Source organism: Stenotrophomonas rhizophila, from assembly GCF_007667275.1.
Classification (GTDB): domain Bacteria; phylum Pseudomonadota; class Gammaproteobacteria; order Xanthomonadales; family Xanthomonadaceae; genus Stenotrophomonas; species Stenotrophomonas maltophilia_AE.
Genome location: NZ_VDQT01000003.1, coordinates 510011 through 559385, shown reverse-complemented (window position 1 = coordinate 559385; position 49375 = coordinate 510011). Strand labels below are relative to the sequence as shown.

Sequence of the window (49375 nt, the reverse complement as noted above, 5' to 3'; positions counted from 1 at the left end):
GGGGGACATTCGCCGGAAAGGGTGTGGCGCCCCGGCGCTCGATCCACCGGCAGCCGCGTCTGCTCCAAATAAAAAAGACCCCGCCATTGTGGCGGGGCCTTTTCGTGTAGCCGTTGCCGGGCAGAGCCCGGCAATTCCGAGCGCTTACGCGCCGTGGGCGGCGAGCTGGCCCAGGCGCTGCACCGCCACCGATACCGTCGGGTAGTCGAGCGTCTTCTGCTCGGCCAGCTCCTGCAGCATCGACAGGGTGAAACGCAGGCTGCTGTCGTCACGGCCGATCCAGGCCGCGACCTTCGCCTCGGCGCTGCCACCCTTCATCGACAGCACCTGGGCAGCCAGGTTGCGGTGATGGGCGGCCAGCTCGTCGCGCAGCACGCCACGGGCCACCGCGTGCCAACGGCCGTTGACCTCCAGCGCGTCGATCTGCTCGAACAGCCACGGCAGCTGCAGCGCATCGCCCAGGCGGAAGTGGACCTTGGACACGTCCACCGGCTTCAACTTGCGGGTGCGCGCCAGTTCGATGATGTCGAACGCCGGCTCCAGAAACTGCAGCTCGGACAGCTGCTGTGCCAATGCCGGCGGCAGGCCCTTGTCCTTCCACTCCTGCACGCTTGCCTCATAGGCCGGACGCTGCGAATCGGGCAGCACGCCGGACGCGTCGCGGATGTCGTTGAACGGCGCCTGGTAGCGGTTCACCGCCTCGGTGATGCCCGGCATCGCGCCGGGGCGGAACAGCAGCCAGCGCACGAACGAGCGCTGCAGCTTCCAGATCACTTCCAGCGCATCGATCTGCACCGACTCCGGCAGGGTCCCGTCGAGCGCGTCGATCTGCGCCCACAAGGCCCGTGCATCCAGCGTTTCGCGGCTGATCGTATACGCCTTGGCGACCTCGGCGATGCTGCGGCCGGTGTCTTCCTGCATGCGCATCAGGAAGGTGGCGCCCATGCGGTTGATGGTCTGGTTGGTCACCGCCGTGGCGATGATTTCGCGCTTCAGGCGGTGACGCTCCATCGCATCGGCGTACTTCTTCTGCAGCGGCGTCGGGAAGTAGCGCTGCAGCTCCTTGGACAGGTAGGGATCTTCCGGGATGTCCGATTCCAGCAGCTGCGCGAACGCCACCAGCTTGGAGTACGACAGCAGCACCGACAGCTCCGGACGCGTCAGCCCCTGGCCGCGCGCCTTGCGCGCCGACAGCTCGGCGTCGGACGGCAGGAACTCGATCTGCCGGTCCAGCAGGCCCTGCTTCTCCAGCGTACGGATGAAGTGCTGCTTCGAACCGAGGCGCTTGACCGCCATCCGCTCCATCAGGCTGAGGGCCTGGTTCTGGCGGTAGTTGTCGTTGAGTACCAGCTCGGCCACTTCGTCGGTCATCGACGCCAGCAGCTTGTTGCGCGCGTCCACGGTCAGCTTCTTGGCCCGCACCACGTCGTTGAGCAGGATCTTGATGTTGACTTCGTGGTCGGAGGTATCCACGCCGGCCGAGTTGTCGATGAAGTCGGTGTTGAGCAGCACGCCGGCCTGGGCCGCCTCGATACGGCCGAGCTGGGTCATGCCCAGGTTGCCGCCCTCGCCCACCACCTTGCAGCGCAGCTCGCCACCGTTGACGCGCAGCGCATTGTTGGCACGATCGCCGACGTCGCTGTGCTGCTCGGTCGCCGCTTTGACGTAGGTACCGATGCCGCCGTTCCAAAGCAGGTCCACCGGCGCCTTCAGGATCGCGCTCATCAGGTCGTTGGGCGACAGCGCCTTGACGTTGTCGTCCAGGCCCAGCGCTTCACGCACCTGCGGCGTGATCTCGATCGACTTCAGGGTGCGCGGGTAGATGCCGCCGCCCTTGCTGATCAGCTTGGCGTCGTAGTCGGCCCAGCTCGACCGCGGCACGGTGAACATGCGCTCGCGCTCGACGAACGACGTGGCCGCGTCCGGATTCGGATCCAGGAAGATGTGGCGGTGGTCGAACGCGGCCAGCAGGCGGATATGCCGCGACAGCAGCATGCCGTTGCCGAACACGTCGCCGGACATGTCGCCGACACCGACCGTGGTGAAGTCCTGGCTCTGGCTGTCACGGCCCAGCGCACGGAAGTGGCGCTTGACCGACTCCCACGCACCACGCGCGGTGATGCCCATGCCCTTGTGGTCGTAACCGACCGAACCGCCGGAAGCGAACGCATCGCCCATCCAGAAGCCGTGCGCGATGGCCAGGCCGTTGGCGATGTCGGAGAAGGTCGCGGTGCCCTTGTCGGCCGCCACCACCAGGTACGGGTCGTCCATGTCGTGGCGGACCACGTCCACCGGCGGCACGATCTTGTTGTTGACGATGTTGTCGGTGATGTCCAGCAGGCCCTGGATGAACAGCTTGTAGCAGGCCACGCCGTTGGCGAACACCGCATCACGGTCGCCGCTGGCCGGCGGGGTCTTGGCGAAGAAGCCACCCTTGGCACCGACCGGCACGATCACCGTGTTCTTCACCATCTGCGCCTTGACCAGGCCCAGCACTTCGGTGCGGAAGTCTTCGCGACGGTCCGACCAGCGCAGGCCGCCACGGGCGACCGCGCCGAAGCGCAGGTGGGTACCTTCCACGCGCGGACCGTACACGAAGATTTCGCGGTACGGGCGCGGCTTGGGCAGGTCCGGCACCAGCGCCGAATCGAACTTGAAGCTGATCACGTGGCCGTGGCGGCCCTCCGCGTCGGTCTGGTAGTAGCTGGTGCGCAGGGTGGCGTCGATCACGCCCATGAAGCTGCGCAGGATGCGGTCTTCGTCCAGGCTGGAGACGCGGTCCATCAACTTGAGCAGCGCATCGCGCGCCGCGTCCATCTGTGCCTTGCGGTCGCCCTTGCGGGCATCGACGACGGTGCCGAGCACCTTGAGGGTGGCCTCGTCGCCACCGGACAGCACGTCCAAGTGTGCGCGCAGCTCGGCCTGGCCCTCGGCGATCGCCGCCTTGTCCTCGTTCCCGGTGGCCGGGTCGAAGCGCGCTTCGAACAGCTCCACCAGCAGGCGGGCCAGCAGCGGGTAACGGGTGAAGGTGGCTTCCACGTAGGCCTGCGAGAACGGCACGCCGGTCTGCAGCAGGTACTTGCAGTAGCCACGCAGCATGGCGACCTGGCGCCAGTGCAGGCCGGCGGCCAGCACCAGGCGGTTGAAGCCGTCGTTCTCGGCGTCGCCGTGCCAGACCCGGGCGAAGGTTTCGCCGAACGCGGCGTCGGCGCTGGCGGCGTTGATCGGACCGGCCAGCGACTCCACTTCGAAGTCCTGCACGTACACCGGCGCGTTGTCCACGCTGAGGCGGTACGGGCGCTCGGAGATCACGCGCAGGCCCATGTTTTCCATCATCGGCAGCGCGTCGGACAGCGGAATGTCGTCCAGCTGGCGGTACAGCTTCAGGCGCAGGCCCTCGCCGCCTTCGCGCTGCACGGCCTGCAGGCTCAGGCGCAGGTCGTCCGGACCGGTCAGCGCGTCGAGCTGGCTGACATCATTGGCCGCGATCTCGGTGCTGGAATCTTCGATGTACCCGGCCGGCAGTGCCTTGCCGATGCGCGAGGCGATGCGCAGGCCTTCGCTTTCGCCGTGGCGGGCCACCAGCGCTTCGCGCAGGTCATCCTGCCAGTTGCGCAGGACCTGGGCCAGCTTCTGTTCCAGCACGCTGGTGTCCACTTCCAGGGTCTGGCCGGCCTTCGGGCGCACGATCAGGTGCACCTGGGCCAGCGGCGACTCACCGAGCACCACCGAGCTGTCCACGTATTCGCCCTGCAGGGCGTCCTTGAGCATCGCTTCGATGCGCAGGCGCACGTCGGTGTTGAAGCGTTCGCGCGGCAGGTACACCAGCGCGGAAATGAAACGGCTGTACTTGTCGCGGCGCAGGAACAGGCGGCTGCGCACGCGCTCCTGCAGGCCGAGCACGCCGATGGCGGTGCGGTACAGCTCTTCCTCGCTGGACTGGAACAGCTCTTCGCGCGGCAGGGTTTCCAGGATGTGGCGCAGCGCCTTGCCGCTGTGGCTGGCCGGGGCCAGGCCCGACTTGCTCATCACGTATTCGTGGCGCTGGCGCACCAGCGGGATTTCCCACGGGCGGCGGTTGTAGGCGCTGGAGGTGAACAGGCCGAGGAAGCGCTGTTCGCCGATGATCCTGCCCTTAGCGTCGAATTCCAGCACGCCGATGTAATCCATGTAGCCGGCGCGGTGCACGCGCGAACGCGCGTTGGTCTTGGTCAGGATCAGCGCGTCCTTCAACCCGGTGGTGGCGTTGAGGCCCTGCGCGGCCAGGGTCTTGACCGGGCGCGCGGCGGACTTGTCCTTGCCGCGCATCAGGCCCAGGCCGGTGTCGTTCAACGGCGCCAGCACGTCTTCCTTGCCCTGCTTCTCGACGCGGTACTCGCGATAGCCGAAGAAGGTGAAGTGGTTTTCAGCGGCCCAGCGTAGGAATGCCTGCGCTTCGGCGCGCGACGCGTCGTCCACCGGCAGCTGGCGGGTGCCGAGGTCGTCGGCCAGGGCCAGCGCCTTGCTGCGCATGGCCTGCCAGTCGCCGACGATGGCCCGCACTTCTTCCAGCGCCTTGACGATGGCCTGCTCGACATCGGCCATGGCCTCGGCCGGCTGGCGGTCGATTTCCAGCAGCATCACCGATTCGGCGGTGCCCTCGCCCACGCTCGACACCTTGCCGGACTTGTCGCGGGTGAAACGGATCACCGGGTGGCCCAGCACGTGTACGCCCACGCCGTGGTCGGCCAGGGTCATGGTCACGGTGTCGACCAGGAACGGCATGTCGTCGTTGACGATCTGCAGCACGGTGTGCGCCGATTCCCAACCGTTGGCCTTCAGGGTGGGGTTGAACACGCGCACGTTGGCTTTGCCAGCTTTGCGCGCGCGCGCGAATTCGAGGGTGTCGCCGGCCAGCGCGGCCCATTCTTCAGCGGTGTGGTGCGGGAACTCGTCCGCTTCCATGCGCTTGTAGAAGTCTGCGGCGAACGCCACTGCCTCGGCCTGCCCGGCCGCCGGGTAACGCTTGCGCAAGGCCGTGTACACCGGTTCCAGCGAGAAGCCCACTGGCGAAACAGTCTGCGTATCGGCTGGTTTGGTCGTTTTTTTCACGGTCTTGGCTGCTGTTTTTTGCGGTTTCATGGCAGAGCGGTGCGTGTTGCCCAGTTGGAAAGATGAAATTGTAGCCCTACCGCATGAAAACACCTTGCTGCAGGACGGAATAAGGTTTTTCGGGTTGGGTGGCGTTTACATCGACACGTTCAATTCGCGGCGGTATGGATGCCGACCGCGATGCAGCGGATGCAACAGCATCGGCACGCGCGGTGGCAGCTTGATGTCGGCATGACGGACCGTGCCGAACGCCACGCTTCACCAATTCTGAACTGGACGGTATAGTCCACCGCGTGAACTCCCCTGCCCCAGCCGCTGCGGTCCTCGACGCGCGCGATCATCGCGTGTTCGATGCCGTGCGCGATCTGATGGCCACCCAGGGCATGCAGCTGAGCATGGAGTCGGTCGCGCAGCAGGCGGGATGTTCCAAGCAGACCCTCTACAGCCGCTACGGCAGCAAGCAGGAACTGCTGCGCCGGGTCCTGCAGCGGCACCTGTGCCGCGCCACCGCCGGCCTGCGCGCCCTGGACGGCGACGACCTGCGCGGCAGCCTGCTGCAGTTCGCGCTCGACTACCTGGACCACTTCAACGAACCCCACGTGGCCCAGGCCCGCCGCCTGATCGCAGCGGAGGCGGCCCAGTTTCCCGACGAAGCACGTTCGCTCTATCGCGATGGCGCGGGTGCGCTCAGTCTTCACCTCGCTGAATGGATCCAGCAGCGGTGTCGGGATGGCCTGCTCCGGCATGACGACCCGCACTTCATGGCCGAACTGCTATTGAGCATGATCGCCGGGCTGGATTTCGAGAAACAACGGTTCCACACCCCCCATCGTGCTGACGCTTCGCAGCGGCGCCGCTGGGCCGAATTTTCCGTGGACAGCTTCCTGCGTGCGTTTGCCGCGCCGGACGCGGTCCGCCCACCGCATTCAAACCAACACCGGAGTTTCTCCTGATGATCGCCCCACTCCGCACCTTTGCCCTGTCGTGCGCAGTCGCCGTCGCGTTGACCGCCTGCAAGAAGGAGGAGCAACAGACGCCCCCGCCGCCGGAAGTGGGCGTGATCGAGGCCAAAGCCGACACCCTGCCGCTGCAGCGTGAGCTGGTCGGCCGCCTGTCGCCGTACCGCAGTGCCGACGTGCGCGCCCGCGTGCCCGGCGTGCTGCTCAAGCGCGTCTACCAGGAAGGCCAGGACGTGAAGCAGGGCCAGGTGCTGTTCCTGATCGACCCGGCGCCGCTGCAGGCCGCGTTGAATGCCTCGCAGGCCGAACTGGCCTCGGCGCAGGCCACCTACGCCAATGCCAAGGCGGCCGCTGCCCGTGCCCGTTCGCTGGCCCCGCAGAAGTTCGTCTCCAAGTCGGACCTGGACGCCGCTGAAGCCACCGAGCGCACTGCCGCCGCCGCCGTGCAGCAGGCCCAGGCGTCGCTGTCGAACGCCAAGATCAACCTCGGCTATGCCCAGGTCACCTCGCCGATCGACGGCCGCGCCGGCAAGCAGCAGGTCACCGAAGGCGCGCTGGTCGGCCAGGGCGACATCACCCTGTTGACCACCGTGGACCAGCTGGACCCGCTGTACGTCAACTTCTCGATGAGCTCGGACGAGCTCACCCAGCTGCGCCAGGCCCAGGCCAAGGGTGCGGTGACCCTGGCCGGCGACGGCAAGTCGACCGTGCAGGTGAAGCTGGCCGACGGCACCGCCTATGAGCACCCGGGCACGCTGGATTACTCCTCGGCCGTGGTCGACCCGTCCACCGGCGCGGTGACGCTGCGCGCCGTGCTGCCGAACCCGGACAAGATCCTGCTGCCGGGTTCGTTCGTGAGCTTCCAGGCGGCGCTGGGCGAGCGCAAGAATGCCTTCCTGGTGCCGTTGCAGGCACTGCAGCGTGACACCATCGGCGGCTACGTGATGGTCGTCGGCAAGGACGGCAAGGTTCTGCGCCGCAACGTCGTCACCGAAGGCCAGCAGGGCAGCAACTGGCTGGTCAGCAGCGGCCTGGAGGCCGGCGACCAGGTGATCGTGGCGGGCGTGCAGAAGGTCAAGGAAGGCGCGCCAGCCACGGCCAAGCCGTGGACCCCGACCGCCGCCAACGGCAATGGCCAGGCCCCGGCCGGGGCTGCACCGGCCGCCGCCGGCCAGGCACCTGCCGCACCGGCCGATGCCGCCGCGGCACCCGCCGACCCGGCTGCCACGCCGTCCGACGGCGCTCCGGCTGCCGAACCGACCAAGCAATAACGGGAACCGTCCGTCATGCCTAAATTTTTCATTGAACACCCGGTATTCGCCTGGGTGGTCGCGATCCTGATCTCGCTTGCGGGCGTGATCTCGATCCTGGGTCTGGGCGTGGAGTCCTACCCGAGCATCGCACCGCCCCAGGTGACGGTGAGCGCCACCTACCCCGGCGCCAGCGCCGACACCACCGAAAAGTCGGTCACCCAGGTGATCGAGCAGCAGCTGACCGGTATCGACCACCTGCTGTACTTCAGTTCCTCGTCGGCCTCCAACGGTCGGGCGCAGATCACCCTGACCTTCGAAACCGGTACCGACGCGGACATCGCGCAGGTGCAGGTGCAGAACAAGGTGTCGCTGGCCACGCCGCGCCTGCCCACCGAAGTGACCCAGCAGGGCGTGGTGGTGGCCAAGGCCAACGCCGGCTTCCTGATGGTGGTCGCGCTGCAGTCCGACCGCGAGTCGATCACCCGCGATGCGCTCAACGACATCGTCGGCTCGCGCGTGCTCGACCAGATCTCGCGCATTCCCGGCGTCGGCAGCACCCAGCAGTTCGGTTCCGAGTACGCCATGAACATCTGGCTCAACCCGGAACGGATGCAGGGCTACGGGCTCTCGGCCAGCCAGGTACTGGCCGCGATCAAGGCGCAGAACGTGCAGTTCGCCGCCGGTTCGCTGGGTTCGGACCCGTCCCCGGCCGGGCACTACTTCACTGCCACGGTGTCGGCCGAAGGCCGCTTCAGCTCGCCGGAGCAGTTCGAGAACATCATCCTGCGGGCAAACGCGGATGGCTCGCGGGTGATGCTCAAGGACGTGGCGCGGATCGCCTTCGGCGCCAACAACTACGGCTTCGATACGCAGTACAACGGCAAGCCGACCGGTGCCTTCGCGATCCAGCTGCTGCCCGGTGCCAACGCGTTGAACGTGGCTGACGCGGTGCGCGCCAAGATGGACGAGCTGCAGCCGAGCTTCCCGGCCGGCGTCAGCTGGTTCTCGCCGTACGACAGCACCACCTTCGTGAAGATCTCGATCGAGGAAGTGGTCAAGACCCTGATCGAAGCGATCGTGCTGGTCTTCCTGGTGATGCTGATCTTCCTGCAGAACTTCCGCGCGACGCTGATTCCGACCCTGGTGATCCCGGTGGCCCTGCTCGGCACCTTCCTGGGCATGAGCATCATCGGCTTCACCATCAATCAGCTGACCCTGTTCGCGATGGTGCTGGCGATCGGCATCGTGGTCGATGACGCGATCGTGGTGATCGAGAACGTCGAACGGATCATGACCGAGGAGAAGCTGCCGCCGAAGGCCGCGACCCAGAAGGCCATGACCCAGATCACCGGCGCGGTGGTGGCGATCACGGTGGTGCTGGCGGCGGTGTTCATTCCGTCGGCGCTGCAGGGCGGCGCGGCCGGCGAGATCTACAAGCAGTTCGCGCTGACCATCGCCATCGCGATGGCGTTCTCGGCGTTCCTGGCGCTGGGCTTCACCCCGGCGTTGTGCGCGACCTTCCTCACGCCCACGCACGGCAAGCCGAACGTGGTGTACCGCACCTTCAACAAGTACTACGACAAGGTCAGCGGCACCTACGTGGGCCACATCACCTCGGCGGTGAAGCATGCGCCGCGCTGGATGATCCTGTTCGTGGTGCTCACGGTGCTGTGCGGCTTCCTGTTCACCCGCATGCCGGGCAGCTTCCTTCCGGAAGAAGACCAGGGCTATGCGCTGGCGATCGTGCAGCTCCCGCCGGGCTCGACCAAGGCGCAGACCAATGCGACCTTCGCCCAGATGCGCGGCATCCTGGAAAAGCAGGATGGTTTCGAGGGCATGCTGCAGGTGGCCGGTTTCAGCTTCGTCGGTTCCGGTGAAAACGTGGGCATGGGCTTCATCCGGCTCAAGCCCTGGGCGGACCGCGATATCACGGTGCCCGAGTTCATCGGCAACATGAACGGCGCGTTCTACGGCATCAAGGAAGCGCAGATCTTCGTGGTCAACCTGCCGACGGTACAGGGCCTGGGCCAGTTCGGCGGCTTCGACATGTGGCTGCAGGACCGTGGCGGTGCCGGCTTCGAACAGCTGACGCAGGCGCGCAACATCCTGCTGGGCAAGGCGGCGGAAGAGAAGGAACTGCTCACCGGCGTGCGTCCGAACGGGCTGGAAAACGCACCGCAGCTGCAGCTGCACGTGGACCGCGTGCAGGCGCAGACCATGGGCCTGTCGGTGTCGGACGTGTACAGCACGATCCAGCTGATGCTGGCGCCGGTGTACGTGAACGACTTCTTCTATGAGGGCCGCATCAAGCGGGTCACGATGCAGGCCGACGGTCCGTTCCGGACCGGGGCGGAGTCGCTGAACAGCTTCTACACGCCGAGTTCGCTGCAGAAGAACAGCGACGGTACGCCGGCGATGATTCCGCTGAGCACGGTGGTGAAGTCGGAATGGGTGTCGGCACCGCCGTCGCTCAGCCGCTACAACGGCTATTCGGCGATCAACATCGTGGGTTCGCAGGCGCCGGGCAAGAGCTCGGGCGAGGCGATGCAGGCGATGGAGCGGATCGTGCAGGACGACCTGCCGCCGGGCTTCGGCTACGACTGGTCGGGCATGTCCTACCAGGAAATCCTGGCCGGCAATGCGGCGACGCTGCTGCTGGTGTTGTCGATCGTGGTGGTGTTCCTGTGCCTTGCGGCGCTGTATGAAAGCTGGTCGATCCCGGTGGCGGTGCTGTTGGTGGTGCCGCTGGGCGTGCTCGGTGCGCTGGCGTTCTCGCTGGCCCGCGGGCTGCCCAACGACCTGTACTTCAAGATCGGCCTGATCACGGTCATTGGTCTTGCGGCCAAGAACGCGATCCTGATCGTGGAGTTCGCGGTGGAGCAGCGGGCGGCGGGCAAGAGCCTGCGCGAGGCAACCATCGAGGCGTCGCGCCTGCGCTTCCGCCCGATCCTGATGACCTCGTTCGCGTTCATCATGGGCGTGATCCCGATGGCGATCTCCACCGGTGCCGGCGCCAACGCGCGTCACGCCATCGGCACGGGCGTGATCGGCGGCATGGTGTTCGCCACCTTCCTCGGCCTGCTGATGATCCCGGTGTTCTTCGTGGTGGTCCGCCGCATGCTGGGCGACAAGCTGGACGAACCGTCCAAGGAGTTCCTGGAACGCCAGGGCGACGCCAACACGTCGCACCGTCCGGATCGTTGATCTTTGTTTGATTGAAACGCGAAAGGCCCCGGAGCGATCCGGGGCCTTTTTTTTGTTGCCGTAGAGCCGGGCCCTGCCCGGCTGCTGTTGCGTTGCACGCTCCACGTAGAGCCGGGCTCTGCCCGGCTGCTGTTGGTTTCTGGCGAACAGCCCCTGGCTGATGCGGTCTCTGGCTTAGGCGGATCGGGACGGGTTTGTGGGGGACGCCGTAAATACGTCCATGTAGGCTTGGTCGTCGCATCCATGCGGCTCACACCCCCACAAACCCGCCCCGACCCACCTTTTGACAGTGTGTCGTTGCCACGGGAAAAGCGGGTGTGCCGGCGATGCCGGCACCCTACTTCAATCAGTTCAATGCGTTATTGAACGTGGAAATTTTCACGGCGGTTGTTTGGGAACCAACCCTACCGGCGGGGCGCTCTGCCCTGTGCTTTTTCCTTGGCCTCCTGCCTACTGTCAAAGGCGGGCCGGTGCCCAAAGGCTGTTCGCCCAGATGCATGAAGCTACCGGGCGCAGCCCGGTACCCAGGCAAACCATGCAATCACACACCCGAAACGCAATCGGGGCCCCAAAGGGCCCCGATGCTGTGTTCTGTGCAGCGAGAATCCGCGTCAGCGCAGGCCGGTTTCGTTGCGGGCGATGACCAGGCGCTGGATTTCCGAGGTGCCTTCGTAGATCTCGGTGATCTTGGCGTCGCGGAAGTAGCGCTCCAGCGGCATTTCCTTGGAATAGCCCATGCCACCGTGGATCTGCACCGCCTGGTGGGTGATCCACATGGCCGCTTCGGAGGCGGTCAGCTTGGCGATGGCTGCTTCGTTGCTGAAACGCTTGCCCTGGCCCTTCACCCATGCCGCGCGCAGGGTCAGCAGCAGTGCTGCATCCAGCTTGCACTTCATGTCGGCGATCTTGGCCTGGGTCATCTGGAACGTGCCGATCGCCGCGCCGAACGCCTTGCGGTCCTTCACGTACTCGAGGGTGGCCTCGTACGCCGCGCGCGCGATGCCGATGGCCTGCGAGGCGATGCCGATGCGGCCCGCGTCCAGAACGCCCATGGCGATCTTGAAGCCCTCGCCTTCCTTGCCCACCACGTCTTCAGAAGCCGCCACGTAATCCTGGAACTCGATCTCGCAGGTCGCCGACGCGCGGATCCCCAACTTCGGCTCGGTCTTGCCGCGGTGGAAGCCGGCCTTGTCGGTGTCGATCATGAACGCGGTGATCCCGCGGGCGCCCTGCTCCGGGTCGGTCATCGCGAACAGCACGATGTATTTGGCCACCGGGCCCGAGGTGATCCAGCTCTTCTTGCCGTTGATCACGTAGGTGCCATCGGCCTGCCTGACCGCGCGGCAGCGCATGGCGGTGGCGTCCGAACCGGACTGCGGCTCGGTCAGCGCGAAGGCACCGATGGCCTCGCCCTCGGCGATGGCGCGCACATACTTCTGCTTCTGCGCCTCGCTGCCGTGGGTCAGGATGCCGTTGCAGAACAGCGAATTGTTGACCGACATGATCGTCGAATGCGCCGCGTCGCCCGCGGCCACCTCCACCATCGCCAGCACGTAGGCGATCGGGTCCATGCCCGCGCCACCGTATTCGGCCGGCACTTCGATGCCCATCAACCCGTTCTCGCCGAGCAGGCGGATGTTCTCCAGCGGGAACTCGCCGGTGCGGTCATGGTGCTCCGCACTGGGTGCGATCTTTTCCTGCGCGATGCGACGCGCGACATCCTGCAGCATCAGCTGCTCTTCGGTGAAACTGAAATCCACAACACCCTCCCAGGAACATGGCTGCAAAGGCCGCGCAGTACGCGACCGGATGGTGCGATTGTACCGGGGGCCGGCCAATCCCGGCTGACTTGACCGCGCAGGCGCCAAGGGACGAAAATATCTCTATATCGCGATAGGTAGATATTTATGGATCTCGAGGACTGGTCGGTCCGGCTGAAAGTGTTCGCCGACGCCACCCGCGTACGCCTGCTGACCCTGCTGGAGCAGGAGGAGCTCACCGTGGCCGAGCTGTCGGCCATCACCACCCTGGCGCAGCCGCGGGTGTCCACCCACCTGGCCCGGCTCAAGGAAGCCGGCCTGGTCCGCGACCGGCGTGCCGGCGTGTCGGCGTACTACCGCTTCGACGACGCCGCGCTGGACCCGGCGCAGCGTGCATTGTGGCATGCCCTGAGCACCGGCAGCGACGACCCGCTGCTGCGCCAGGATGCCGAACGCGTGGCCGCCGTGCTGGCCAGCCGCGCCGCCGACCAGAACTGGGCCGACAGCGTCGCCGGCGACATGGAACGCCACTATTCCCCCGGGCGCACCTGGGAAGCGCTGGCGCGCACCGCCCTGCCGCTGCTGGAAACCGGCGACGTGCTGGACATCGCCTCCGGCGACGGCGTCCTGGCCGAACTGGTGGCCCCGCACGCCAAGCGCTACGTGTGCATCGACACCAGCGCCCGCGTGGTGGCCGCCGCCAGCGAACGCCTGCGTCGGCTGGCCAACGTCGAGGTCCGCGAAGGCGACATGCATGCCCTGCCGTTCAAGGACCGCAGCTTCGACCTGGTCGTGCTGATGCACGCCCTTACCTACGCGGCCAAGCCCGCCCAGGCCGTGGCCGAAGGTGCGCGCGTACTGCGTCCGGGCGGCCGCCTGCTGCTGTGCAGCCTGGCCCGCCATGAGCACAAGGCCGCCGTGGAAGCTTACGGCCACGTCAATCTCGGTTTCTCGGACAAGGAACTGCGCCGGTTCGCCGAAAAGGCCGGGCTGGTCGTGTCCAGCCTGGAAACCGTGACCCGCGAGAAGCGCCCCCCGCACTTCGAAGTCATTTCGCTGATCGCCAGCAAGCCCTGAGGTTCTCCCGATGTCCCTGCCCTGGCTGCACCCCGATCGTGTCCGCGCCCTGGAACAGGCGCTGGCCCAGCGCATCCTGATCATCGACGGTGCCATGGGCACCATGATCCAGCGGCATGGACTGGAAGAGGCCGACTACCGCGGCGAGCGCTTCGCCCAGGGCTTCGACCACCAGCACGGCGCGGGCTGCGACCACGGCACGCCGGAAGGGCATGACCTGAAGGGCAACAACGACCTGCTGCTGCTGACCCGGCCCGAAATCATCGCCGACATCCACACCGCCTACCTGCAGGCCGGCGCCGACCTGGTCGAAACCAACACCTTCAACGCCACCTCGGTCAGCCAGGCCGATTACCACCTGGAACACCTGGTGTACGAACTGAACAAGGCCGGCGCGGCGGTAGCCCGCGCCTGCTGCGACGCGGTCGAAGCCACCACCCCGGACAAACCGCGCTTCGTGATCGGCGTGCTCGGCCCGACCAGCCGCACCGCCTCGATCAGCCCGGACGTGAACGACCCCGGCTTCCGCAACACCAGCTTCGACGCGCTGCGCGACACCTACCGCGAAGCCATCGATGGCCTGATCGACGGCGGCGCCGACACCCTGATGGTCGAGACCATCTTCGACACGCTCAACGCCAAGGCCGCGCTGTTCGCGATCGAGGAGGCATTCGACGCGCGCGGCGCACGGCTGCCGGTCATGATCTCCGGAACCATCACCGACGCCTCCGGTCGCACCCTGTCCGGCCAGACCGCCGACGCCTTCCATGCATCACTGGCGCATGCGCGGCCATTGTCGATCGGCCTGAACTGCGCCCTGGGTGCCGATGCGATGCGTCCGCACGTGGAGACCCTGGGCCAGGTCGCCGATTGTTACGTGAGCGCACACCCCAACGCCGGCCTGCCGAACGCGTTCGGCGAATACGACGAAACCCCGGACGAAATGGCTGCCACCCTGCGCGGCTTCGCCGAGGACGGCCTGCTCAACCTGGTCGGTGGCTGCTGCGGCTCCACCCCCGATCATATCCGCGCCATCGCCCAGGCGGTCGCCGGGCTGCCACCGCGGGCCCTGCCCGGCGCCCGGGAGCAGGCCGCGTGAGCGCCGCCACCCGCCATACCCGCCTGTCCGGGCTGGAACCGCTGGTGATCACACCGGACCTGCTGTTCGTCAACATCGGCGAGCGCACCAACGTCACCGGCAGCGCCCAGTTCCGCAAGCTGATCAAGGAAGAACGGTACGAAGAAGCGGTCGACGTCGCGCGCCAGCAGGTCGCCAGCGGCGCGCAGATCCTTGACGTCAACATGGACGAGGGCCTGATCGATTCCGAAAAGGCAATGACACGCTACCTCAACCTGATCATGTCCGAGCCGGACATCGCACGCATTCCGGTGATGGTCGACTCCTCCAAGTGGAGCGTGATCGAAGCCGGGCTGAAGTGCCTGCAGGGCAAGAGCGTGGTCAATTCGATCTCGCTCAAGGAAGGCGAAGCGCAGTTCATCGAGCAGGCGCGCAAAGTGATGCGCTACGGTGCCGCCGCCGTGGTGATGGCCTTCGACGAACAGGGCCAGGCCGACACCTGCGCGCGCAAGGTGGAGATCTGCACCCGCGCCTACCGCATCCTGGTCGACCAGGTCGGGTTCCCGCCGCAGGACATCATCTTCGACCCGAACATCTTCGCCGTGGCCACCGGCATCGAAGAACACGACAACTATGCGGTGGACTTCATCGAAGCCACCCGCATCATCAAGCGCACCCTGCCGCACTGCCACGTGTCCGGTGGGGTGTCCAACGTGTCGTTCTCGTTCCGCGGCAACGAAACCGTGCGCCAGGCGATCCACGCGGTGTTCCTGTACCACGCCATTGCGGCCGGCATGGACATGGGCATCGTCAACGCCGGCGCGATGCCGATCTACGACGACCTGGACCCGGAGCTGCGCGAGCGCGTGGAGGACGTGATCCTCAACCGTCGCGCGGACGGTACCGAACGCCTGCTGGAGATCGCCGAGCGCTACAAGGGTAAAAAGGGCGAGGTCAAGGGCGAAGACCTGGCCTGGCGCGAGAAGCCGATCGACGCGCGGCTGGCGCATGCGCTGGTGCACGGCCTGGATGCGTGGGTCGAGGCCGATACCGAGGAAGCGCGGATCCGCTCCAGCCGGCCCCTGGACGTTATCGAAGGCCCGTTGATGGACGGCATGAACGTGGTCGGCGACCTGTTCGGCGCCGGCAAGATGTTCCTGCCGCAGGTGGTGAAGTCGGCGCGCGTGATGAAGAAGGCGGTGGCCTACCTGCTGCCCTTCATCGAAGCCGAAAAGGCGCGCAGCGGTGATACCGCCAGGAGCAACGGCAAGATCATCATGGCCACGGTCAAGGGCGACGTGCACGACATCGGCAAGAACATCGTCGGCGTGGTCCTGGCCTGCAACAACTTCGAGGTCATCGACCTGGGGGTGATGGTGCCCGCGCAGAAGATCCTGGACGCGGCCCGCGCCGAGAACGCCGACATCATCGGCCTGTCCGGGCTGATCACCCCATCGCTGGAAGAAATGAGCCACGTAGCCCGCGAGATGGAACGCCAGGGCTTCACCCTGCCGCTGATGATCGGTGGCGCGACCACCTCGCGCGCGCATACCGCGCTGAAGATCGACCCGCACTACAAGGCACCCACGGTGTGGGTGAAGGATGCCTCGCGCGCGGTGGGCGTGGCCCAGTCGCTGATTTCCAGCGAGCTGCGCGACGCCTTCGTGGCCGCCAACGAGGCCGACTACGCCGACATCCGCCAGCGTCACCGCAACCGCGGCGACGCCAAACGGCTGGTCACGTTGGCCAAGGCGCGGGCGCAGCGCTTCGACGGTGGCTGGGCCGACTACCAGCCGCCCGCGCCGCGCAGGCCGGGGCTGCACGTGCTGGACGATTACCCGCTGGCCGACCTGGTCGAGGTCATCGACTGGACGCCGTTCTTCCAGGCCTGGGAGCTGGCCGGCAAGTACCCGGCCATCCTCACCGACGAGATCGTGGGCACCCAGGCCAGCGAGCTGTACTGCGACGCGCGCGCGATGCTCAGCCGCATCGTCGAGGAGCGCTGGCTGACCGCCAAGGCGGTGTTCGGGCTGTGGCCGGCCAACAGCGTCGGCGACGACGTGCACCTGACCACCGACGACGGGCCGGCCGTGCTGCACTTCCTGCGCCAGCAGGTCGACAAGCCGGTGGAGCGCCCCGACTTCTGCCTGGCCGATTTCATCGCGCCCGCCGACAGCGGCCGCCAGGACTGGATCGGAGCGTTCGCGGTCACCGCCGGCATCGGCATCGACCCGCACGTGGCGCGCTTCGAAGCCGACCATGACGACTACAACGCGATCCTGCTCAAGGCGCTGGCCGACCGCCTGGCCGAAGCGCTGGCCGAGCGCCTGCACCAGCACGTGCGCACCGACTACTGGGGTTACCAGCCGGACGAAGCGCTGGACAACGAGGCGTTGATCGCCGAACGGTACAGCGGCATCCGACCGGCGCCGGGGTATCCGGCATGCCCGGAACACAGCGAGAAAGCCACCCTGTTCCGGCTGCTGGATGCCGAACGCCACGCGGACATGCAGTTGACCGAAAGTTTCGCGATGCTGCCCACCGCGGCGGTATCGGGGTATTACTTCAGCCACCCGCAGAGCCAGTATTTCGTGGTCGGCCGGGTGACCCGCGAGCAGGTCGGCGACTACGCCAGGCGCAAGGGCGTGGACCGTGTCCAGGCCGAGCGCTGGCTGGCCTCGAACCTGGATTACGATCCAGAGTGAGGGTAGAGCCGGCGGTCTGTAGAGCCGACGGTTAATAAAGCCGACGGCCAATAGAGCGACGGTAGCGCCGACTGTTAGTCGGCTGATCCTCCCCGCAGCCGACTAACAGTCGGCGCTACCTCCCCCCGCCGAAGTGCCAGCCCCGCCGCAACGGCCCCCCCGCCCCCCACCGCAATCGGCACACTGCAATGACGCCCCACCCCCGCGACCCGGTCCCGGTCGCCCGCCTCTCCAGCTTCTACCTGTTCTACTACGCGGCCCTCGGCGCGTTCACCCCGTACTGGTCGCTGTTCCTGACCGCGCGCGGGATGAGCGTGACCGCGATCAGCGTGATGATGGGGATCTGGTACGCCACCCGCATCGTCGCGCCGACCACGTGGACCTCGATCGCCGCTGCCTCACCGCGACCGATCCGCTGGCTGCGGATCGGCTGCGTGCTGACCCTGCTGACATTCTGCGTCTTCCTGCTGCCACTGCCGCAGCCGTGGATGTACCCGGCCATGGTGGTGTTCTGCTTCTTCTACAACGCGGTGATGCCGCAGTTCGAATCGATCACGCTCACCCACCTCGGCAATGACAGCCATCGCTACGGGCTGATCCGGGTCTGGGGATCGCTGGGCTTCATCGCGGTGGTGATGGGCTTTGGCTGGCTGATCGAAGGCCACGGCGGCGCCGGCAACGCGCACCTGCTGCCGTGGCTGATGCTGCCGCTGTTCGCGCTGCTGGTGGTGTCGGCCTTTTCCAATTACTACGCGCGCGACTTCCATCGTAGCGGCGGCGACGCCAGCGGCTTCTGGCAGATCGTGCGCAAGCCGCAGGTGCTGGCGTTCTTCCTGGCCGCGTTCATGGAACAGCTGTCATTCGGGCCCTATTACACTTTCTTCTCGGTCTACATGGACCACCATGGCTATGCCACCTCCACGCTGGGCCTGCTGTGGACCGTCGGCGTGGTGTTCGAAGTGGGCGTGTTCTTCACCATCGGACGCTTCTTCCGCCGCTATGACGCCAGTTGGATGCTGCTGATCGCACTGGTCAGTTCCACGCTGCGCTGGACCGTCACCGCCCTGTTTCCGCAGCACCTGGGCATCATGCTGGTCGCGCAGACCGCACATGCGCTCGGGTTTGCCGCGTTCTTCGCCGCGGCGATGCAGATGCTGGCCACGTATTTCCCTGGACGCCTCAACGGGCATGGGCAGGGGCTGCTGTACGGGTTTTCGTCCGGCGTTGGCGGCGTGCTGGGCGCGTTGATCGCCGGCCAGCTGTGGAACATCGACCAGGGTCGTACGGCGTTCCTGGCCGGCGCGGGGTTCGCGTTCGCCGGCGCGCTGCTGTGCTTCTTCGCGATCAGCCTGCCGCTGCTGCGCGCCGCGCGCCTGCGCCGGTAACGCCGCGCGGGCACACGACCAACGGTCGTGTGCTACCGATCGGTGCGTGGCGGCGCGGGCACACGACCAACGGTCGTGTGCTACCGGTGGGTAGGTGACGACCGTTGGTCGTCACGCTGCAGATGATCGCGGAATACCGGCAGCAGGACGCGGTTTCCGTAGCCGCTCAGATGGTCGCCATCGAAGTACAGCGGCCGGCCGCCGGCATCGGGCTGGCACACCTCGCCCGGGCACAGCGTCGGCAACGGATCCCACACGCTCGCGCCCGGCAATGCGGCGGCTACCTGGCGCAGGCTTTCCAGCACGGGCGCGCGCATGGCTTCGGTCCGGGCACGCGGTATCTGCATGCCATTGACGCAGATCGGATTGTGCCGGTTGAACGCATCCGAACAGCGATACGGCGGCGCCGGCAGCACCGGCTTGGGCGCTTCCAGCACGATCCGCACGCCGCGTTCGGCCAACGGCCGCAACTGCGCGATGGCGGCGGCGACCTCGGCCGCGCGCCCCTGCACCGCTGCCGGGCTGGCCAGATCGGCCTGGACCTGCGCGATGTCGAACAGCTGGTACTGCTCGGCCAGGCGCGGCACGCGCAGGCCCGGCAGGAACAGCACGTCGCCCGCGCGCGCGGTGGCCTGGATATCCTCGATCACGTTGCGCGTGTAAGCCTCGCAGGCCGGGTTCGCACCGCGCCAGCCCTGCATGCCGACCAGCGCGCAGCCGCCGCTGCCGTACAGCCGCACCTGGCCGCCGTCCTGCACCACCTTCCGGCGCAGCAGTTCGTTGTAGACCAATGCGTGCGAATCGCCGGCCACGAACAGCACCCCGCTCGCCCCGCTGCCGCCCGGGCAGTCGCCCCGCTGCAGCAGGCGCGCCTGCCCGCCGACCACCGGAATGCTCGATTCGACCACGCGGCACTCCGGGACTTCCTTCTTCAGGCCCTTTGCATACGGGTACCAGTCCAGCGGATGGCGGCTGACCGTGCTCAACGAAATGTGCTTCTGCTGCTTGACCAGCATCGACTGCAGGCCGGCGCCGAGCACCAGCACCGCCAGCCCGAGCAGCACCCAGCGCCCGTTGGTGCGCGGCCCGCGTGCACCGTGGCGCAGCGGCTGCTCCACCCAGCGCCAGGACAGCCAGGCCAGCACGAACACCAGCACCACCGCGCAGGCCCCGGCCAGCGGCGTCTCCAGTCCCACCGTCCAACGGAAAAGTACGAAGACCGGCCAGTGCCACAGGTACAGCGAGTACGAGAGCTTGCCGATCCAGACCATCGGTGCACTGGCCAGCGCGCGGCCTGTCCAGCCGCCGCGATGCCCGTGCAGCAGGCCCAGCAACAGCAGCGTGGACAGTACCGGCCACAGGCCGTCCGGCCACGGCGAGTGACCGGGTCGTGCCGCCCACAGGCCGTAGCCCAAGGCCGCCACGGCCAGCAGCAGCAGCGGTGAACGCCACGAGATCCGGCCAGGCTGCGGCGCCACATCGAACTGCCTGGCCAGGGTCATCGCCTGGTACAGCAGCACACCGGCGCCGAGCTGCCAGAAGCGGGTGGTGGTCACGTAGAACGCCTGGATCTCCTGCCCGCCCTGCCCGGCCAGCCGCAGCGCATACCCGAGCGAGGCGAACGTGGCCAACGCGAACAGCGTGACCGACAGCAGGCGTGCACGGCCACCGCGCGACCACGCCAGGAACAGCAGCGGGAACAGCAGGTAGAACTGCTCCTCAACGCCGAGCGACCAGGTGTGGGTGTAGGGATTGAATTCGGTGCGCGGCGAGAAGTAGTCGTTGCCGGTGCTGGCCAGTACCCAGTTGCTGAGACCGAAGAACGCGCGCCGGCCGGTCTTGTCACTGGTCTCGCTGAGCCAGGATTCGGGAATGAACAGTGCGCTGAACAGCGCCGTGACCAGCAGGCACACCACCAGCGCCGGCACGATCCGGCGGATGCGGCGCGCATAGAAACGCAGCAGGCCCTGCCAGCCGCCCATCGCCGGCAGGCGGTCGACCGAGGCGCTGACCACGAAACCGGAGATCACGAAAAACACGTCGACGCCGGTGAACCCACCGGGTAACCAGCTGGCCTTGAGGTGATACAGGATGACCGACAGCACGGCGACGGCGCGCAGGCCGTCGATGTGGGGGACGTAGGTTTGTCGCAATTGGCCTTCCTGCATGCACACTCCTTTGCCGCACGACCAACGGTCGTGCGCTACCGCATTCAACCCGTCAGGTAGGTATCGACCGTTGGTCGATACCCGCTTTTTTTACCAGACCAGGTCGTCCGGCACCTGGTACGCCGGATCGGCATACGGATCATCTTCGGCCGCTGCGTTCGGGTCCACCCGCAGCGCCACCGACGGCGCGAAAACCGCCTCGGCCTCGTCCAGCACGGCGGCAGTGACCAGCAGGTAACGGCCATTGCTCTGCAGCACGCCCAGCTCGCCGGCGTTGAGCGCCTTGAGCTGTTCCGCGGTGACGTAGACGCGCTTGATCTTGCCGCCATACGGGAAGTGCCGTGCGATGTCGGCGGCCTCGTCGTTCAGCGCCTTGCCCTTCAGCAGCTCGTCCAGCTTCAGCTTGGCCTCGCGGCGCACGCGCGCTTCTTCCTGCTTCAGGCGCTCCGCTTCGATGCGGTCGTCCTTTTCCTTCTGCGCGCGGATCGCGTAGGCCTTGGCCAGGTCGATGTCCTCGCGCGAACGCGGCTTGCCCTGGCCAGCGCCCTGGCCCTGGCCGGGACGCGCGCCGCCACCGGGGCGGCTCTTGCCCTGCGGACCACGACGGGCGTCGCCGTCGCGCGCGGGGCGCTGGCCGTCGCGCGGCGGACGGGCGCCGTCGGCGGCCTTGCCCGGCGGGCGGGCGCCATGCGGTTTATTCGGGGGCCGGCCATCGCGGCGGGCATCGGGTTTGCGTTCGGGCGCAGGCGCGGACTTGAAGCCCAGGCCCAGCAGCTGGTCGCGGAGGGTATCGCTCATGACGTTGGGTCGATCAGTAGTGCGGGGGCGGTGGTTCTTCGCCCGAATCGGAATACAGCGCGTTGCGGACCTTGCCCAGGTCTTCCAGCAGCAGGCGGGTCAGGTCGGCGTTGCGGCTGCCCTCGATGCGCGCATCGGCCAGCGCTTCGCTGAGCTCGGCCAAGGCCTGTTCCTGGAAGGAAACGCGCATCTCAAGTTCGACCAGGCGCGCTTCCAGCGCCTGCTCACGCGCGGAGGGAGTGGACTCATGCATGCAGCGAACGTCCCCGGCCAATGCCGTAATAGGCCAGGCCCGCCGCTTCCAGCTCCTGCGGGTCGTACAGGTTGCGGCCGTCGAACACCACGGCGTCTTTCAGGGTGTCGCGCAGGCGGGCGAAGTCCGGGCTGCGGAACTGCTTCCACTCGGTTACCACCACCAGCGCGTCGGCGCCTTCGATGGCATCCCAGGCGCTGTCGCAGAACACCAGGTCATCGCGCTCGCCGAAAATGCGGCGCGCTTCCTCGGTGGCTTCCGGGTCGTAGGCGCGCACCTTGGCGCCGCCCTCCCACAGCTGGGCCAGCAGGCGCCGGCTGGACGCTTCGCGCATGTCGTCGGTGTTGGGCTTGAACGCCAAACCCCACACCGCGAAGGTTCGGCCGCGCACGCCTTCGTCCTCGCCACGGTCGTAGTGGCGCTGGATCAGCTGGAACAGATGCCCCTTCTGTGCGTCGTTGACCGCTTCCACCGCGTTGAGCAGGGTGGGCTCATGGCCATGCTGCTGCGCGGTGCGGGCCAACGCCTGCACGTCCTTGGGGAAACACGAGCCACCATAACCGGCGCCCGGGTAGATGAAATGCCAGCCGATGCGCGGGTCCGAGCCGATGCCCTGGCGGACCTGTTCGACGTCGGCACCGACCTTCTCGGCGATGTTGGCGATTTCATTCATGAACGAAATCTTGGTCGCCAGCATGGCGTTGGCGGCGTACTTGGTCAGTTCGGCCGAGCGCACGTCCATTTCCACCACGCGGTCGTGGTTGCGGTTGAACGGCGCGTACAGGCGACGCATCAGCGCCACCGATTCGGCGTTGGTCGCACCGATCACGATGCGGTCCGGCCGCATGCAGTCGGCAACGGCGTCGCCTTCTTTCAGGAATTCGGGGTTGGACACCACGTCGAACGCGATGTCCTCGCCACGCTCGGCAAGCACCGCAGCGATCGCGGCGCGTACCTTGTCGGCCGTGCCTACCGGCACGGTCGACTTGTTCACCACCACGGTCGGCACACGCATGTGCCGACCAATGGTGCGGGCCACGGCCAGCACGTACTGCAGGTCGGCGCTGCCGTCCTCGTCCGGTGGCGTGCCCACGGCGATGAAGATCACCTGGCCATGCGCGACCGCGGAAGCGGCGTCGGTGGTGAAGGCCAGCCGCGATGCGGCATGGTTGGCCTTGACCATCGGCTCCAGGCCCGGCTCGTAGATCGGGATGACGCCACGGTTGAGGCCGTCGACCTTGGCCTGGTCGATATCGACGCAGACCACCTGGTGGCCGACATCGGCCAGGCAGGTACCCGTGACCAGTCCGACATAGCCGGTACCGAAAATTGCGACACGCATGTCCGTGGTCACTCCAGGTCCGTTACGGAAGTACGTCCAGCAGTTCGACGTCGAAGGTCAGCGTCGCGTTCGGACCGATCGGACCGCCCGGGGTGCCCTGCTCGCCATACGCCAGCTCGCCCGGGATCCAGAAGCGGTACTTGGCGCCCACCGGCATCAGCGCAACGCCTTCCGACCAGCCCTTGACCACCTGGTCCAGGCCGAAATCGATCGGCTGGCCGCGCTGGTAGCTGCTGTCGAAGACGGTGCCGTCGAGCAGCTTGCCTTCGTAGTGGACCTTGACCTTGCTGGTCGGCATCGGGCGCGGGCCGTCGGACGCACCCGGGCGCAGCACCTGGTACTGCAGGCCCGACGCGGTGGTGACCACGTTCGGCTTCTTCTTGTTCTCGGCCAGGAACGCGTTGCCTTCGGCACGGTTGGTACCGGCCTGGGCGGCCGCCTTGGCCTGCATGTCGGCCTGCTTGGACGCCATGAAGGCTTCCATGGTGGCCTTGGCCTGGTCGGCGGTCATCTTCGGGGTGCCCTTGGCGAACGCGGTCTGGATCGCGTCGAACATGGCATCCAGGTCGACATCGTCCTTCAGCTGCGCCAGCGACGGGCCCACCGCGTAGCTGCCGAGCATCAGGCCGACCTTCTCGCGGTCCACCTTCGGCGCCGGGGTGCCCGGGGCCATGCCCGGCACCGGCTGGCCGCTCTTGACGGCCATCGCGGTGCGCAGCGACTGGTCGGTCTTCTGGGCTTCTTCCTGGCTGATCAGCGGCTGCTTGCCTTCGAAGGCGTTGGTGACTGCACGACGCAGGGCGGCCAGATCGATTTCATCGGCGATCGGGGCGAACGAGTTTGCGACGTCCAAACCAATGGCATAGCCGACTTTTTCACGCTGGGAGGTCAAGGTCGAAGTCTCCTTTGCGGCTGCACCTGCAGCCGGTTGTTGCGACATCACGGTACCGGTGGCACCCATCGCCAGAATCAGAACCGACGCCGCGGCGCCGCGCATTCCCATCTTCATTCGCTGCTTTCCTGGAAGTGACTGGACGCCGACGTCGGCGCGAAACCAGCATTGTCGCACGCACGTGCGAGATGTCGAGGATGTCAGCGCTTGGCCGGCGTGACGGACAGCTCACGTTCGATCGCCGCCACCAGTTCCTTGTCGTCCGGCTTGACCTTGCTGGAGAACTGCGCCACCACCCGACCATCGCGCGACAGCAGGTATTTGTGGAAGTTCCAGCCGGGCGCAACGCCGGTGGCGGCGGTCAGGCGCTGGTACAGCGGCGTGGCGCCGGTGCCGGTGACCTGCACTTTCTGGAACATCGGGAACTTCACGCCATAAGTAAGCGTGCAGAACTCCTGGATCTCCTTCTCGCTGCCCGGCTCCTGGCCCTTGAAATCATTGGACGGGAAGCCCAGCACCGAGAAGCCGCGCGCGGCGTATCGGGTCTGCAGCCCTTCCAGCGCCTCGTACTGCGGGGTGAAGCCGCATTTGCTGGCGGTATTGACCACCAGCAGCACCTTGCCTCCGTACTGCTTTTCCAGGTTCACCTCGGTCTTGCCGGCCAGCGGCCGGTAGTTGAGGTCAAGCAGATCAGCGGCCTGGGCGGACCCGGCGCCCAGCAACCCGACCAGCAGCAGCCCACTGCCCCAGCGGCAGGCGCGCGCCCGGGTGGCGTGGAACGGGGAAGTCGCGCGGTGGGACTGGGGCATTGGAAACTCCGGTAAAGGGGCTGGAAAACCCTGTCCTGCAGGGAAAGGCGGACTATATCACCGGGGGTTTCACTACGCGGTTGACGTACATGGCCGTCACGCGGCTGAATGCCTGCAGACCGGCCCAGCCCACCACAACATCCGCAATCTCATGATAATCAATGGGTTAAGATGATCTCGCAGACGTTGTCATGCCCCTGCCATCAGTTGGGTGTTGTCGGGTATTGCACTTGGCTGTGCCGGTGTTATAGTTGCATACAACACCAGTCACCTGATGCAGGGGAAGCCCATGAACCGCATGCGCCACCACTCCGCCAAAGCCCTCACGGCCGCGTCCGCGCTGCTGTTGCTGGGCTGGTTCAGCATCCCCGCCGGTGACCGTGGCAGCGAGACCGCCACCGGTGCGTTTGAAGGCCCGCAGGACGCAGGCGTCATCAAGGCAGGGACCGCCGACGGCGCCCCCACGCCTCCCCGCCGGCTGCACAGCTCCCTGTCCATGCCTTACTTCTCATTCGCACAGTCGCTGAACCCACGGAGCTGACCATGAGCGATATCCAATGGAGCGATGGTGCTCCGATCTACCGTCAGCTGAAGGAACGCGTGATCGCCATGATGCTCGACAGCATCATCAAGCCCGGCGACGCGCTGCCTTCGGTCCGACAGGTGGCCGCCGAGTACCAGCTCAACCCCATCACCGTATCGCGTGCTTACCAGGAACTGGCCGACGAAGGCCTGGTCGAGAAGCGCCGCGGGCTGGGCATGTTCATGACCGAAGAAGCGGCCACGCAGCTGCGCAGCAGCGAGCGCGACCGCTTCCTCAACGAAGAATGGCCGCTGGTCCTGGAGCGCATCCAGCGCCTGGGCCTGCATCTCGACGAATTGCTGCCCCAGGGGAAATCCTCATGAATGCCGTTGCTAGTGATGTCGTCATCTCCGCCCGAGGCCTGCGCAAGGCCTACAAGTCCACGCTCGCGCTGGACAACACCAGCTTCGCCATCGCCCCGGGCCGGATCACCGGCCTGATCGGCCCCAATGGCGCCGGCAAGACCACCCTGCTGAAGGCGCTGCTGGGCCTGACCACGGTGGAGGGCGACCTGAGCGTGCTCGGGCTGGACCCGACCGTGCAGCGCAACGCGCTGATGAACGATGTCTGCTTCATCGCCGACGTGGCGGTGCTGCCGCGCTGGATGAAGGTGCGCGAGGCGATCGATTTCGTCGCCGGGGTCCACCCGCGCTTCGACCGCGCCCGCTGCGAGCGGTTCCTGGCCGCGACCAAGCTGCAGCCGCGCCAGCGCGTGCGCGAGCTGTCCAAGGGCATGATCGTGCAGCTGCACCTGGCCCTGGTGATGGCCATCGACGCCAAGGTGCTGGTGCTGGACGAACCCACGCTGGGCCTGGACATCCTGTACCGCAAGGAGTTCTACCAGCGCCTGCTGGAAGACTACTTCGACGAGCAGAAGACGATCATCGTGACCACCCACCAGGTCGAGGAGATCGAACACATCCTCACCGACGTGATGTTCATCCGCGACGGCCGCATCGTGCTCACCGCCGACATGGAAGAGGTCGGCGAGCGTTACACCGAAGTCCTGGTATCGGCCGAGACGCTGGAGGCCGCACGTGCGCTCAAGCCGATCGACGAGCGCAGCCTGCCGTTCGGCAAGACCGTCCTGCTGTTCGACGGCGTGCCGCGCGCCCAGCTCACGCCGCTTGGCGAAATCCGCAGCCCCGGGCTGGCGGATCTGTTCGTGGCCATCATGAAGGGAACCTACGCATGAACGTCGTCCACCACCACCCCATCAGCAAGGCCAGCACCTTCAAGTGGCTGCTCAAGCGCGAGTACTGGGAAAACCGTGGCGGTTTCCTGTGGGCACCGCTGATCGCCGGCGCCATCTCGCTGGTGATGAGCCTGATCGGCATCCTGATCGGCCTCTGGGGCCTGCGCCGCGCCGCCGAGAACGGCAGCCTGCATATCGACGACACCAACATCAACGTCAACGGCCTGGACCTCAAGCTGCTGACCGAACACCTGGATGCCAAGAACATCGCCGACCTCGGCAATGCCCTGGATGCGACCCTGGTGATGAGCTCGCTGTGGCCGTTCGTGGTGCTGGCTTTCGTGGTGTTCTTCTACTGCCTGGGCGCCCTGTATGACGACCGCCGCGACCGCAGCATCCTGTTCTGGAAGTCCCTGCCGCTGTCGGACACCCAGACCGTGCTCTCCAAGGCGCTGAGCGCATTGCTGGTGGCACCGGTGATCGCGGTGGTCGCCTCGGTGCTGACCATGTTCGGTTTCCTGCTGCTCCTGACGGTGATCGTGCTGGCGCATGGCGGCAACCCGATGACCCTGATCTGGGGCCCGGCCAGCCCGCTGGCGTTCGTGGCCGGCCACGTGTCCTGGCTGCCGGTGTACCTGCTGTGGGCACTGCCGACCGTGGGCTGGCTGCTGATGTGGTCGGCGTGGGCCAAGTCCAAGCCGTTCCTGTGGGCGGTGATGCTGCCGCTGTTCGCCGGCATCATCGTCAGCACGACCAACGTGATGAAGCTGTTCGACATGACCAGCGGCTGGTTCTGGCAGCACATCGTCGGTCGCCTGCTGCTGGGCACCCTGCCGGGCAGCGACCTGTTTTACCGTGCCGACCAGCTGCAGGCGGTCATGCGCGACAGCGACAACGTGGCTACCGCGCTGTCCCCGTCCAGCCAGCTGGCGGCACTGGCCCTGCCGGAGTTGTGGATCGGCGCTGCTGCCGGTGTCGTGTTCATCATCGTCGCCATCCGCCTGCGCCGCCGCGCCGGCGAAATCTGATCCCCTCCCTCTCGAGGAACCACCCATGATCCGCACGCTCGCCTTTTCCCTGCTGATGCTCCCGCTCACCGCACTGGCTGATGAACCGCACTGCAAATTCAATGCCCCACGCGACCTGAAGCTCGACGTTGCCGGTGCCAAGGCCGTGGTGTTCGAGGTCAACCAGCACGACCTGGTGCTGCAGGCTGGACCGGGGAGCGCCCAGCTCAGCGGCCGCGCCTGTGCCTCCAACGCCGACTGGCTGCCCGAGCTGACCGTGACCCAGCAGAAGGTGGGCGACAAGCTGGTGGTGAAGCTGCTGCGCGAAAACCAGGGCCTGCGGATCAACATGAGCGGCAACAGCTACGCCTACCTCGACCTGCGCGGCACGATCCCGGACAACGTCCTGATCCAGATGAAGGTCGGTTCTGGCGACGCATCGGTGAGCGGCGCACATTCGCTGAGCGCGGACGTCGGCTCGGGCGACATCAAGCTGCGCGACATCAAGGGCCTGGTGACCGCGGCGATCGGCTCGGGCGATGTCGAGCTGGACGGCGCCGGCGCACTCAACCTGCTGTCGGTCGGCTCGGGCGATTTCGATGCCCGCAACCTGCGCGGCAACGCCGTGGTCGGCACCATCGGCTCGGGCGACCTGACCCTGGACGGGGTGGCCGGCAACGTGGAGATCAAGACGGTCGGTTCGGGCGATGTCGACCTGCGCCAGGTCAAGGGCAGCGTCCGCCTGGGCAACATCGGCTCGGGCGATTTCGAAGCGCGCGATGTCGGCGCCGGCGTCACGGTGGAACGCCACGGTTCGGGCGACGTGACCGTCCGCGATGTCGGCGGCGACCTGACGGTGGCCAACAGCGGCAGCGGCGACATCAAGCACAGCAACGTCCGTGGCCGCGTCCAGCTGCCGCGTGGCAAATAAGGAGACCACGCATGACTACCCGCCTGCTTCCCGCCCTGCTGTTGACCCTGTGCCTGCCGCTGGCCGCCTGCAGCGGGGCCGACGATGCCGGGTCCACCCCGGGCAAGTCCGTAGTGGATGCTGACGCGATCGAAAAAGGCATCCAGCACTCTGCGGACAAAACGCAGTCGAAGATGGCCGCCAAGCTGCGTGCGAAGATGGAGCACGGCAACATCGACCTCTCCGATGCCGACAACAACAAGGCCGAGATCACACCGAAGGGCGACCTGCTGATCAACGGCAAGGCTGTCGCCATCGATGCCCAGCAGCGCGCGCTGCTGCTCGACTACCGTAAACAGGTCGAGCAAATCGCCCTTGCAGGCATGGACATCGGCGTGGCGGGGGCCCACCTGGGCGCGAAGGCCGCCGGCGAGGCCTTGCGCGGCGTGTTCTCAGGCAATCCCGAAGGCATCGAGGCGAAGGTGAACGCTGAAGCCGCGAAGATCGAAGCCCGCGCCAAGGAGTTGTGCGGCCTGCTTCCGGCGATGCAGGCCAAGCAGCAGGCCCTGGCCGTCGCCCTGCCGGCGTTCAAGCCCTACGCGACGATGGACCAGAGCGACATCGACGACTGCCGCAGCTGACGCCCACGTCCCTGCGACGTTCGGTCGCAGGCGGGCCATCTGCACGGGGGGAGGACTACACTAGTCCTCCCCTTTGTCGTTCTTCGCCGACCATGAAGAAGCTGTGCCTGCTGCTGTTCGCCCTGTTCTGCCTGGCCGCCACCGGCTGCGACCAGGAGTACCGCAACCACCGCGCGGAGCGCAGCAAACCGAAGATCACCGTCAGCGACGGCATGGTCACCGTGCGCCGCGCCCCGGCCCCCAACATCATCGTGTTGCCCAACGGCCACATGAAGGTCGACGAGATCGAAATCCCGCTCGACGACGGCCAGCAGGCGATGCTGCAGACCATGTTCGGCCAGCTGCAGGTACTGCGCCAGAACACGCTGGTCGACGCCCCGCACGACCCGGACATGCGCGCGGTGAAGATCGTGGTCCCGCCGGGCATGCAGCCGATCCCGCCGGACCTGGTCACCCGCATCCCGCAGTTCAAGAATTACACCGAGACCTTCGACAACATCGTGGCCGATCGGCGGTAAGCGCCAACGTCCACGTCAAACGCAAAAGCGCTGGCCTGCAGGATTCTGCGCGCAGGGCCGGCGGGTGCGCAACGGAGATCAAGGGCAACGGCAACGCCGATTGTTTTCATGCGTCATCGAACGTGGTGGCGTTCCGTGCAGTCGTTTGGGAACCGACCCTACCCCGCCCCCCGCGAAATCAGCGCAGCCGCGTAGAGCCACGCCATGCGTGGCTGCTTCTCCCATCCGCCGGCGACCACCTGTCCGGGGCTGCCCGTCGGCCGCCCCAGCTCGGGACAATTGAGACGCTGCTGTTCGCTTCGCGCAGTCAGCGATCAGCCACCACCGCCACCGCCGGCATGGATACCGCCGGCGGTAAGTGCAGCCGGATCCAGCAACCGCCGCAGCTCGGCTTCGCTCAAACCACTGTCTTCCTTGGCCACGTCCAGCACCGGGCGCTGCTCCTTGTAGGCGCGCTTGGCAATGGCTGCCGCTTTTTCGTACCCGATGATCGGGTTCAACGCCGTCACCAGGATCGGATTGCGGCCCAGCGCCTCGCGGACCCGGTCCTCACGCACCTTGAGCCCGGCAATCGCCGTATCGGCCAGCAGGCGCGAAATGTTCGACAGCAACCCGATCCCATCCAGCAGGTTCGCCGCGATCAGCGGCAGCGTCACGTTCAACTGGAAGTTCCCGGTCTGCCCGGCCACCGTGATCGCCGTGTGGTGCCCGATCACCTGCGCGCACACCATCACCGTCGCCTCCGGAATCACCGGATTGACCTTGCCCGGCATGATTGAACTGCCCGGCTGCAAGGCCGGCAACTCGATCTCGCCAAGCCCCGCCAGCGGACCGGCATTCATCCAGCGCAGATCGTTGGCGATCTTGATCAGCGCCACCGCCAACGCATTGAGCTGGCCGGAAAGCTCCACCGCATCGTCCTGTGCCGCCAGCCCCTCGAACTTGTTCTCCGCGGTGTCGAAGCGCACTCCCGTCTGCTGTTTCAGCCGCTTTGCCACCCGCTCACCGAAACGCGGATCCGCATTGATCCCGGTCCCGATCGCCGTGCCGCCCAGTGGCAGGCGGCGCAGCCGCTTCAGGCTGTCCTCCAGCCGCTCCTGCGCCGACGCCAGCTGCGCCGACCACGCACCGAATTCCTGCTCGAACGTCAGCGGCATCGCATCCATCAGATGCGTGCGCCCGGTCTTGACTACCCTGCGCAGCGCACGGCCGCGCTTGTCGATGGTCTTGCGCAGGTGCACCAGCGCCGGCAGCAGCTGTTCCTGCACCCCCAGCAGCGCCGACACCCGCAACGCCGTCGGGATCACATCGTTCGAGCTCTGGCCCTGGTTGACGTGGTCGTTCGGGTGCACCGACGTCTTGCCCGCCTTGCCCGCACGGTTGGCCAACGTGGCGATCACCTCGTTGGCATTCATGTTCGACGACGTGCCCGAACCGGTCTGGTAGATGTCGATCGGGAAATGCGCGTCGTGGGCGCCTTCGGCGACCTCTGCGGCCGCGCTCTCGATCGCCTTGGCGATGTTTTTCGGCAGGTGGCCCAGTTCGGCGTTCACCGCAGCAGCGGCACCCTTCACCAGGCCCAGCGCGCGGATGAACCCGCGCGGCATGCGCTGCCCCGACACCGGGAAATTGTCCACCGCACGCTGCGTCTGCGCGCCCCATAGTGCGTCTGCAGGCACCTGCAGTTCGCCCATGCTGTCATGTTCGGTCCTGAAACCCTTGCTCATTGCATCACTCCGCGGTTCTTTCAGTGGGGAAAGGGAACGGCGGCTGGCAACGGGCCTTCATTCCCTGGCTGGCGGCTCCGCTCACGATACTCCCAAGCCGGTTTGAAACCCAACCGCGCACCGGTTCGGCTAGACTCGGGATTCGTGTTCATTCAGACAGTATCCCGCTTCCCATGGGCGACGACCCCCACTGTAGTGCGTGCCACGACCAACGGTCGTGGCCTACCGATGTGCATGCCGCATTTGCTATCGGCCTTTCCCGCGTCACCAGAAGCGCATGGCGCCGAGGGCGCGCATGATCGTCGGCAACCTGCTGCTCCTGCTGCTCGCCCTGTTCCTGGTGGTGCTCAACGGCTTCTTCGTCGCCGCCGAGTTCGCCCTGGTCAAACTGCGCCACACCCAGGCCGTCGGCCTGGCTTCCCGGCACGGCTGGCGCGGCCGCCTGCTGCTCAACGTGCATTCGCACCTGGATGCCTATCTTTCGGCCTGCCAGCTCGGCATCACCCTGTCCTCGCTCGGCCTGGGCTGGGTCGGTGAGCCGGCCTTCGCGCACCTGCTGCAGCCCGTGTTCGACACCCTGGGCATGGGCGCGGATGCCGCCCGCCTCACCGCCTTCATCATCGCCTTCAGCCTGATCTCGTTCCTGCACATCGTGCTGGGCGAACTCGCCCCGAAGTCGATGGCGATCCGCCGCCCGGAAGCCATGTCGCTGTGGACCGCGGCCCCGCTGTACCTGTTCTACTGGGCTATGTTCCCGGCGATCTGGCTGCTCAACCACAGCGCCAACGCGCTGCTGCGGCTGGCCGGCTGGGGCGATGTCGAGCACACCTCGCACCGCTACTCGCGCGAAGAGCTCAAGCTCATCGTCGCGCGCCAGCAGCCCGGTGCCGGCGCCCCGGACCAGGACCTGACCCTGATGAGCCACGCGCTCGAGCTGCCCGAACTGGTCGCCGGCGACCTGATGCGCCCGCGCGAGCACATGCGCGTGTTCCGCCAGGGCATGGGCCTGCCCGAGGTGATGGCCGAGTTCGCCGAAAGCCGCTACAGCCGTTACCCCTGGTTCGGCCCGGACGGCGACGAAGTGCTTGGCGTGCTGCACATGAAGGACGTGCTGGTGGAGATCGCCCGGGGCCATCCCACCGACGACCTGCGCGCCCTGCTCCGCCCGGCCAACCTGATCGCGCTGGAAACCCCGGTCACGGCCGTGCTCGAGCGCTTCCGCACCGGCACCACGCACATGGCCCTGTGCGTGGAGGAACACGGCCGCATCCTGGGTTACTTCACCCTCGAAGACCTGCTGGAAGTGGTGGTCGGCGACATCGAGGACGAACACCCGCACGTGGTCACCGACGCGCCCACCCGCAGCGCCGACGGCAGCCTGCTGGTGGCGGGCTCCACGTCCATCTTCCGCCTGGAACGCCTGCTGGGTCGCGACCTGGCCGCCCCCGAGCACCTGAACTCGGTCGGCGGGCTGATCGTGCACCAGCTGCAGCGCCTGCCCGAAGAGGGCGAACAGGTGCGGATCGACGGCCAGCTGTTCACGGTCAAGCGGATGGCCGGACACCGGATCCAGGCCGTGACCGTGCGCCGCGCCCCCGAAGAGGCCGACGAGGCGCCCGGGGCAGCGTAGAATGACGGCCCCCGCCGTCATTGCCTGCGCCCGCCATGTCCGAATTCGCCCTGCTCGCCCTGTCCCCGCTCGATGGCCGCTACGCCGGCAAGGTCGATGCGCTGCGCCCGATCTTCTCCGAATACGGCCTGATCAAGGCCCGCGTGAAGGTGGAGGTGGAGTGGCTGCTGGCGTTGTCCAACGAGCCGGGCATCGCCGAGCTGGCCCCGTTCCCGGCCGCCGCTGCGGCGCGCCTGCGCGCCCTCGCCGACGACTTCGCGCCGGCCCACGCAGCGCGGGTGAAGGAGATCGAGCGCACCACCAACCATGACGTCAAGGCGGTGGAGTACTTCATCAAGGAACAGCTGAAGGACGACGCCGAACTGGGCCCGGCGCTGGAATTCGTGCATTTCGCCTGCACCAGCGAGGACATCAACAACCTCAGCTACGGCCTGATGCTGGAGGAAGCCCGCAGCACGGTGCTGCTGCCGTCGCTGGACGGCATCGCCACCACCCTGCGCGCCCTGGCCCATGCCCAGGCCGCGCAGCCGATGCTCTCGCGCACCCACGGCCAGACCGCCTCGCCCACCACCCTGGGCAAGGAAGTGGCCAACGTGGTCGCCCGCCTCGAGCGGCAGCGCCGCCAGATCGCCGCGGTCGAGCTGACCGGCAAGATCAACGGCGCCGTCGGCAACTACAACGCCCACGCCATCGCCTACCCGGACGTGGACTGGCCGGCCTTCGCCCAGCGCTTCGTCGAAAGCCTCGGCCTGGTGTTCAACCCCTACACCACCCAGATCGAACCGCACGACAACATCGCCGAAATCGGCGACGCCGCCCGCCGCGCCAACATCATCCTGATCGACCTCGCCCGCGACATCTGGGGCTACATCTCGCTGGGCTACTTCAAGCAGAAGCTCAAGGAAGGCGAAGTCGGCTCCTCGACCATGCCGCACAAGGTCAACCCGATCGACTTCGAGAACGCCGAAGGCAACTTCGGCATCGCCAACGCCCTGTTCGAACACTTCAGCGCCAAGCTGCCGATCAGCCGCTGGCAGCGCGACCTCACCGACTCCACCGTCCTGCGCGCCCTGGGCACCGCCTTCGGCCACAGCCAGGTCGCCCTGGATTCGCTGGCCAAGGGCCTGGGCAAGCTGACCGTCAATCCCGAGCGCCTCGACGGCGACCTGGACGCGGCCTGGGAAGTGCTGGCCGAAGCGGTCCAGACCGTCATGCGTCGTCATGGCCTGCCCAACCCCTACGAACAGCTCAAGGCCCTGACCCGCGGCCAGGGCATCACCGCCGAATCGATGAAGGCGTTCGTGGAATCGCTGGACCTGCCGGTAGACGCCAAGCAGGGCCTGCGCGAGCTGACTCCGGGTGGGTATATCGGCCTGGCCGCGGATCTGGCCAAGGCGATCTGATTCGCGCGTCACAGCAGTGACCCCGGACGGGGCATCGGAATTTCCGGTGCCCCGTTTTCGTTTGGGGCCGCGTGGGCCGACCAACGGTCGGCGCTACCCTTCCGATCAATGCGCTGCGTCACCGGGCGCGGACGGGTTCACGGCGGTTGGTTGGGACCCAACCCTACCGCGGGCGTTGCCACGCGCGAATGCACGCGCCAAGCGCCCCCCGTAGAGCGACGCCCTGCGTCGCTGCCTTCCCCACCGCCCACGCGGCCATGTATGGGGGCGGCCGGCGGGTAGCCCCCGTAGGGACTGTCAAAAACATGGGTCCGGCGCATGCGCCGGACGGGTTGGGCAGGACGCCCAACCCCGGCCTTGCCGTGTACGCAGGATTGCGTACACGCGCAAGTTTTTGACAAGCCCCCATGGATGGGTTCACGGCGTGTCCCGGAGGGGGCTGCCCGGCGGACGCCCCTGCTCGTAGCACCGAGGCGCCGGCTTTTGGCTTTTGGCTTTTGGCTTCTGGCGAACATGGATGCGTTCCGAGGGCCGGCCAACGGCCGGCGCTACCGGATCGCGGGCGCAGGTGCAGATCCTGCCCAACCAGCGGACAATGGCGGGATGAGCGCGCGCTTCGTCCCGCTGCGCCAACCGTATTCCGTCTACACGTTGCAAGGATTCCCCCATGGCCGTCCGCAAGACCAAAACCCCCGTCATCGAAGTCCAGGCCCGTCCCGGCCTGCCGCTGGGCATGCCCGCCGCCACCTTCCTGCGCGACTACTGGCAGAAGCGTCCGCTGCTCATCCGCGGCGCCTTCCCGGATTTCCAGACCCCGCTGCAGCCCGAAGACCTGGCCGGCCTGGCCTGCGAGGAAACCGCCCTCGCCCGCCTGATCACCCATGACCGCGCCACCGACGGCTGGAGCGTGCGCAGCGGCCCGTTCCAGGAAGAGGAATTCCCCGGCATGCCCGACCACGACTGGACCCTGCTGGTCCAGGATGTCGACAAGTGGGACCCCGACGTGCGCGCCCTGATCGCCCACTTCAACTTCCTGCCGCGCTGGCGCATGGACGACGTCATGATCAGCTTCGCCGCCACCGGCGGCTCCGTCGGCGCCCACGTCGACCAGTACGACGTCTTCCTGCTGCAGGCCCATGGCCACCGCCGCTGGCAGATCGACGCCAGCGAATCCACCAAGGGCAAGCGCCCCCCGCTCGACTTCCGCGACGACGTCGAACTGAAGCTGCTGCGCCGCTTCAAGCCCACCCACGACTGGGTGCTCGAACCCGGCGACATGCTCTACCTGCCGCCCAACGTCCCCCACAACGGCGTCGCCGAAGACCCCTGCCTGACCTTCTCCTTCGGCATGCGCGCCCCCGCCTCCGCCGAACTGATCAGCGACTACCTCGACACCCTGATCATGGATGCCGACGAGTCCATCCGTTACCAGGACCCCGACCTCACCGTCCCCGAAGATCCCAACGAAATCGACGTCGTCGCCATGAACCGCGTCGTCCAGGCCCTCAACGCCATCCGCATGAACGACCCCGACCGCCTCGGCGACTGGTTCGGCCGCTTCATCACCACCTACCGCGCCGCCGGTGACGTCGTCGCCTCCGGCGATCCCGTCCCGCGCGAGGACATCGAAGCCGCCCTCGCCGAAGGCGTCACCCTCGGCCGCCACCCCTGGGCCCGCCTGGCCTGGCGCCGCGCCAGCCGTGGTGCCAGCCTGTACTGCAGCGGCCTCGAGTTCGCCCTCCCGGTGAAGGACGCCCAGGCCCTGGCCGCCGCCGAACTGATCGACGCCCCCCTGTACCGCAAGCTCTCCGCCAAGGGCCGCGACGCCCTGCACGCACTGATCGCCGGCGGCTACTACCAGCTGATCGACGACCACGCGTTCGACGACGAAGACGAGTACGAAGAGGATGCGGTGGGCGAGTACGAAATCATCGACGCCACCGAAACCGTCGAGGTCCTCGAGGATGAAGACGTCGAAGCCAATGTGCACGAAGTGACCATCCACGACGATGGCGTCGAAGTGATCGTCGATTTCGACGACACCGACGACAGCGACGACGACCAGGCCGTCGGCACCCCCGACGGCGGCGCCGGCTCCTGACATGAGCGGGCCCGGCAGCGCCGACCCGCACCTGCGCCGCCTGCCGGGCGGCGCGGTCGCCATCGACAACGCCGATGAGGCGGTGGCCATCACCACCGCCGTGGTCGACCGCGCCCGCCGCCAGCTGTGGCTGCACAGCCGCGTGCTCGACCCCGGCCTGCTGGATGCACCGCCGGTGCTGGAGGCCCTTCGCCGCTTCGCCACCGCCCGCCACGACAAGCAGGTCCGGCTGATCGTCCATGACGCGGCCGCCATCGCCCAGGCCGGCTCGCCCCTGCTGGGCCTGGTCCAGCGCCTGCCCACCGTGTTCCGGGTGCGCCAGGTGACCGACCCGATCGACCGCGCCCTTGCCTCGGCCTGCCTGCTCAACGATGCCGGCGACTACTACTTTCGTCTGAGTGGGCTCCGTTACGACGGTGAAGCCGGGCTCGCCATGCCCGCACGTTCGCGGCCGTTGCAGGACGGTTTGCAGCGCGTATGGGAACGTTCGCGCGATTGCAGCGAGCTGCGCGCGCTCGGCTTCTAGTCCCGTTCCGGGTCCTGAACCTGTCTGGGAATGACACCACGGCCCCGCCACAGGCCCTTCCGGTGCCCCTTCGTGTCCCGATGGGGGTACAATTTGGACCGTTAGATACCGCCCGTGCAGGGCTATTCATCTTCCCTGCCGGATCATCGAAGCCCTACCCCACAAGCGAATCCGACCCTCCATCGTGGACAATCTACTGAAGCAGTTTGCGCAGTCTTCGCAGCTCGCCGGCGGCAACGCCTCCTATATCGAGGATCTGTACGAGCAGTACCTCGTTTCTCCGGACAGTGTCGATCCCAAATGGAAGACCTACTTCGACGGCTTCAAGGGCCGCGAAGCCGGTGACATTCCGCACTCGGCCGTCATTGCCCACATCGCCGACGCCGCCAGAAACGCGGTCAAGGGCGGCGGCAACTCCGGTGCCAGCGACGAGCGCGAGCGCAATGTCGGTCGTCTGATCACCGCGTACCGGTCGCGTGGCCACCTCGATGCCCGCCTCGACCCGCTGGGCCTGGCCCCGGGCGTGAACTCGCCGGACCTGGGCCTGCCGTTCCACAGCCTGACCGAAGGCGACCTCAACGCCGAGTTCAGCACCGGCGGTGTCGGTGGCCAGCCGCGCATGAAGCTGCGCGACCTGCTGGACCGCCTGAAGAAGACCTACACCGGCTCGATCGGTGCGGAATTCATGCACATCTCCGAGGTCGAGCAGCGCCAGTGGATCTACCAGCGCCTGGAACTGGCCGGCGGCAACTACAGCCTCGACGCTGACACCCAGCGCCGCACGCTGGAGCGCCTGACCGCCGCCGAAGGCCTGGAACGCTACCTGCACACCAAGTACGTCGGCCAGAAGCGCTTCTCGCTGGAAGGCGGCGATTCGCTGATCCCGATGATGGACACCATCATCCGTGACGCCGGCAAGGATGGCGTCAAGGACGTGGTGATCGGCATGGCCCACCGCGGCCGCCTCAACGTGCTGGTCAACACGCTCGGCAAGAACCCGCGCAAGCTGTTCGACGAGTTCGAAGGCAAGTTCGAGCACGACGAGCACGCCTCCGCCGGCGACGTGAAGTACCACATGGGCTTCTCCGCCGACGTGGCCACCGACGGTGGCCCGGTCCACCTGGCCCTGGCGTTCAACCCGTCGCACCTGGAAATCGCCGACCCGGTCGTGGCCGGTTCCGTGCGTTCGCGCCAGGAGCGCCGCAAGGACAGCGCCCGCAAGCAGGTGATGCCGATCCTGATCCACGGCGACGCGGCCTTCTCCGGCCAGGGCGTGGTCATGGAACTGTTCCAGATGTCGCAGGCCCGCGGCTTCGCCGTCGGCGGCACCGTGCACATCGTGGTCAACAACCAGGTCGGTTTCACCACCTCCAATCCGCAGGACACCCGCTCGACCCGTTACGCCACCGACGTGGCGAAGATGATCGCCGCGCCGGTGCTGCACGTGAACGGCGACGATCCCGAAGCCGTCGTGTTCGCGGCGAAGCTGGCCTTCGAATTCCGCCAGAAGTTCGCCAAGGACGTGGTCATCGACCTGATGTGCTACCGCCGCTGGGGCCATAACGAGGCCGACGAGCCGGCGATCACCCAGCCGCTGATGTACCAGGTGATCCGCAAGCACCAGACCACCCGCGAGCTGTACGCCGCGCAGCTGGAACAGGCCGGCGTGATCGCCGCCGGTGCCGGCAAGGCGATGGTCGATGCCTATCGCGAAAAGCTGGACGCCGGTGAAGTCACCACCGAACTGGCCCAGGTCGAAAAGACGCCGCCGAGCAGCGCGCTGTTCGTGGATTGGCCCAAGCTGCTGGAAGGCAAGCTGTCCGACCCGGTGTCCACCAAGGTCGACCCGGGCAAGCTGAAGGCGCTGGCCGAGCTGATCAACACCGTGCCGGCCGAAGTGGAACTGCACTCGCGCGTGGCCAAGGTGTATGACGACCGCCGCAAGATGGCCGCCGGCGAAATCCCGGGCGACTGGGGCTTTGCCGAGAACCTGGCCTACGCCACCCTGCTCGACGAAGGCCACGCGCTGCGCCTGGTCGGCCAGGACGTGGGTCGCGGTACGTTCACCCACCGCCACGCCATCCTGCACGACCAGAAGACCGACAACTACTACCTGCCGCTGCGGCAGCTGGTGGATTCGCCGGAGAAGGCCACCATCGTCGATTCGCTGCTCAGCGAAGAGGCCGTCATGGCCTTCGAATACGGCTTCTCCACCACCGATCCCAACACCCTGTGCATCTGGGAAGGCCAGTTCGGCGACTTCGCCAACGGCGCCCAGGTGGTGATCGACCAGTTCATCGCCGCCGGTGAAGCCAAGTGGGGCCGTATCAGTGGCCTGACCCTGCTGCTGCCGCACGGTTACGAAGGGCAAGGCCCGGAACACAGCTCGGCGCGCCTGGAGCGCTTCCTGCAGCTGTGCGCGCTGGAGAACATGCTGGTGGTGGTGCCGTCCACCCCGGCACAGGCCTTCCACATGCTGCGTCGCCAGCTGCACCTCACCACCCGCAAGCCGCTGGTGGTGATGTCGCCCAAGTCGCTGCTGCGCCACAAGCTGGCCGTGTCGAGCCTGGACGAGCTGGCCAATGGCGAGTTCCAGCACCTGATCGGCGACGCCAACGCGGACGCGAAGAAGGTCAAGCGCGTGGTGCTGTGCTCGGGCAAGGTCTACTACGACCTGCTCGAAGACCAGACCAAGCGCGGCCAGGACGACGTGGCCATCATCCGCGTGGAACAGCTGTACCCGTTCCCGCGCGCGCTGCTGGCGGCCGAACTGAAGAAGTATGGCAAGGCCACCGACGTGGTGTGGACGCAGGAAGAACCGCAGAACCAGGGTGCGTGGTACCAGATCCGCCACCACCTGCAGTTCTGCCTGGCCGATGGCCAGAGCCTGCACTACGCCGGTCGCGCCCGTTCGGCCTCCCCGGCTGCCGGTCACATGGCCGACCACATCATCGAACAGCAGAAGCTGGTCGCCGATGCCCTGGTCAACCCGTTCAACGACGCGGTCGCTGAATAACTTTCCCCCATTCTAGAAAAGACAAACTCAGGAAGCTCCCGCATGGCCACCGAAGTCAAAGCCCCGGTACTGCCCGAATCCGTCGCCGACGGCACCATCGCCACCTGGCACAAGAAGGTTGGCGACGCCGTCAAGCGCGACGAAAACCTGCTTGACCTGGAAACCGACAAGGTCGTCCTGGAAGTGCCGTCGCCGGTCGATGGCGTGCTGAAGGAAATCAAGTTCGAGGTGGGCGCCACCGTGACCTCGAGCCAGGTCGTGGCGGTGATCGAGGAAGGCGCCGTGGCCGCTGCCCCGGCCCCGGCCGCTGAAGAGAAGAAGGCAGAGGCCGCGCCGGCCGCTGCCGCTCCGGCTGCGGCGGCTGCCCCGGCCCCGGCATCGAAGTCGGCTGCCGATACCCTGCCCCCGGGCGCGCGCTTCACCGCGATCACCGAAAACGTGAACCCGGCCGATGTCGACGGCACCGGCCGTCGCGGCGCGGTGACCAAGGAAGACATCGTCAACTTCGCCCGCAACGGCGGCGCCGGCAAGGCCGGTGGCGCCCGTCCGGAAGAACGCGTGCCGATGACCCGCATCCGCAAGCGCATCGCCGAACGCCTGATGGAGTCGAAGAACTCCACCGCCATGCTGACCACCTTCAACGAAGTCGACCTGTCCAAGGTCTCGGCGGCGCGCAAGGACCTGCAGGACGAGTTCGTCAAGGCGCACGGCATCAAGCTGGGCTTCATGAGCTTCTTCGTGAAGGCCGCCGCCAACGCGCTGCAGCGCTTCCCGCTGGTCAACGCCTCGATCGACGGCGACGACATCATCTACCACGGCTACTCGGACATCTCGATCGCGGTTTCGACCGAGAAGGGCCTGGTCACGCCGGTGCTGCGCAACGTCGAGCGCATGTCGTTCGCCGACATCGAAAAGACCATCGCCGACTACGCCAAGAAGGCCCGTGACGGCAAGCTGAGCCTGGAAGAACTGCAGGGCGGCACCTTCACCGTGACCAACGGCGGCACCTTCGGTTCGCTGCTGTCCACCCCGATCATCAACCCGCCGCAGAGCGCCATCCTGGGCATGCACGCGATCAAGGAACGTCCGATCGCGCAGAACGGCCAGGTCGTGATCGCGCCGATGATGTACCTGGCGCTGTCCTACGACCACCGCATCATCGATGGCAAGGATTCGGTGCAGTTCCTGGTGGACATCAAGAACCAGCTGGAAAACCCGGGCCGCATGCTGTTCGGCCTGTAAGACCTCCCGCCCCTCCGCGCCTGCGCGGAGGGGTTCTGGTAAAGCATCAAGGAATTTTCAATGGCTGAACAATTCGACGTTGTCGTCATCGGTGCCGGTCCGGCCGGCTATCACGCCGCCATCCGCGCCGCGCAGCTGGGTCTGAAGACCGCCTGCATCGACGCTGCACTGGGCAAGGATGGCAAGCCGGCGCTGGGCGGCACCTGCCTGCGCGTGGGCTGCATCCCGTCCAAGGCGCTGCTGGACTCCTCGCGCCAGTTCTGGAACATGGGCCACATCTTTGGCGACCATGGCATCAGCTTCAAGGATGCCAAGATGGACGTCGAAGCGATGGTTGGCCGCAAGGACAAGATTGTCAAACAGTTCACCGGCGGCATCGCCATGCTGTTCAAGGCCAACAAGGTCACCGCCTATTACGGCTTCGGTGAACTGCAGCCGGGCAACGTGGTCAAGGTCACCCAGCACGACGGTGAAGTGGTCGAGCTGAAGGGCACCAACGTGATCATCGCTGCCGGTTCGGATTCGATCGAACTGCCGTTCGCGAAGTTCGACGGCGAGACCATCGTCGACAACGTCGGCGGCCTGGACTTCACCGAAGTCCCGGCGCGCCTGGCCGTGATCGGCGCCGGCGTGATCGGCCTGGAACTGGGCAGCGTGTGGAAGCGTCTCGGCGCCGAAGTGACCATCCTCGAAGCGCTGCCGACCTTCCTGGCTGCCGCCGATGCCGAAGTGGGCAAGGTCGCCGCCAAGGAATTCAAGAAGCAGGGCCTGGACATCCGCCTGGGTGCCAAGGTTTCCAAGGCGGAAGTGACCGGCAAGGGCAAGAAGAAGGAAGTCGCCCTGACCTACACCGACGCCGAAGGCGAAAAGAGCCTGGTGGTGGACAAGCTGCTGGTGGCCGTGGGCCGTCGCGCCGCGACCAAGGGTCTGCTTGCCGAAGGTACCGGCGTGAAGGTCAACGAGCGTGGCCAGATCGAAGTGGACGAGCACTGCCACACCGGCGTCAATGGCGTGTGGGCGGTCGGCGACTGCGTGCGCGGCCCGATGCTGGCGCACAAGGGCTTCGAGGAAGGCATCGCGGTGGCCGAGCTGATCGCGGGCCTGCCGGGCCACGTCAACATGGACACCATTCCGTGGGTCATCTACACCGAGCCGGAGCTGGCCTGGGTCGGCAAGACCGAAGAACAGCTGAAGGCCGAGGGCATTCCGTACAAGGCCGGCAGCTTCCCGTTCGCCGCCAACGGCCGCGCCGTGGCGATGATCGAACCGGCCGGTTTCGTGAAGGTGCTGGCGCATGCTGAAACCGATCGCATCCTGGGCATGCACCTGGTCGGCGCGAACGTGTCCGAACTGGTCCACGAAGGCGTGCTGACCATGGAGTTCAGCGGTTCGGCCGACGACCTGGCCCGCATCTGCCACGCGCACCCGTCGCTGTCGGAAGTGGTCCACGACGCCGCCATGGCCGTGAGCAAGCGCGCGATCCACAAGGCCAACTGACCGGCCCTGTGGTGATGCAACGAAAAACCCCGCCTCGGCGGGGTTTTTCGTGGTGCTGAAACGTGGCTTTCGCTGCACCTGTCGTACCTTCGCGACGCACGACATCGGTAGGGTCGGTTCCCAAACGACCGCCACTACGGATGCAAGGTTCGGTTACGCATGACCTCTGGGGAAGGCGCCTCTCCGGCAGAGGGTCATGCGTCCCAGTGCCGATCACTGGCAGTCGTTTGGGAACCGACCCTACCACGCCAATCACGCTGCGACGCGGTGGCCACCCAGCAGGCGTGCCGGCAGCATGAACAATGCAGCCAGGAACGCGAACAGCGCCGAGAAGGTGACGCCGACCAGCCGGAACGGCAGGCTCAGCAGCCACACGAACGGCCAGGCCAGCAGGGCCAGGATCGCCAACGGCCAGCACAGCACGAACAGCAGGCACCACACGCCGAGCGCGAGCAGGGTCTTCATGACGGTCTCCAGGGCGGCACCTTGCCGCGGCAGGACCACGTTGCCGCCCTGCCCACCCGGGTTCAACCGGTTTGCGACGAAACCCCGGATCCGCCGACGAAACGCGTACCGACCAACGGTCGGTACCTACCGGGTCCGTGGGGCATGGGTCCCGTCGGGCACCACCCTGGTAGCGCACGACCGTTGGTCGTGCGCCGGCGCATCATTCGAACGACCCCACCGAATCGTGCGAGAGGTTGTCGAAACGCGTGTATTCACCGAAGAACTTGAGCTTGCACGAGCCGGTCGGGCCGCCTCGGTGCTTGCCGATGATGATCTCGGCCAGCCCCTTGTCCGGGGAATTTTCCTTGTTGTAGTAATCGTCGCGGTAGATGAACACGATCATGTCCGCGTCCTGCTCGATTGCGCCGGATTCGCGAAGGTCGGCCATCACCGGGCGCTTGTCGGTACGCGTTTCCAGCGAGCGGTTGAGCTGCGACAGCGCGATCACCGGCACGTTCAGTTCCTTGGCCAGCCCCTTGAGCGAACGCGAGATCTCCGAGATTTCGGTTGCGCGGTTCTCGCTGTTGCCCGGCACGCTCATCAGCTGCAGGTAGTCGATCACGATCAGGCCCAGGTCGTGCTCGCGCTTGAGCCGGCGGCACTTGGAACGCAGGATCTCCGGCGACACGCCCGGCGTGTCGTCGATGAAGATCTTGGTCTCCTTCAACATGCGGATCGCGCCGGTGACCCGGCTCCAGTCCTCGTCTTCAAGCTGGCCGGTACGCAGGCGCTGGGCGTTGATGCGGCCGTTGGACGAAATCAGGCGCATTGCCAGCTGCGAGGCCGACATTTCCATCGAGAACACCGCCACGCCCTTCTTGGACTTGATCGCAGCGTATTCGGCGATGTTGAGCGCGAAGGTGGTCTTGCCCATGGCCGGACGCGCGGCCAGGATGATCAGGTCGGTCGGCTGCAGGCCGGAGGTCATCGCATCGAAATCGGCGTAGCCGGTCGGCAGGCCGGTGATGTTGCCACCGTTCTCGAAGCGGCTGCGCAACTCTTCGAACGCGTCCTTCAACGCACCCGGCATCGCCACGAAATCGGTACGCCCGCGCGCGCCCTGTTCGGCGATGGCGAACACCGACTTTTCCGCTGCCGACAGCAGCTCGCTGCTCTCGCGGCCCTCTGGCTGGAAACCATCGTTGACGATGTCGGTGCCGACCTGGATCAGCTGGCGCAGCACCGCCTTGTCGCGCACGATCTCGGCGTAGGCGGCGATGTTGGCCGCCGATGGCGTGGTGCTGGCCAGTTCGATCAGGTAGGCACCATCGCCGACCAGCTCCATCTTGCCCTGCGATTCGAACCACTCGCCCAGGGTCACCGCGTCGAACGGGCGGTCGCGCTCGGACAGCTCGCGGATCGCGCGGTAGATGGTCTGGTGGTCGCGGCGGTAGAAGTCGGTTTCGGTGAGCTGGTCGTTGACCCGGTCGTAGCTTTCCGGGGCCAGCATCAACCCGCCCAGCACCGCCTGCTCGGCCTCGATCGAGTGCGGCGGCACGCGCAGCGCGTCGATGCGCATCTCGTCGCGATCGAAGCGGTCACCGCGATCTTTGCGGTCGGAACGGAAGCCGGAACGGGCAGACATGAGCGGGATGTTTCCTGCAGAGTGGAGCGTGGGACATGGTAGGCACGGGGCGGCTGCCACAGCCATGCACAACCCTGTGGATAAGCGGTGGATAGTCGTGCGCACCGGGCGGGGCGGCACGACCAACGGTCGTGCGCTACCGGTTGCAGTGCCGCGCGACCCAGCTGGAGGCCAACCGTGTCGGGTAGCGCACGACCGTTGGTCGTGCGCCGCGCCGCCATTATCGCAGAAGCGTCTGGCTCATTGCTGACCGCCATGGGTGGCGATCCAGGCCAGGAATTTGTCCACGAAGCCCTGCAGGAAATCGCGGGTGCCCTCGTTGCTGATCCCGCCCTGCGCGTCGATGAGCCCTTCCTTGAAGTGGACGAACGCCTCGGGCTGGCCCAGTACCGGCATGTCCAGGTAGGCCAGGATGTTGCGCAGGTGCTGCTGGGCCAGTGCGGTGCCGATGGCGCCGATGGAGGCGCCGATGACCGCGGCGGGCTTGCCGGCGAAGGCACTGTGCCCATAGGGCCGCGAGCCGATGTCGATGGCGTTCTTGAGCACGCCGGGCACCGAGCGGTTGTATTCAGGCGTGACGAACAGCACGGCATCGGCCTTTTTGATCTGGTCCTTCAGGCGCAGCCCTTCAGCCGGGTAGTCCCTGTCGAAGTCCTGGTTGTACAGCGGCAGGTCGCCGATCTGGACGTAGTCGAAGGTCGCCTTGCCGGCGGCCAGCTTTTCCAGCGCATGGGCCAGGGCCTGGTTGTGCGAACCGCTGCGCAGGCTGCCGACGAGCACGGCGATGGTGGGGGTGGCCATGGGGTGTCTCCGGTGAAGGTACGCCCAGCCTAGGTGACACCGCCGTTGTGCACGGTGAAGGCGGGTTGCGCAGCCACGCAGGGCGTGGCTCTACGGTGCGGCCGGGAGATCGGGGTGTAGAGCCACGCCATGCGTGTCCGGCGCGGTGCCGGTCACGCGCGCGGAACCGCCGCCCGCACCTGCTTCCAATGCGCCTGCCAGGCCTGGAACATCAACACGTTCCACAGGTGGGTATGCCACTTGCGCTCTCCCTGCTGGAACTGCTTCCACAGCGGTGCCACCGCATCGACGTGGAAAATGCCTTCCTCGGCCAGCCGTGCCGGGTCCAGCAGTCCGTCCGCCCAGCCGCGCAGGTCGCCCTTCAGCCACGCGCTGACCGGCGCACCGAAGCCGCGCTTGGGCCGGTGCACCATGTCCTGCGGCACGTAGCGGCCCAGCACGCGCTTGAGCAGGTATTTGCTGACCCCGTCGCGCTGCTTCATCGACAGCGGCAGCGACCAGGCGAATTCCGCCACGCGCCAGTCCAGCAGCGGCGCACGCGCTTCCAGGCTGACCGCCATGCTGGTGCGGTCGACCTTGCACAGCAGGTCGTCGGGCAGGTACGTGCTGAAGTCGGCCAGCATCATCGCGTCGGCCGGCGAACCGGCGCCATGCAGCGGGTCGGCCAGGTCGTAGAAACTGCCGGCGCCGCGGGCGCCGATCACCGCCGACACCGGGTCGCGCCAGCGCGAGATGCGGTTGCGGTACACATCGCCGATGCCACGCGCGCCGGTTTCAGCCAGCAATGCGGCCAACCCGCCGGTACGCGAGGCCTCGCCCTGGGTGTGCGCATGGGCGGCCATCCAGCGCCGCAGCGGCGCCGGCACCCGGCCCAGCAGGGTCCAGTTGCGCAGCGCACGCTGGTAGCGGCTGTAGCCGAAGAACAGCTCATCGCCGCCGTCGCCCGACAGCGCCACGGTCACCGCGCTGCGCGCCAGCCGCGCCACCAGCGCGGTCGGCACCTGCGAGGCGTCGGCGAACGGTTCGTCGAACATCGCCGGCAGCGCGGGGACCACCGCCAGCGCGTCGGCACCGCTGACATACAGCTCGGTGTGGTCCGTACCCAGGTGCCCGGCCAGCGCCTTGGCCAGCGGCGCCTCGTCGTGGTCGGAGCCCTCGAAGCCGATGCTGAAACTGTGGATCGGGGTCGACGACTGCGCCTGCATCAGCGACGCCACCACCGACGAATCGGTGCCGCCGGAAAGGAACACGCCCACCGGGACGTCGGCCACCATGCGCAGCCCGACCGCGTCGCGCAGCAGGCCGTCCAGCTGGGTTTCGGCGTCCTCGTCGCTGCCCTGGAACGGCGCGGCAAGCGCCTGCTGCATGCGCTCGCGCGCATTCCAGAACGGCAACTGCTGCTGGTCCGGCCGGTGTGCGGCGGCACCGGCGGCGACCGCTGCCGCGTCCAGGCGCAGCACCCGCCCCGGCATCAGCTTGAAGCAGCGCTCGTGGATGCAGTGCGGCGCCGGAATGTAATCCAGCCGCAGCAGCAGGGTCAGCGCGTCGCGATCGATCCCGTTGTCGAATGCCGGGTGCTGCCACAGCGCCTTCAGTTCCGAGCCGAAAACCAGCGTGTCGCCGGCCCAGCCGTAGTACAGCGGCTTCTTGCCGACCCGATCGCGGGCCAGCCACAGGCACTGCTCGGCGCGGTCCCACAGGGCGATGGCGAACATGCCGTTGGCGCGCTGCAGGGTCTCGTCCAGGCCCCAGGCCACGAACGCGGCCAGCAGCACCTCGGTATCGGAATGGCCGCGGAAGCCGTGGCCCAGGCCTTCCAGCTCTCGCCGCAGCGTGGCGAAGTTGTACACCTCGCCGTTGTAGGCCAGGACGTAACGGCCATCGTCGGAGGCCATCGGCTGGTGGCCGAGCGGCGACAGGTCGAGGATGCTCAAGCGGCGGTGCGCCAGCGCGATGCCACCTGCGGCATCGGCCCACACCCCGCTGTCATCCGGCCCACGGTGCAGCAGGGCATCGCCCATGCGGCGTGCCTGCTGTTCCAACGCGGCCTGCTCCCGTCCCGGGGCGGCCAGCAACATTCCTGCCAGTCCACACATGCGTCAATGGTCCTGCGCCAACACCCGCGCGGCGCTTACCACCGCATTGTCGCTTGGAAGCACGCACAATGCTGCCCCCGCCAGCGGCGTATAGGTGTCCGCGCCGCTCACCCGCTGCAGCGGCAGGTGCCCCAGCCCGGCTTCTACCAGCGCGGTGAGGATGCCCTCGCCCACCCCGGCGCTGTGCCGGCCCTCGTCCACCACCAGCACCCGGCGTGCGTCCGCGGCCTGTCCGGCGATGAAGCCGGCGTTGAGCGGCACCAGCCAGCGCAGGTCGACCACGCGCACCTGCCAGCCCAGCTCGGCCTCGATGCGGCGCGCCGCGCGCAGGCTCATCGGTACCCCGTTGCCATAGGTGAAGATGACTAGGTCGCTGGCCTCGGCGGCGTACACCCGGCCCTCGCCCAGCACCAGCGCCTGGTCCGGCGGCGGGTAGGCGAACAGCCATTGCCCGTCGCCGGGGTCGTGCAGGTCCTTGCTCATGTACAGCGCGATGGGCTCGAGGAAGACCGCCACCCGCCCATCCACCCGGGCCAGCGCCGCCAGCGTGCGCAGCATCATCGCCGCGTCGTCGCCGCGCGAGGGGCAGCCCACCACCAGTCCGGGAATGTCACGCAGCGCGGCAATCGAATTGTCGTTGTGGAAATGCCCGCCGAAGCCCTTCTGGTAGCCCAACCCGGCGATGCGCACCAGCATCGGGTTGCGGAACTGGTCGTTGGAGAAGAACTGCAGCGAACAGGCTTCGCCGCGCAGCTGGTCGGCGGCATTGTGCAGGTAGGCCAGGTACTGGATTTCCGGGATCGGCAGCATGCCCAGGTTGGCCAGGCCCTGGGCCATGCCCAGGATCATGGTTTCATCCAGCAGCGTGTTGAACACGCGGCGCGGCCCGAACGCCTTCAACAGCCCCTTGCTGACCGTATACACGCCGCCTTTCTGCGCCACGTCCTCGCCGAACAGCAGCGACTCGGGGTACTTGCACAGCAGGTCGTGCAGGGCCTGGTTGATCTGGATCGCCAGGTGCCGCGGCGGCTGCCGCTCGGGCAGTTGCGCGGCACCGCCGAACACCGCCTCGCGCGCGTCGGCGGCGGGGACTCGGCAGGCTTCGGCGTTTACCGCGGCGGGACTGTACGGCGCCAGTGGCGCCATCACTTCGGCCAGCGCGTGCAACCTGGGCCGCTGGTCGGCCGCCTCGGCGGCGGCAAAGCAGCGCGCGCGCATGGCTTCGTAACGCTCGAGCAGCTGCGCTGCGGTGAGCCAGCCCGATTCCAGCGCGATCTGCGCCGAACGCAGCAGCGGGTCCGCCGCCTCTGCCGCGCACAGCTCGGCCAGCGGCCGCCACTCGATCTCGAAATCGGTGCCGGCGTGTCCCATCAGACGGGTCGTGCGCAGGTGCAGGAAGGTCGGTCGCCGGGTGCTGCGGCAGTGCGACAGCGCGCGCTGGACCTGCGCATGGCCGCCCGCCAGATCCAGGCCATCGGCGAAGAAATAGTCCAGGCCGGGACGGTGGCTGAAGCTGTCGGCGATCCAGCCATCGGGGGTCTTCACCGAAATGCCGATGCCGTTGTCCTCGCACACGAACAGCACCGGCGCCGGCAGCCGCTGGTAGGCCGCCCAGG

At 67.0% G+C, this 49375-nt stretch carries 35 protein-coding genes (1 of these 35 only partly in view); 21 read left to right on the top strand and 14 right to left on the bottom strand.

Annotation, left to right across the window (positions count from 1 at the left end):
* Positions 1-144: 144 nt before the first annotated feature.
* Positions 145-5121 (bottom strand): NAD-glutamate dehydrogenase, encoded by a 4977-nt coding sequence (locus tag FSZ13_RS13030; protein ID WP_145480316.1) that lies wholly within the window; start codon positions 5119-5121, stop codon positions 145-147.
* 263 nt (positions 5122-5384) lie between these two features.
* On the opposite strand from FSZ13_RS13030, the gene FSZ13_RS13025 reads away from it, so the two are divergent.
* From FSZ13_RS13025 to FSZ13_RS13015, 3 genes are read left to right on the top strand one after another with little or no spacing between them, the layout of a single operon-like run.
* Entirely contained in the window at positions 5385-6044 is a 660-nt protein-coding gene (locus tag FSZ13_RS13025) for a TetR/AcrR family transcriptional regulator (RefSeq protein ID WP_145480314.1), read from the top strand.
* Positions 6044-7321 (top strand): efflux RND transporter periplasmic adaptor subunit, encoded by a 1278-nt coding sequence (locus FSZ13_RS13020; protein ID WP_145480312.1) that lies wholly within the window; start codon positions 6044-6046, stop codon positions 7319-7321. The genes FSZ13_RS13025 and FSZ13_RS13020 overlap by 1 nt, the downstream gene beginning before the upstream one ends.
* Positions 7322-7336: 15 nt before the next feature.
* Complete coding sequence (locus FSZ13_RS13015) at positions 7337-10507, top strand: multidrug efflux RND transporter permease subunit (protein ID WP_145480310.1); 3171 nt, start codon at positions 7337-7339, stop codon at positions 10505-10507.
* 611 nt (positions 10508-11118) lie between these two features.
* Here the strand turns inward: FSZ13_RS13015 and FSZ13_RS13010 are convergent.
* Positions 11119-12294, bottom strand: coding sequence for an acyl-CoA dehydrogenase family protein (locus tag FSZ13_RS13010; protein ID WP_428999997.1), 1176 nt, complete (start codon positions 12292-12294; stop codon positions 11119-11121).
* 120 nt (positions 12295-12414) lie between these two features.
* Between FSZ13_RS13010 and FSZ13_RS13005 the strand changes: the two genes are divergently transcribed.
* From FSZ13_RS13005 to FSZ13_RS12990, 4 genes are all read left to right on the top strand, one after another.
* On the top strand, positions 12415-13344 hold the full coding sequence (locus FSZ13_RS13005) for an ArsR/SmtB family transcription factor (RefSeq protein WP_145480306.1): 930 nt from the start codon (positions 12415-12417) through the stop codon (positions 13342-13344).
* Between the two features lie 10 nt (positions 13345-13354).
* A complete protein-coding gene (locus FSZ13_RS13000; RefSeq protein WP_145480304.1) occupies positions 13355-14443 on the top strand; it encodes a homocysteine S-methyltransferase family protein in 1089 nt (362 codons plus the stop codon).
* The gene (gene metH, locus FSZ13_RS12995; RefSeq protein ID WP_145480302.1) at positions 14440-17127 is read left to right on the top strand and encodes a methionine synthase; all 2688 of its coding nucleotides are present in this window, start codon (positions 14440-14442) and stop codon (positions 17125-17127) included. Before FSZ13_RS13000 ends, metH begins: the two co-directional genes overlap by 4 nt.
* A 188-nt stretch (positions 17128-17315) precedes the next feature.
* Positions 17316-18512 carry an MFS transporter gene (locus FSZ13_RS12990; protein ID WP_145480300.1) on the top strand — a complete coding sequence of 399 codons (1197 nt, stop codon included), beginning with the start codon at positions 17316-17318 and terminating at the stop codon, positions 18510-18512.
* A gap of 80 nt (positions 18513-18592) precedes the next feature.
* Here the strand turns inward: FSZ13_RS12990 and FSZ13_RS12985 are convergent, their stop codons facing one another.
* The 6 genes from FSZ13_RS12985 to FSZ13_RS12960 all read right to left on the bottom strand — a co-directional run bounded on the left by FSZ13_RS12985 (position 18593) and on the right by FSZ13_RS12960 (position 24774).
* Complete coding sequence (locus tag FSZ13_RS12985) at positions 18593-20680, bottom strand: acyltransferase family protein (protein WP_145480298.1); 2088 nt, start codon at positions 20678-20680, stop codon at positions 18593-18595.
* A 90-nt stretch (positions 20681-20770) separates the two neighbouring features.
* Entirely contained in the window at positions 20771-21478 is a 708-nt protein-coding gene (locus tag FSZ13_RS12980; protein ID WP_145480296.1) for a DUF2058 domain-containing protein, read from the bottom strand.
* Between the two features lie 13 nt (positions 21479-21491).
* Entirely contained in the window at positions 21492-21731 is a 240-nt protein-coding gene (locus tag FSZ13_RS12975; RefSeq protein WP_070208808.1) for a SlyX family protein, read from the bottom strand.
* On the bottom strand, positions 21724-23073 hold the full coding sequence (locus FSZ13_RS12970; protein WP_145480294.1) for a UDP-glucose dehydrogenase family protein: 1350 nt from the start codon (positions 23071-23073) through the stop codon (positions 21724-21726). The genes FSZ13_RS12975 and FSZ13_RS12970 overlap by 8 nt, the downstream gene beginning before the upstream one ends.
* Before the next feature lie 22 nt (positions 23074-23095).
* A complete protein-coding gene (locus FSZ13_RS12965; protein WP_145480292.1) occupies positions 23096-24082 on the bottom strand; it encodes an FKBP-type peptidyl-prolyl cis-trans isomerase in 987 nt (328 codons plus the stop codon).
* Between the two features lie 83 nt (positions 24083-24165).
* The gene (locus FSZ13_RS12960; protein WP_145480290.1) at positions 24166-24774 is read right to left on the bottom strand and encodes a glutathione peroxidase; all 609 of its coding nucleotides are present in this window, start codon (positions 24772-24774) and stop codon (positions 24166-24168) included.
* Positions 24775-25063: 289 nt separating this feature from the next.
* Here FSZ13_RS12960 and FSZ13_RS12955 point away from each other — a divergent pair, with 289 nt between their 5' ends.
* From FSZ13_RS12955 to FSZ13_RS12925, 7 genes are all read left to right on the top strand, one after another.
* Positions 25064-25315, top strand: coding sequence for a hypothetical protein (locus FSZ13_RS12955; protein WP_145480288.1), 252 nt, complete (start codon positions 25064-25066; stop codon positions 25313-25315).
* 2 nt (positions 25316-25317) lie between these two features.
* Complete coding sequence (locus FSZ13_RS12950; protein ID WP_070209529.1) at positions 25318-25680, top strand: GntR family transcriptional regulator; 363 nt, start codon at positions 25318-25320, stop codon at positions 25678-25680.
* Positions 25677-26552, top strand: coding sequence for an ABC transporter ATP-binding protein (locus FSZ13_RS12945; RefSeq protein WP_145480286.1), 876 nt, complete (start codon positions 25677-25679; stop codon positions 26550-26552). Before FSZ13_RS12950 ends, FSZ13_RS12945 begins: the two co-directional genes overlap by 4 nt.
* The gene (locus FSZ13_RS12940; RefSeq protein ID WP_145480284.1) at positions 26549-27580 is read left to right on the top strand and encodes an ABC-2 transporter permease; all 1032 of its coding nucleotides are present in this window, start codon (positions 26549-26551) and stop codon (positions 27578-27580) included. The genes FSZ13_RS12945 and FSZ13_RS12940 overlap by 4 nt, the downstream gene beginning before the upstream one ends.
* 25 nt (positions 27581-27605) lie before the next feature.
* Entirely contained in the window at positions 27606-28490 is an 885-nt protein-coding gene (locus FSZ13_RS12935; protein WP_145480282.1) for a DUF4097 family beta strand repeat-containing protein, read from the top strand.
* 11 nt (positions 28491-28501) lie between these two features.
* On the top strand, positions 28502-29110 hold the full coding sequence (locus FSZ13_RS12930; protein ID WP_145480280.1) for a DUF2884 family protein: 609 nt from the start codon (positions 28502-28504) through the stop codon (positions 29108-29110).
* A 92-nt stretch (positions 29111-29202) separates the two neighbouring features.
* Positions 29203-29628 carry a hypothetical protein gene (locus FSZ13_RS12925; protein ID WP_145480279.1) on the top strand — a complete coding sequence of 142 codons (426 nt, stop codon included), beginning with the start codon at positions 29203-29205 and terminating at the stop codon, positions 29626-29628.
* Positions 29629-29942: 314 nt separating this feature from the next.
* Here the strand turns inward: FSZ13_RS12925 and FSZ13_RS12920 are convergent, their stop codons facing one another.
* Entirely contained in the window at positions 29943-31355 is a 1413-nt protein-coding gene (locus FSZ13_RS12920; RefSeq protein WP_145480277.1) for a class II fumarate hydratase, read from the bottom strand.
* A 295-nt stretch (positions 31356-31650) separates the two neighbouring features.
* On the opposite strand from FSZ13_RS12920, the gene FSZ13_RS12915 reads away from it, so the two are divergent.
* From FSZ13_RS12915 to lpdA, 7 genes are all read left to right on the top strand, one after another.
* Positions 31651-32985 (top strand): hemolysin family protein, encoded by a 1335-nt coding sequence (locus tag FSZ13_RS12915; protein ID WP_260844174.1) that lies wholly within the window; start codon positions 31651-31653, stop codon positions 32983-32985.
* A 35-nt stretch (positions 32986-33020) separates the two neighbouring features.
* Entirely contained in the window at positions 33021-34388 is a 1368-nt protein-coding gene (purB, locus tag FSZ13_RS12910; RefSeq protein WP_145480274.1) for an adenylosuccinate lyase, read from the top strand.
* Between the two features lie 667 nt (positions 34389-35055).
* On the top strand, positions 35056-36489 hold the full coding sequence (locus tag FSZ13_RS12905; protein ID WP_145480272.1) for a cupin domain-containing protein: 1434 nt from the start codon (positions 35056-35058) through the stop codon (positions 36487-36489).
* Position 36490: 1 nt separating this feature from the next.
* On the top strand, positions 36491-37015 hold the full coding sequence (locus tag FSZ13_RS12900) for a hypothetical protein (protein ID WP_260844173.1): 525 nt from the start codon (positions 36491-36493) through the stop codon (positions 37013-37015).
* Positions 37016-37199: 184 nt separating this feature from the next.
* Positions 37200-40031: a 2-oxoglutarate dehydrogenase E1 component gene (locus FSZ13_RS12895; RefSeq protein ID WP_145480270.1), complete on the top strand. Its 2832-nt coding sequence runs from the start codon at positions 37200-37202 to the stop codon at positions 40029-40031.
* 42 nt (positions 40032-40073) lie between these two features.
* On the top strand, positions 40074-41273 hold the full coding sequence (gene sucB, locus FSZ13_RS12890; protein WP_145480268.1) for a dihydrolipoyllysine-residue succinyltransferase: 1200 nt from the start codon (positions 40074-40076) through the stop codon (positions 41271-41273).
* Between the two features lie 60 nt (positions 41274-41333).
* The gene (gene lpdA / locus FSZ13_RS12885; protein ID WP_145480266.1) at positions 41334-42770 is read left to right on the top strand and encodes a dihydrolipoyl dehydrogenase; all 1437 of its coding nucleotides are present in this window, start codon (positions 41334-41336) and stop codon (positions 42768-42770) included.
* Between the two features lie 252 nt (positions 42771-43022).
* On the opposite strand, the gene FSZ13_RS12880 is transcribed toward lpdA, so the two are convergent.
* From FSZ13_RS12880 to FSZ13_RS12860, 5 genes are all read right to left on the bottom strand, one after another.
* Positions 43023-43235: a hypothetical protein gene (locus FSZ13_RS12880; RefSeq protein WP_145480264.1), complete on the bottom strand. Its 213-nt coding sequence runs from the start codon at positions 43233-43235 to the stop codon at positions 43023-43025.
* A gap of 202 nt (positions 43236-43437) precedes the next feature.
* The gene (locus FSZ13_RS12875; RefSeq protein WP_145480262.1) at positions 43438-44862 is read right to left on the bottom strand and encodes a replicative DNA helicase; all 1425 of its coding nucleotides are present in this window, start codon (positions 44860-44862) and stop codon (positions 43438-43440) included.
* 240 nt (positions 44863-45102) lie between these two features.
* The gene (locus FSZ13_RS12870; RefSeq protein WP_145480260.1) at positions 45103-45663 is read right to left on the bottom strand and encodes an NADPH-dependent FMN reductase; all 561 of its coding nucleotides are present in this window, start codon (positions 45661-45663) and stop codon (positions 45103-45105) included.
* Between the two features lie 152 nt (positions 45664-45815).
* A complete protein-coding gene (asnB, locus tag FSZ13_RS12865) occupies positions 45816-47759 on the bottom strand; it encodes an asparagine synthase (glutamine-hydrolyzing) (RefSeq protein WP_145480258.1) in 1944 nt (647 codons plus the stop codon).
* A 3-nt stretch (positions 47760-47762) separates the two neighbouring features.
* Positions 47763-49375: the 3' portion of a thiamine pyrophosphate-dependent enzyme gene (locus tag FSZ13_RS12860; RefSeq protein ID WP_145480256.1), read on the bottom strand. It continues 667 nt past the right edge of the window; the window shows 1613 of its 2280 coding nt (coding positions 668-2280); the start codon falls outside the window, past its right edge — the gene reads right to left on this strand; its stop codon occupies positions 47763-47765.

What these genes read in the sequence shown, in the direction of transcription:
- FSZ13_RS12960 (WP_145480290.1), bottom strand. Translation starts at nt 24,774, where the DNA reads ATGCCCCAGTCCCACCGCGCGACTTCCCCGTTCCACGCCACCCGGGCG.
- asnB (WP_145480258.1), bottom strand. Translation starts at nt 47,759, where the DNA reads ATGTGTGGACTGGCAGGAATGTTGCTGGCCGCCCCGGGACGGGAGCAG.
- sucB (WP_145480268.1), top strand. Translation starts at nt 40,074, where the DNA reads ATGGCCACCGAAGTCAAAGCCCCGGTACTGCCCGAATCCGTCGCCGAC.
- FSZ13_RS12970 (WP_145480294.1), bottom strand. Translation starts at nt 23,073, where the DNA reads ATGCGTGTCGCAATTTTCGGTACCGGCTATGTCGGACTGGTCACGGGT.
- FSZ13_RS12985 (WP_145480298.1), bottom strand. Translation starts at nt 20,680, where the DNA reads ATGCAGGAAGGCCAATTGCGACAAACCTACGTCCCCCACATCGACGGC.
- lpdA (WP_145480266.1), top strand. Translation starts at nt 41,334, where the DNA reads ATGGCTGAACAATTCGACGTTGTCGTCATCGGTGCCGGTCCGGCCGGC.
- FSZ13_RS12975 (WP_070208808.1), bottom strand. Translation starts at nt 21,731, where the DNA reads ATGCATGAGTCCACTCCCTCCGCGCGTGAGCAGGCGCTGGAAGCGCGC.
- FSZ13_RS12935 (WP_145480282.1), top strand. Translation starts at nt 27,606, where the DNA reads ATGATCCGCACGCTCGCCTTTTCCCTGCTGATGCTCCCGCTCACCGCA.
- FSZ13_RS12965 (WP_145480292.1), bottom strand. Translation starts at nt 24,082, where the DNA reads ATGAAGATGGGAATGCGCGGCGCCGCGGCGTCGGTTCTGATTCTGGCG.
- FSZ13_RS12905 (WP_145480272.1), top strand. Translation starts at nt 35,056, where the DNA reads ATGGCCGTCCGCAAGACCAAAACCCCCGTCATCGAAGTCCAGGCCCGT.
- FSZ13_RS12870 (WP_145480260.1), bottom strand. Translation starts at nt 45,663, where the DNA reads ATGGCCACCCCCACCATCGCCGTGCTCGTCGGCAGCCTGCGCAGCGGT.
- FSZ13_RS12945 (WP_145480286.1), top strand. Translation starts at nt 25,677, where the DNA reads ATGAATGCCGTTGCTAGTGATGTCGTCATCTCCGCCCGAGGCCTGCGC.
- FSZ13_RS13020 (WP_145480312.1), top strand. Translation starts at nt 6,044, where the DNA reads ATGATCGCCCCACTCCGCACCTTTGCCCTGTCGTGCGCAGTCGCCGTC.
- FSZ13_RS12950 (WP_070209529.1), top strand. Translation starts at nt 25,318, where the DNA reads ATGAGCGATATCCAATGGAGCGATGGTGCTCCGATCTACCGTCAGCTG.
- FSZ13_RS13015 (WP_145480310.1), top strand. Translation starts at nt 7,337, where the DNA reads ATGCCTAAATTTTTCATTGAACACCCGGTATTCGCCTGGGTGGTCGCG.
- FSZ13_RS12930 (WP_145480280.1), top strand. Translation starts at nt 28,502, where the DNA reads ATGACTACCCGCCTGCTTCCCGCCCTGCTGTTGACCCTGTGCCTGCCG.
- FSZ13_RS12900 (WP_260844173.1), top strand. Translation starts at nt 36,491, where the DNA reads ATGAGCGGGCCCGGCAGCGCCGACCCGCACCTGCGCCGCCTGCCGGGC.
- FSZ13_RS12875 (WP_145480262.1), bottom strand. Translation starts at nt 44,862, where the DNA reads ATGTCTGCCCGTTCCGGCTTCCGTTCCGACCGCAAAGATCGCGGTGAC.
- purB (WP_145480274.1), top strand. Translation starts at nt 33,021, where the DNA reads ATGTCCGAATTCGCCCTGCTCGCCCTGTCCCCGCTCGATGGCCGCTAC.
- FSZ13_RS13030 (WP_145480316.1), bottom strand. Translation starts at nt 5,121, where the DNA reads ATGAAACCGCAAAAAACAGCAGCCAAGACCGTGAAAAAAACGACCAAA.
- FSZ13_RS12955 (WP_145480288.1), top strand. Translation starts at nt 25,064, where the DNA reads ATGAACCGCATGCGCCACCACTCCGCCAAAGCCCTCACGGCCGCGTCC.
- FSZ13_RS12915 (WP_260844174.1), top strand. Translation starts at nt 31,651, where the DNA reads ATGATCGTCGGCAACCTGCTGCTCCTGCTGCTCGCCCTGTTCCTGGTG.
- FSZ13_RS12880 (WP_145480264.1), bottom strand. Translation starts at nt 43,235, where the DNA reads ATGAAGACCCTGCTCGCGCTCGGCGTGTGGTGCCTGCTGTTCGTGCTG.
- FSZ13_RS13000 (WP_145480304.1), top strand. Translation starts at nt 13,355, where the DNA reads ATGTCCCTGCCCTGGCTGCACCCCGATCGTGTCCGCGCCCTGGAACAG.
- FSZ13_RS13005 (WP_145480306.1), top strand. Translation starts at nt 12,415, where the DNA reads ATGGATCTCGAGGACTGGTCGGTCCGGCTGAAAGTGTTCGCCGACGCC.
- FSZ13_RS12990 (WP_145480300.1), top strand. Translation starts at nt 17,316, where the DNA reads ATGACGCCCCACCCCCGCGACCCGGTCCCGGTCGCCCGCCTCTCCAGC.
- FSZ13_RS12940 (WP_145480284.1), top strand. Translation starts at nt 26,549, where the DNA reads ATGAACGTCGTCCACCACCACCCCATCAGCAAGGCCAGCACCTTCAAG.
- FSZ13_RS12925 (WP_145480279.1), top strand. Translation starts at nt 29,203, where the DNA reads ATGAAGAAGCTGTGCCTGCTGCTGTTCGCCCTGTTCTGCCTGGCCGCC.
- FSZ13_RS12920 (WP_145480277.1), bottom strand. Translation starts at nt 31,355, where the DNA reads ATGAGCAAGGGTTTCAGGACCGAACATGACAGCATGGGCGAACTGCAG.
- FSZ13_RS12980 (WP_145480296.1), bottom strand. Translation starts at nt 21,478, where the DNA reads ATGAGCGATACCCTCCGCGACCAGCTGCTGGGCCTGGGCTTCAAGTCC.